Raw genomic sequence first — 57,671 nt, forward strand, 5'->3', positions numbered from 1 at the left:
CTATTGATGTTTTGTTTCCCGGTTTATTGACCCGGGGTTATCACCCTGGGCTACAAACACTGAGACTCCTAACGGAGTCTATTGGCGTTTTGTTTCCCGGTTTATTGTTGACCCGGAGTCAAAAACCCCGGCTACAAACAATGAGACTCCTACGGAGTCTATCGATGTTTTGTTTCCCGGTTTATTGTTGACCCGGGACCGAAAACTCTGGACTACAAACAATGAGAATCCTAACGAGTCTATCGATGTTTTGTTTCCCTGGTACGAATCATCACATTATGTTCCCGGATTTGTTTATGGAATTTCTCTTCCCCCGCATCTATATCATTGAAAGCGCTTTCAGTCATTTATTTCTATACCCTTTAAACCTATTCACAATGGCTGAAATTAATACCGGCGGCTCCGATCGCGGCCACAAAAGAGGAACCCGTTCAAGGAAATTAAGTACTCGTGTAGATATGACACCTATGGTAGACCTGGGATTTCTGCTCATTACTTTTTTCATGCTCACTACAGCGTTAGCCAAACCTCAGACAATGGATCTGAATATGCCCGCAGATGCTGAACCACCACAATCAGTGGGGGACAGCAAGTCACTCACTATATTGCTCGGCGCCAACAACAGTGTCAGTTACTATGAAGGCATCGGTAATGATCCCCTGCATCCTCCAGTGGTACAACATTCTTCTTTTGCCAATAACCAGGGCATCCGGGACGTCATTATAAATAAACGTGAGCGGGTTATACAGCAACATAAGAAAAACGACCTGATGGTCCTGATCAAAGCAGATAAATCTGCCAATTATAAAAACGTGGTGGACATTATGGATGAGATGCTGATCAATCACGTGGAAAGATATGCCATGGTTGATATTACGCCGGAAGATGAAGCTTACTTAAAATGAGTTAACTTAGTAAGGTAAAATACATTACTATGGCACTAACTCAATCCATTCCAGTTGTGGACCTCGCCGCATTCACTTCAGGCGACGCTGCCAGTAAACGCGCTTTCGTAGAGCAGCTTGGTAACGCGTACGAAGAAGTAGGGTTTGTAGCGGTAAAAAATCACGGTATTTCCGACGATCTCATTGCAAAACTGTACAAGTACGTACAGCTGTTCTTCACCTTACCGTCAGATATCAAGCGCTCTTATGAGATACCTGAATTAGCGGGCCAGCGCGGGTATACATCTTTCGGTAAAGAACATGCGAAAGGGTATGATGCACCGGATCTGAAGGAATTCTTCCAGTTTGGACAAACCGTGGAAGATGATGATCCCATCGCTAACGAATACCCGCCAAATGTGGCTGTGAAAGAGATCCCGGCATTTTCACCGACCTTCTTTGATGCCTACCGTGCATTCGAAAAGTCGGGAAAAGCATTGCTGCAGGCCATCGCCATCTACCTGGGACTGGATGAGCATTATTTTGACGAATATATACACAATGGTAATTCTATCCTGAGGGCTATCCACTACCCTCCTATTACGCAGGAACCTGCATCTGCCATCCGCGCAGAGCAACATGAGGACATCAACCTCATTACCCTGTTGGTAGGCGCTTCTGCTGATGGCTTGCAGATACTGGACAAACAGGATAATTGGGTGCCTGTCACTTCGCTACCAGAGCAGATTGTTGTGAATGTGGGCGATATGCTGCAAAGGCTTACCAACAATCGTCTGAAATCCACTACACACCGGGTAGTGAACCCACCCCGCGAGATGTGGCATACCAGCCGTTATTCCATTCCGTTCTTCTTGCACCCTAAATCAGAGATGCCGCTGAACGCATTGGAGAGCTGTGTAACAGATAGCAATCCGCTGGCATATGAACCAATCACTGCGGGTGAATATCTGGATGAAAGATTGAGAGAGATTGGCCTGAAGAAATAATAACCTCGCATAAATAGCAACAGGGCTGAAAAGACAGATCGTCCTTTTCAGCCCTGTTTATATTTGAGATACACTATTGTTTGCTAATTCACACTTTCCTGTGCCCCCGGCTGCTTTTTAGCCAATGTCTTTTCTTCTTCCAATACTGCAGGATTTCCACCAAACAGCTCTGCAAAATAATCTTTCATTTCCGGTGTCATACGATAATCATTCCACGGAAAGTTCAGGAAGTAACTATGCTGCCGGCCTCCCTGTCCATGGAAATTGACATAATTGGCATTGACAGCCTTCCGGCGTTTGGGTTTTTCTCCCAGCTGACGCGCAAAGGTAAGCAAGTGAGCCCCCTTCAGCTGCCAGTCGGACCTGTTGTAATTGACATAGATCTTATTTGCAAAATGGATACGCTCTACCCAGTCCTTATGACCTTTTGCCGGCACACAGGCCGCATTCAGTACAACATTGTCGATGAACGGTTCATTGTTTAGTGAGTCATAAGGTTGATGCTTCATCATTTCCATAAAAATGATGTTCCCCATGCTATGACAGAATGTAGAGACTTTTATATGCTCGACCCAGTCTTCCCTTTCCCGGCGCGCCTGCTGGATTTGTCGCAATAAGCGAAAATAATGCGGTGCTGAGAGACGGGCATTAGTACGGGCAAACCTAAAGTTTCTGGAGGGTCTGTAAGTGGTATTGATGCTTGCGTAGTCAAACATCACGACATTCACGTTATACTGTGAACGCATGAGTAGTGCCCGTTCAACATTGCTTGTAAAGATCTTACCCATCCCTTCCGCATATACGACTATATCCCGTTTTTCCGGCAAGAGGCGCATGGCGTCTGTCAGGGTCGGTACCTGGAATACATTCCATTTCCCGGCCTGCTTTTGCAACACAAAGTATTTCAGTCCTGCTGTATCTACAAATTCATCCACAAAGCGCAAACTATCCTTGTGCAGATGCCTGTTGCTTACAAATACGAGACAGGTGTCTGTCAGGGCCGGCCTGGTAAAGTTGGCCTGCAGACAGAAGTTAGCCCAGTAAGCATCGCTGTTGTAATAGGACAATTGTGCATGTGCGCTTAACGAAACTGTTATGCATAGGAGGATCAGGAATCTTCTCATAAAACTATATCTATAATTAAACTATTCAATACCAGCTCCTTAAAGGCTATCCTACCAGGGTGGGCATATTGATTGACCTGAAAGTATTGTTTATTTACAACAAGGATTATGCCTGTACGTTCTTCTCTTAACAGAAGAAAATCAATAGTTTGTCGTTTTCCTGTTTGATATTGTCAGGAATTTATTGAAATTCGGGCAGTCGATTAATTGCCATTAACGTGTTTCTACGTCATATTCCTTTCCTAAGGGCTGTATTTATGCACAGCATCACTGCGTACGGGGGACCCCAGGGCCACCTGGCTATGATGTTGAAAACATTTGTGCACCAGAGAAGGGATGTGACTGAACAGGAGTTGATGGAATACAATGCATTCTGCCAATTGTTACCAGGGGCGTCTTCTTCCCAGACCCTGACGCTCATTGGTTACAAGCGGGGTGGTGTGCCGCTGGCAGTAGCTACCCTGCTCATATGGATAGCTCCCGCCTGCCTGTTAATGGGATCGCTTAGCTTCCTGCTGCAATACTTCGATCAGAAAGCATTGAACACTGATATCTTTAAGTACGTACAGCCAATGGCTGTTGGTTTTCTGATATATGGTAGTATGCGGGCATTTAAGATCAGCATCCGCAACCTGGCTACTGCTATTATCATGGCGGTATCCTTGCTGACGGCTTACTTTTTCAAGTCTCCATGGACCTTTCCCGCATTGATCATCCTTGGCGGGATTGTATCCAACTTCAGCGATAAACGTATTCCTGACATCCAGGATAAGCCTAAAAAGATACAGTGGACGAACATCTGGCTGTTTGCCTTGTTGTTCATCCTGGCGGGTTTCTTTTCTGAGCTGGCACGTACGCACAACTGGATCACACGCCGTCCCTTCAACCTGTTTGAGAACTTCTACCGTTTCGGTAGCCTGGTGTTTGGCGGTGGGGATATCCTGATAGCGATGATGCTGGAACAGTATGTATCGCGTGCCAACACCCGTTTTATGAATGCGGAAGAGCTACTGACCGGAGCCGGTATTATGCGGGCTTTACCTGGTCCTACTTTTTCTGTCACAGCGTATGTAGGCGGCATGGTCATGCGCAACCTGGGACCGGGTTATCAGTTACTGGGATGTATGCTGGCACCTGTTGCTGTTTTTCTACCCAGCCTGCTGCTGGTCTTGTTCTTCTTCCCCATCTGGCATAATCTGAAGAAATACGTGGTCATCTACCGGGCATTAGAGGGTATCAATGCCACAGTGGTGGGGATCATGTGGGCAGCCACGATCATATTGTTCCTGGCTATCCCACTTACCTGGTATAACGTTATTATTACTATCGCTACCCTCATTATTCTTCTCACATCCCGTATACCATCCCCGTTTATCGTACTTGCCTGCCTGCTATTAGGCTGGCTGATGTAACACCTTATTTAGGTTTCATTGTTGTCTGATTTCTCTTGAACACCATCGCTGCCAGGGCTGCTGCCAGCAAGCCAAGAATACCATTGGTGAAAAACACATTACCGAACAGATAGATCCAGAAGTTATCCTGGTTCTGTGCACCTGAGATGAAGTGCAGGGCTATCGTCAACAATGTCACAATAAATACCGCCCATAACGTAGTTCTCAGTCCCATGGCAAACATCGCCCAGGTGGAAGTTTTCTCATGGTGCTGGCTATTGTAATGAATAACGGAAAACAGTACCCCCAGGAACATCAGCAGGTTTCCAAAATATCCGGTCCATAAAGCGCCTGCCATATCAGTAAAGTAAAAGATCACTGTGAATACAATAGACACAACTGCTATAATGATCCCGTAAACAGGAGCAAGATTGACATGATGATGACGATTTGCTGTTTGCATAATTCTTCAGTTTAAAGTGAAAAAATCATTGTGCTGTTGACTCAATCTGCTGGATCACTTTACGCAGATCATTCTTAGTTTTATCAATATCTTTCCACAGATCACCTACATCCTTAATCCTGTCTGCCATGTTCCCGATATGGAAATCAGCAATGGAAAGATCATCGGTCAGCTCGTCCCAGTTTAAAGGAGCGGAAACGGTAGCTCCCGGTTTCGGACGTACGGAATAGGGAGAAGCGATGGTTTGTCCGCGGCTGTTCTGCATATAATCTATATACACTTTTTTATTGCGCTTTGACTTATTGCGGATCACACTGGTGATATCCGGCAACTCCTGTTGTACCTGTTTCGCTACATATTCCGCAAACAGGCGGCAGGTTTCATAATTATATTTTGCACCTGTTGGCACATAAATGTGCAGACCCGAAGCGCCGGAGGTTTTACAGAATGCTGTCAGCCCCAGTTGATCCAACAATGCTTTAATAGCTAATGCCGTTTCTACCACGTATTTAAAGGCGATATTTTCAGGGTCAAGGTCCAATACCAGGTAGTCCGGATTGTCCAGGTTCTTCACCCTCGACAGCCAGGGATTGATCTCTATACATCCCAGGTTGACCATATATGCCAATGTAGCCGCGTTGTTACATACAAGGTAATCCACATCACGGGAAGCTGATGCCGCATGCAGTTGCACTGTTTTCAGCCAGTCGGGGGCTGTGGCCTTATCAACGTCCTTCTGATAAAAACCAGGGTCCTTAATGCCATTAGGGAAACGGTGCAGACTTAACGGGCGATCTTTCAGGAAAGGCAGTACGTAGTCAGCCATCTCCATATAATAGTCCAGCAGCGTACCCTTTGTAATCTTTTCATCAGGCCAGTATATTTTCTGCTGGTTGGTCAGCGTAACCTTTTTCCCATTCAGCGTTACTACCCTTTCCTTTTCGTGTGTACGTGCAGGCGCAGTAGTAGCTTGCGCTGCCGCTTTCTTTGTGGCCATCCTGGTAGATTTTGCGGTTTCCTTATGCACATCCGTTGCCGGTTTGTCTTTCCTCAATCCCAGGAATATTGGCATACGCAGATGCCTATCGCTCGTCCAGGCATGAAACTTCACCTGGCAAACCAGCTCGGGTTTCACCCAGGTAACGGGCGTATTCGTCTTCACTTTTTCTTTGAAAGGAGACGTCTTTTGTCTGAAAGGCTGCATCTTGTCATACAGCTCATTGATCAATGCTCCATTCAATCCACCGCCACAATTACCAACATATTTCAGTTCATTCTTATCGTCATAAATTCCAAGTACCAACGATCCTATTTTCTTCCTGCTCCCCTGTGGTTCCGTATATCCGCAGATAATCGCCTCCTGTTCATCCACGATCTTGATCTTCAACCAGGACATAGACCTGCGGCCTTCAGCATACAGGCTTTCTGCTTCCTTGGCAATGATGCCCTCCCAGGCTTTCTGTTGCGCTGTTTTATACAGCTTTTCACTATCATTCAGCACATGTTCTGAGTAGATCACTGTCTTGCTGCCCAGCTGTGTAACAACATCTTTTAACAGCTCTTTCCGTTGAATAAGCGGCAATGCCTGCAGGTCCTGTCCATCCAGTTGCAACATGTCAAAAACGATATAGACCAGATTGCCGGAGGCGTTGTTCTTATAGTTTTGCAGCGACTGAAAATCGGATGAGCCGTCTTTTTTCAGGACTACCACTTCTCCGTCCAACACAGCATCATGTTGCAAATCCTCCAGTGCCTGCACTATTTTCGGATAGTCTTTGTTAAACGACAAATGGTTCCTCGAATACAATTCCACCTTTCCTTTCCGCACATCAGCAATGGCCCTGTAGCCATCCCATTTGGTTTCAAACAGCCAGCCTTCCCGGCTGAATGGTTTATCTACCAGCGTTGCCATCATCGGCGTAAACTGTTCGCGTTTAGTGGGCGCTGCTTTTGCCTTTGCCGGTGCTACTTTTTTTTTAGCCCCTTTCATCTTCTCTTTCTCCTTCACACCTCTATCCTTGATACGTTGCGGCGTGAAGTTCTCGCTATCGTAGGCAGTTTTTACAGCGTAGTCGTCTTTATGCTTCAGCAACAGCCAGGCATTGTCGTCTGAGTTTTTCATTTTCACCAGGGCAAATTCGCCTTTCACCTTCTTCCCCTTCATGACTATTTTCAGATTGCCTTCCCGGATCTCTTTGTTCGCCTCTTTGTCGAAATCTTTTCCGTCATCATGCAGTAATTCATAGCTGCCCTTATCCCATACGTAGACGAACCCCGCGCCATAATTCCCTTCGGGAATGACGCCTTCAAAGTCTTTGTAATCATAAGGGTGATCTTCTACCTGCATGGCGAGCCTTTTGTCGGACGGATTCATGGAAGGTCCCTTCGGCACGGCCCAGCTTTTCAGTACACCATCTACTTCCAGGCGGAAGTCGTAATGTAAACGGGAGGCATGATGCCGTTGGATTACGAAGATGTGCTGTTTACCTGCACTCTTTTTCTTCGCGCCTTTAGGCTCGGAGGTAACATTAAAATTTCGTTTTTCATCGTATGTTCTCAGGCTCATGATGCACGTTTTTTATTACTGCCACTGCTGCGGCCGGGACTACCAAGACTTGCCTTCAGCTGGTCAAACAGATCGGTGCTCTTGGTGTGTACTATCTTCATCTTCTTCACTGTACGGCGCTTACCACTTGCTTTCGCTTTTATGATATTGAGCAGTTGTTCATGATAAGTATCCTTGAACTGGCTGATGTCAAATTCTGTAGTATAACTTTCCACCAGCTGCACTGCCATATCCAGCTCTTTCTTGCTGATCTTGCTATCGGAAGGAAGAGACAATTCTTCCGGCGAGCGTATTTCCTGTTCAAACCTCAGTTGTTGCAACATGAGGTAATTATCCCGCGGGCGGATGATGACGAGATGTTCACTCGTTCTGAGTACAAAACGCCCCAGTCCGGCCTTACCCGTTTTCTGTAATGTTTTCAATAACAGTTCATATGCTTTCACACCCGCTTTATCTGGCTCTATGTAGTAAGGAGTTTCAAAATAGATATCATCTATTTCCGCCTGTTCTACAAAAGATTCGATGGAGATGATCTTACTTTTTTCAGGTGCGGCTTCCTGGAAATCCTCATCTTCCAGGATGACATATTCATCGTTATACAAGTATCCTTTTACGATCTGCTCCCAGGGCACTTCCTTTCCGGTATCTTCATTCACACGTTTAAATTTGATATGGGCGTGATCTTTTTTATCCAGCATGTCCAGGTCCAGTCTACTGTCCTGCACGGCGCTGTACAATTTGATGGGTATATTAACTAACCCAAAACCGATTGTTCCTGACCAAACAGCTCTCATAAAAAAATAATTTAAGGGTGATATTGAATGAAAACCAAACTATATGCCATGGCACGCGATTTGGATTTTTACTCTCTGTATCAAAAACCTTTGTTTATGGAAAAGCCAGGCGAAATGACCACCCTCAGCCGGGTGATGCAAAAATTGCATGATAAGGGCCTCGATCATGAATTAAAGATGAGTGATCATGGCAGAATGCAGAATATCGAAAAACAGAAAATATACAATCCTGAGGAACTGAAAATTATTAAAACCTACCGGTTTGAAGGGGAGTCTGATCCGGCCGATATGTCAGTATTATACCTGATAGAAGACCAGGATGGCGAGATAGGCTATGTACTGGATGCTTATGGTGCTTATAGTACGCATGAAGAATCCGGATTTGACGAATTTCTCCAGAAAATACCAGTAGAAGACAGGGAAGATCAGTTGATCTTCGCATAACATAATCTACTTTAAAAAGCGGGGGTTAGGAAGAAGCGCCGGATGATATTTAGCTAATTCCTGATCCCTGCTTTCGTTTTAACCCGTTTCTTTTCCTGTGTGAGTGATTTCATAAACTTCAGCAGTACCTTTTCATCGTTGTGAAGGCCTCCGGCAGATTCCTTATTTCTTCCTGCCCTCAATTCCTCCAGGTACGGTTCCAGGTTACATTGCTCGTAGGCGTCCAGTATCTTCGGATGGATATAGTACTTCTTACAGACGGCCCTTGTATTGCCCAGTTTTCCGGCTACGCTGTCGATGATGTGCACCAGGTTCTGTTTACATTCTGTAGCTGAGCTGAAAGGGGTAAGATCGGCGAGCAGGTTAAGGGCATTCACGGTTCCTGACCATGTTCTGAAATCTTTACAGGTATAGTCTTCTCCCGTCCAGAGCTTCAGGTATTCATTGATATCTCCGGAGTCCAGGCTCTTATGATCTTCTCCCTCGTAATACTGAAACAATTCCTGTCCGGGGATATCTTTCACCTTCTGCAATAATTTAGCTAATTGGGCGTGTTTTAGCGTTATTTTATGCAGGACGCCCTTCTTACCCTTGAACTTAAAAAAGGCGGTATTTCCGTCTATTTTCACGTGCTGCGCATGCAGGGTGGTAAGTCCATAGGAGCCATATAGTTTTTCATAGGAGGCATTACCTACCCGGATCAAAGTTTCCTGCATGACGCTGAGTGCTATGGCCGTAACTTTCTCTTTATCAAGGCTTTTCTTACGCAGGGCAGCTGAAATATGCTTGCGCAATTGCGGTAGTTTCTCCCCAAAATGTAGCAAGCGGTCGTATTTGGTTTCATTGCGTACCCTGGCCCAGGTGGAGTGGTAGCGGTATTGCCTTCTTCCCAGGGCATCGATACCGGTAGCCTGTAAATGCCCGTTGGCATAAGGGCAGATCCATACATCTTCCCAGGCGGGAGGTAGTACCAGGCCCCGGATCCTTGCCAGGGTCTCTTCATCTGTTATAATATCTCCATGCTGATCGCGGTACTGAAAGCCGTCTTTCACTCTTTCCCGGCTATATCCTGTAGTACCGGATTTCACATATCGTAATTTCACTGCTTTGGCAGTAGCCATCGCTTCAGCAATCAGGTCCATCGTCAATTGTTTTTCTTTCCCTCATAATTTTCTGTGATCCGGCAGCTGTCAGGTCGCCACCGGTAGTATCGGATGTAAAAAGGCCTCATACATTTTGTAATGCAGAGGCCTTCGGGTTCCCATCTGTAATGCTTTATTCAGCAGCAGCTTCTTCATTTACAGAAGATTCTGCCAGTTGGGTAAGTAATACGTCTGTTTCCTTTTCCTCGCCCAGGGTCTGGTCCAGCAGTCTTGCTACTTCTTCGTGGCCCATTCTGCCTGCCAGTGTACGGAGGCTACCGTAAGTGGCGATCTCATAATGTTCGATCTTCTGTGCACAGATGATCAGGCCAGCATCTCTTACGGAGCTGTCTTCTTCTGTATCGTCTATCACTTCCTGACCTTCCTCAATCAAGCCTTCCATGGCCGGACATTTTTTCGCCTTTGCTGTTTGCCCAAGAGATTCGAATACCCTTTCGAGTCGGTTTACATGTTCTCTTGTCTGTTCCTGGTGGTTGCTGATAGCATCTGCCAATTCTTCTGAAGTAGCGGCCTTTTGCATTTTGCCTAAGGCTTTCACCAGTGCTTTTTCTGCCCAGTAGATGTCTTTTAACTGATCCATGAATAGTTGATGGAATTTGGAGTTGGGCATATCTTCATTCTGGCTTTTGCTGCTCCTGGAAGAGCTGGAACGGGAAGAGCTGCTTGCTCTTGGAGCAGTACGTGAGGTGGACATGGATTTACTACCTGCAGCGCTTCTACCTGTTGTCTTGGACTGGCTGCCTGTCCGTGATTTGGATTGGGTTCTTGTTGCCATGTTATTTGGAGTTTAATAGTGATCAATTTATTCTTCCGGAATTACCCTGGAATCGTCTTCGTCGTAGCTATTGTATGTTTCCATGATCGTTCTGTCGGGGAAAAGATCGGGCGACCTTTCCTGTACATCCTCCCTGTCCTGTTCCGCTATGAGGTCTGCCCTGTCTTCTATTATCTCATCCTCTTTCTTTTTCTTAGCTTTCGGATTAGGAGGGGAACGTTTGATATCATGGTCAGGCACCTCGTTCGGCACAGGAGGTGGAGGTCCTGGTGGCGATGGAGGAGGTGTTATTTCTGGTCCTGATGGTCTTGGCGGTTCCTCTTTAGGAGGGGGTTGCTTTTCAGGCACCCCTCCCGGAGAAGGATTCCCCGCTGACTTATGATAATATTGCATAGTCTGATTTTTTCGTGAACGATTGCTTTTACGTGTGCTGCAGTTGCCGGATGTGTTTCAACCATGTGTTGTTCAATATGAAAGACAAAGTTCATTCCATCACCGGCCAGCATAGTTGGAAGACACATATCAGACATAGCTCTATTATGTCGGAATGCCTAACAGCAAAGCGTTTCAGCACTACTACACTTACTGTGATGATTATATGAAGCGATTTAGCAGCCACGGCAGGAATGCGTGTAGAATATGCATTTCACTGTGTGGAAATTGTTGGATAGTTGTAAATTCGAAAACTTACTACAATCAGCGGGAAAAATGCATATACCTGTACAAAAGAAGATCAGACTAGGATTCTTCATTGCTTTTACTGTTATCATCGTTGCCTCAATATGTTCATTCCTGGTAACAAAGACGCTATTGGATAATGCCCGGTGGCTGAATCATACCATTGAGATCTCCAAAAGCCTGGAGGTAATCACCAAGCAGCTGAAGGATGCCGAATCGGCTATCCGGGGGTACAGCATTACCGGGGATACCGCCTTTCTGCGTCCTACCATGCAGCAACGTAGTATTAAGATAGAAGAAGAGTATATGATGCTCCGCAGGATCACCGCAGAAAGCCGGCAGCAGCAACTGCACCTGGACACCCTGAAAAAACTGCTGGACAAGAAATACCAGCAGCTGATAGCTGGGGAAGCGAAAGTAACCTCCCGCCAGAAAGATACCTCTGCCGTGCAGGAGGGGGAAAAGTCCATGGACAGGATAGACCGGAAGGTCCAGGATATGTTGAATATTGAGAACGCCAAGCTGCGGCAGAAATCGAGGTTACAGAGCTTCTTTTCGGCCATCTGGATACCGGTGATCTTTATTTCCTCGCTTATGGCGATTCTCATTGGCATCTATTCCTACGTTACCCTTACACGGGAGTTCCGGTTGCAACTGCATATTGAATCCCGTTTGAAATCTTATCAGCATGACCTGCAGCAAAACATCAAGCTGCTGAATAAATCCAATGAGGAACTGGAGCAGTTTGCCTATGTGGCCTCTCACGACTTACAGGAACCTTTGCGTAAGATCTCCACTTTCAGCGACAGACTGCAAACCAAATACGGCGATCACCTCCCTTCAGATGCTACTGACCTGATACACCGTATGGTGGGCGCCGTAGGAAGGATGCGGATACTGATCAATGATCTGCTGCTTTTCTCCAGGGCGGGCCGTATCACACCAGAGAATATTGTAAAAGTGGATATGACCCAGCTCATACAGGAGGTGATCAGTGACCTGGAAGTAAGCTTACAGGAAAAGCGGGCGGTGGTCAATATAGCACCCATTCCGGTGATAGAAGGTACCCCTACCTCTTTTCATCAGCTATTTCAGAACATTATTGCTAACGCCATTAAGTTCGCTCATCCGGAGAGACAGCTGGTGATCAATATCAGGTCTGAACAGGAAAATAACGAATGCAAAATATTTGTAGAGGATAATGGTATAGGTTTTGACCCTACATATGCCGAGCGCATCTTTTTATTATTTCAAAGACTACACGGCATGAGCGAATATTCCGGTACCGGTATAGGACTGGCCATTTGTAAGAAAATAGTGGATAGCCATCACGGGCATATTACCGCGTTAGGAACACCTGGCCAGGGCGCTACTTTCATTATTACATTACCTATCACGCAAACCCTCTACAATGAAGAAAATTAAAAGTGCCGGAAAAATTAGCATTCTTATTGCAGATGATGATGCTGACGACAGAGAACTGATCCGGGCGGCTTTCGAAGAGAACAGCACGCAGCACCACATTAATTTTGTCGAAAATGGCGAAGAACTGTTGCATTATCTGAATCGTAACGGTCACTATGCGGACGAAACGCTACACCCATTTCCACAGCTTATCCTGCTGGACCTCAACATGCCCAAAAAGGATGGAAGGGAGGCGCTACGCGAACTGAAATCAAACGATCTGTTTAAGAGCATACCCGTTATAATATTGACTACGTCGATGGAGGAAAAAGATATTGTTAGAAGTTATGAGCTGGGGGTAAACAGCTTTATCATAAAACCAGTTACCTATTCGGGCCTCGTGGAATTTACCCGTGTGTTGGGAAAATATTGGTTCGAAATAGCGGAACTGCCAAATGTTTAGAGAATGACAGATCAACCCGTACACATATTGATGATAGATGATGACGAGGACGACTTCTTCCTCGTTAATCAGTTGTTGCAGGACATTTCCCCGGGACAGTACCAACTGGACTGGGCGCCTACTTATTCAAAAGCGGTAGAGCAAATAGACAGAAAGGTACATGACATTTACCTGGCCGACTATCGTCTGGGACCTTATACGGGTATAGACATCCTCCACCATTTCCAGCAGCTGGATTACAAAGCGCCGGTGATCATGCTTACCGGTAAGGGCGACTATACGATAGATAAGGAAGCGATGCAGGCAGGTGCTTCTGACTACCTGGTAAAAGGCGAGATCAGTGCCGACCTGCTGGAACGCTCTATCCGTTATGCACTGGACGAGGCACGCCATCTCCGTATTATCGAGGAAAACGAAAAGAAGTATTTCGGCGTATTCGAAAAAGCGCATGACCTCATCATTCTTGCCGACTGCGACAAGAATGTGATTGACGCCAATCCCTCTGCTATCAGGACTTTACAATACACTAAGGACGAAATGTTGCAGCTGAACCTCAAGCAACTCTTTTTCCAGGAGGATCAGTGCAAACATTTCTTCGATCACATCTGCGGGGAAGAATCCAGTCTGCGCACGGAATATAACTTTCTGACCAAACATGGGAAGAAGCTCGACGTGATGGTCAGCGCGGTAACACTGGATGAGCAGGAACAGATCTTCCTTTGTGTGGTACAGGATATTACTGAAAGGAAACGGGAGGAGCTGGAGAAACAGCAACAGCAGAAATTTGTTGTGACGGGCCGTATTGCCCGGGTGATTGCACACGAAGTGCGTAATCCGCTTACCAATATCCTGCTGGCTGTTAGCCAGTTTAAGGGAGAGCCTGTTAGTGTAGAAGATAGCCAGGTATATGTCGATATCATTGAACGGAACTGTACGCGTATCAATCAGTTGATTACAGAGCTGCTGCATTCCACCAGGATGATAGAACTTAATATCCGTCCTCACGGTATCAACGAACTGACAGATAAGGCCCTTGCGCTTGCGCAGGACCGCCTGCAACTCAACGAGATCAGTGTAAAGAAAGAATACGTCAAGCAGGATGTCATGATCCCGGCAGATGAAGATAAGGTGATCATTGCCTTGTTAAATATCATCATCAATGCAGTAGAAGCAATGACGCCGGGAAAAGGATTGCTTACATTACAGACGGCCAAACAGCGGGATAAAGCAGTGATCACTATCACTGATAATGGTCCCGGTATTCCGGAAGAGACCAAGACCCGTTTGTTTGATCCGTTCTTTACCAATAAGCCTAAAGGAACAGGTTTAGGGTTAACGAGTACGCAGAATATCATTATGAATCATAAAGGTACGGTACATGTGGAGAGTGAAATTGGGACAGGAAGTGTATTCACCATTGTACTGCCGTTGAACTAAGCATAACAGTCATCAGGAAATGAATGCTGCAGACATATTTAAGCATTCATTTCCTGATTTGTTATATCACATCGCATTAAGCTTTTCATCTGTATTTTCAATTGCTTCTTCCACTGAGTGGGACTCTTTCATCGCCAGTCTTTTCTTCGTCTCCTCTGACAGCTTCATGTAATAGTTATGCAGCGTATCCAGCTCTTCTTCTGTCAGATCTTCCACTACAATGAGGCGGTTACTGGCCAGTTTATTGGCAGCTATCAGTTCATTCAGTTTCAGTTGTACGGATTTTGAATCTTTATTCTGTGATTTCTGGATAATGAATACCATCAGGAAAGTGATGATGGTTGTACCAGTATTGATCACCAGTTGCCAGGTATCCGAGAAACCGAATACAGGACCGGTAATCGCCCATATGATAATAGCTGCCAGAGCAATAAAGAATGCCCATTGCGATCCTGTAGCCTGTGCCACTTTCGAAGAAAAACGCTCAAAGAAGCCGGCGTTCTTTTTGTCCCCATTATCTGTTTGCTGCTGATTGTTTTGCGGATCCATAAATGCTAGGTTTTATCACACATAAAAATGCAAATAGCATACCGGGCAGAAATAGAAAAGGCCCGCTGGATAACGGGCCTGTATGCTGAGTATAAAACAAACATTATAATTGATATCGCTTAATAGTTTATGTTGAGTAACCTTAATTTGTTGTATAAGGTTTTACGGTCGATGTTCAACAGCTGCGCAGCCTTCGTCTTATTGTATTTCACCTCTTTGAGTACATTGATGATCTTGTTGTACTCTGCCTGCAGCGCAACTGTTTTCAGGTCGTTTTCATTTGTGATGGAGATCAGTTCACCAGACATATTCACCTGGTGATCTTCCTCGTATGGTTGCTGTGCAAATGACTCTTTCATCTCCAGTGGCAATGTAGACAAGGTAATGTCTTCATGCTCGGGAGTAAGCAGGCATGCACGGCGTATCACGTTTTTCAGTTCACGGATATTACCTGGCCAGTTGTATCTGCTGAAACATTCCCATACTTCATTGGTGATCTTGCCACAGTTCTTCTGCAGTTCTCTTTCCACCTGGCGCATGAATGCATCTACAAACAGGGGCAGGTCTTCTACCCTTTCGCGCAGCGGTGGAATATAGATAGTGAACTCATTGAACCGGTGGAAGAGGTCTTCACGGAAGCGACCCTTTGCTACTGACTCAGACAGCTTTTCGTTGGATGCCACGATGATGCGTACATCTATCGGAATCTCTTTCAAGCTACCTACTCTGCGGATCACTTTTTCCTGGATCACGCGCAATAAAGCTACCTGTATATCGTAAGAGAGGTTGGCTACTTCGTCGAGGAACAGGGTACCACCATGGGCCTGTTCGAAGGCGCCTATCTTGGTATTGATAGCGCCTGTGAATGAACCTTTCTCATGACCGAACAGTTCACTTGCTGCCAGTTCTTTGGAAAGGCTACCACAATCCAGCGCCACGAAGGGCTGGTTATGTCGTTTACTATGGTGATGGATGAGATGTGCTACAGATTCCTTACCGGTACCTGTTTCACCAAAGATGATAACACTGTAGTCGGTAGGTGCTACCAGTTTAATCTGGCGGAAGAGTTCTTTCGCGCCATTACTTTCACCGTATACGTATTTATGGCTTTTATCCAGCATTTCACCATCCGGTTCTCCATCGGATGATTCTACTACAGCTGCACTACCAGCTGAGGAGCCATTTACAGTACGCATGGGCATAGATTCTTCGCGTTCGCGTTCTGCGTCCATATGTGCAAATGCTTTATGTACCAGGTTCAATATTTCGTCCGGATAAAGCGGTTTGGAGAGGTAGTCGTAGGCACCGTTCTTGACCATATCTACAGCAACTCTGACATCCGTATATCCGGTAATGATGATCACAATAGTACGTGGATTGATCTGAAGAATATCCTGCAGCAACTGCGCACCGTCTGTGTCTTTCAACCTGTAGTCGCATAACACCAGGTCGAAAGTTTTTTCTTTCATCATCTTCAAAGCAGTTGCACCGCTCATGGTAGTATCCACCTTGAAGCCATGTTTACCTAGAAACTTGCTTAATAACGTACAAATATTGATCTCATCATCAATTATCAGAATATTTCTCATAATATTTATATGTGGTGTTTGACAACTGCTAGTTTAAATTTACAAATTAATCACCGATCTTATTTCTGTCTTAACATATCGCTCATCAATTCATCCAGGTTCGTTACATTAAATGGTTTAGCCATAAAATAACTGGCCCCGGCATTTAATGCTTTCTGCTTTTCCATACCGTTGTCATACGCACTGATCGTTATCACCGGCAGGGCAGGGCATTTCTTTTTGATGGCGGGCAATGCTTCCAGGCCTGAGCCATCAGGCAAGTGTATATCCAGGAAAAGCAAATCCGGTTGTTGATGTTGTAAGTATTGCATTCCTTCTGTCAGTGCGTGGACATATTTTACTTTATACCCATGTTTCACCAGGCTTAACTGCAATAGTCGACATATATCAGGTTCATCGTCAATGATCAAAATAAACGACCCTTTTTTCCCCTCGGTCAATACTTTATCTGACGGACGGTCCACGTCCGTTTTTATATGCTGTGCCATGCGTTCACTTGTACCATTAAGTTGATTATCAAATGCTTGAAGATGTATTCGTACAAAAACCGGTTCTATAGTAATATTAAATCCACCCTGATCCGTCCAAAATACCCATAATCTATGCATTCAAATATCAATCCATGACCAACCCCATGATTTCCATAGGGATTATATTTCGTCTACACACGAAATTGTGGAATTATTTCCACACTATTTGTAGAGACTCCCCTATCTGCGATAAGATTTACAACACTTATCCGGGTATAGGCCGGTGGTATGGTAATTGAATCTTTTCTTATTGAATAGAGATTTTTCATTCATAGCTGTTGTTTTAGTTATTGTCCCGGGTAGCGATTCCCGGGACAATTTTTTTTCATTAACATCTCATTCACACTTTTCTTATTTCAAGCATCTACATTTGATCATCCAATTATGTTTAATCCATGCATCTGCGATGCAGATGTCAAATATTTTAACAGGTTGTTTTCTTGTTTTAAGTGAAGAGCCAGGTTGTTTAGCCTGGCTCCTTTTATTCTTAATAATTACTTAACCTGCTTTTTTTTGCTCCTGTTATTATAACAATTAATATTACCAAGCTAGCTACGCCCAGAACGTTGACCTTATGCCAGCTTATCCACAACCCTCAAAGTAAATGCGACCTATATGAACGTGACTATCGAATATGGTATAGTCGGAATTCCTGAGCACCATATTAAAATAACGCATCAGTTGCCCCCACAATATGCTGCGTACCGCTGTGATTTTGCGGATGCGGTACTCGTGAGCAGTCCTTCTATAGATATCATTTATCATACGACTACGGCTGATGGCTGTAGCCTGAGCAATAACATCTTCATTGTTAAAGAACCTGTGCAGCTGCTACCGAAAGTCAAAGAAGGAGTAAGTATGGCGTGCTGTATGATAGAAGGCAGTATCAATCTTACCTATGCAGATCTGACGACCATTCCCCTGCTCCAGGGGCAGTATAACTGTTTTCATATTATAGGCCAGCAGCAACCTACCTTGTTTAGTCCCGGAATTTATGAAGTGCAGTATTACGGGTTTAGCCGGGATATGATTGCGACGTATACCAGTCATTCTAAATTAGCCAAGAAATGGCTGTATAAGATGGATATGGGTATGCCTGCGCTGCTTACTGCCAGTCCGGGGATTATCTGGGAAGGGCTGTATCATCTTAATCATGAGCTGAAGTTCTCGGTGATAAATACAGGATTACGGAAGACATGGCTGTTAGGCAAACTGCAGGAACTGCTAATTCTTATTCTCGAACAACAGGATACTAATACGGTGTCCTCTTCGCAGGATGTTACTTTTAATACGATTAAAACGTTTATCCGTAATAATGTGGATAAGGAGCTGACGATCGGCCAACTTGCTTCTACGTATTTTGTTAGTGCATCAAAACTGCGGCAGAGTTTTATTAAGTACTGCGGTATGTCGTTTAGTGATTTTCAGTTGAAGGTGAGGATGGAGAGAGCCAGGGTGATGTGTTTGGAAAATGATGTGAGCATAGCGCATATTGCGTATGTGCTGGGGTATAAGAACCCGTCGGCATTGACGAAGGTGTATAAGAATTATTATGGGGAGACGCCGAGTGAAACGAGGAAGAATGGGGGGTATAACATGCTGTCGTAACTTCATTCAATAAATTTACTAGATTTCTCTATCTTAATAGATGTAACAAAACACCACTTCACCATCCCCAACAAAAAATCGACTGCGAAAATCCTTACAGAGGATAAGTAAATATGCCTCCCCGGATAATTATTGAAACATTTATTAACCTAACTTTAATATTGCGATAGTAAAGATCTCAACCTATAGACGAATTTGCAACCCAACTGAAGAGTACTTAACCCTGTTATTACTACCATTGTATATTTCTAAAGAATAGGTAACAGCTTATGACAATCATGCTAAGCCCACTGGGCAAGGAATAACTATTTCTACCCCGTTAGCCCACAACATTACTCAGACGCTGCTACTTTTTGTTTAACCATACATTCTTTATATGGTAACCCAGATACCAGATCGTCTTTTAAAGAGGGACGATGTAGATCAGCATGTCTTTAATCACGTTTCAGGCAACTATCCTATTTCATATGGAAAGCTGCGTGAGGCACTTTGCAACAATAAAAAGGAGGGAATAAAATTTATTAATTACCTGTTACAGGTGATTGAGTCTGCTCCATATATGAATGTTTCATTAGCGAAACATATTCTCTGTTTATGGACTGGTATATCTGCAGAGAAGTTCTCTCGCCAAACGGATGTTAGTGTTTTTATTACTGATAGTGGTATAGCGGGATTGCTTCAATCTTATATTCGTTCAGATGAAAATAGCTATTCCGATATAAAAATTATAAGAGATGCGCTACTATCCTATAAACACGACCTAAGCAAAAGAATAAAAAGGGAAAACTCCAAACCCGGGTTACTTACAAAAGATTATCTAGCTGGCTTTATTCAGGATAGCATTGATGACGTTTCAAATCCATCGATACAGCTTTTGAGCGCCGCCTGGAAGGCAGGGATAAGTGTTTCTAATATGCAACTTAAAACTGCGGATGCACTTTCTGTTATTGAAGATCTATTAGAGACATGTCCACCAGGTTTGTATAATGGTAGTCATGGTATAGCACGAAATCTGGCAACAGCTATAGAATGTGGTCTTGTTCCTGCAGACCCAATCTATATAGACTGGATAAATCAATTACTCAGTAAAGAAGAAAATGACTATTCTCTCAAGCAAGGTATTGCCTGGTATGGCATTGCTAGCATGGCTTGCAGGAATTTCATTTCTCCGGCAACTTTTGATGGAAGGCTGAAAAGGTATACTGCTACACTTGCAGATGCAATGCCTGATAGCTCGGGATTTGCAACGGGATTAGCCGGCATTACTTATTTTTTGTTATCATATGCGCAATTATCCGGCAACAAAAAGTCGCTGCAAGCAGGGCTTGAAAACCTGATATGTTTGACGGAGAGAGCTTATCATAAGGCAGGCACCACACATTGGCGATCTCCCCGTAATGAGCTTGTTACCCCTTGGGATGAAGACGGTGCTATACATATCTCACTAGTTTTCATTAAAGCTTATGAACTAACAGGGTCGATTGTATACAAACGATATGTGGAAGCGTCACTCTATTCACAAGAGATATATACTATTCATAATGATCTGAATGAGTATGCTGCCTTCGGTAACATTCTGCTTAATGCCTATCAGTCACTAAAAGAGCATTTGTGGTTAGGTAGAAGCTATTGGGGAGCCCAGGTAATTCTGCAATTGAAGGGACGAACGGATCTGGAAAAAGAAAACATGTTACAATTTCTTTTGAACTACTATAACCGACTTTCATAAAACCTATTCCATTATAATAATCCAATTAAGTATATGACAATCGACATTTTATATCGCCTGGAACATATAGATAATCTCATCCGTATTAAAGGGACAGGAACTCCTGATCAATTAGCACACCGGTTGGGAATGTCGAGGAGAAGCCTGTTTGATTATCTGAATCTGATGAAAGAGTATGGCGCTCCAATTAAATACTGCTCCCACAGACAGAGCTACTACTATGAAACAGAAGGCCGTTTTATGGCAATGTGCACTTTTAAGGAAGAAGGAGAAGAAATTAACATCTAAACCCTCAAACTATTTACATGCGAGAAGATAAAAGTATCACCACGATCATCAATTCCGAAGCGGAAGAAAACATTAGTGAGGAAACGCCCAAGGGAAAAGTTGTAAAGAAAAGTGGGCAGCGCATTGGCTTCAATTATATCATTTATAAGAGTCTTAAGGAGAGTCAAAAGAATGATGTAATGAAGTGTTTCTATATAAAAGGGCTATTCAATTTCGGTACTTGTGTTATCAAAGAAGGCACCCTTGGAGACAGTAAGGACAAACATGGACGGGATATAAAGGATCGTTTGGTGTGGCAAAAGGAACTGCATGAAAAGCTGCAGGGTAAAGTACGAGTCCCTCGTTATTTGGGAAGTTTCGAAGAAAATGGAAACTATTATTTAGTCATTGAACGAATAAAGGGAGAATCTCTTGTACATATGTTCAAGAAACACAACAAAGAGTTAAGAGAAAGTGTGATTACCCGGAACAAACTGGGTCGAAAATTTCTTGGATATATTCTGAAGATTATTGATCTCATGGATGAATTACATAAGAACAATGTAGTTCACAGAGATGCGTCCTCCAATAATTTCATGATTACACCTGGAGGTAAGATTGCTCTGATAGACCTTGAGCTCAGTTACTCCATTGATCAACAGTTACCCTCACCTCCCTTTCAGCTGGGCACCCATGGCTTTATGTCTCCCCAACAGATAGCAACATTAACTCCCACTGTACAAGACGATATCTTCGCATTAGGTGCTAACATTTTCCAGATGTGGACGTATATATCTCCAAGTAAAATTGTAGATACTACCTATGAAAAACTAGTCAAGAAAATCAATTTCTTCATACCTGATCAAAAGGTGGCAGATATAGTTACTCAATGCATGCATCCGGATCCAGATGAACGCCCGGCACTACAAGCAATAAGAAAAATCATACACGAATACAAAGCAGATCACAACACAAAAATTCATAGAACTCAAAGCCATCCTCACTTATATGACAGGCAGGAAGTATTAGAGATCATACAAAAATCCATCAATACTTATAGCACTCCTTTGCTGGCAGACCCTGAGAAAGGATGGTTTGCTGACAATATGAGAGATGCTTCTGGTGACAAAGATAAAATCAACAAAGCTTGGTTTGGCAGCTTCCACCAAGGAGTTGCCGGCGTAATTTATATGCTGAGTAAAGCAAAATACGTAGGAATGAACGTAGATGTCACGTCACCATTCGTGCAGAAAGGGCTTGATCTTATCGAACAAAAATATATTAACAGAAAGTACAGTACCTCCCCGAGCTTGCATTTCGGATCATCCGGTATCGCCGCTACTATTACTACAGCCATACACACAGGATTACTGGAATTTCAACCTAAGTATACCGATTGGATATACGCTCTATTAGAAAAAGAGAATGAAGACCTTAATATTTTCAATGGTATATGCGGGCAAGGGATTGCAAATATGATATGTACTCCTCTTATATCAGACAAGCAACTCTCAGAAAAAATACATGACTACGTACAGCAATTACTTTCTCTGCAGCAAGAAGATGGTTCATGGATTATCTTCCCCAAAAGCAAGAAAAAGAAAGTACCTAAAGGGTTTGGGACAGGCATTTCTGGTATTATATACTTTCTACTCGAATACGCAAAACGTTTTAATGATGAGCAAGCCATCTTAGGCGCTGAACGAGGCCTGGAGTGGTTAATTGGAAAAGCTAGCCGGCATAAAGAACGAATTTGCTGGCCATCAAATTCTGGTAAAGAGCCTAACACATGGTGGACGATTGGAAATGCAGGAATAGCATTGGCATTTATTAAAGGATACGCATTAACCAATAATTTGAAGTATAAGAAGTTTGCTGCTGGCGGACTATACTATCACAAAGAAAAGGGCGTTAATAATAGTCTTAGTCAGACAAATGGATTAAGCGGATTAGGAGAAATTTATCTGGATGCTTATCAGGTTTTGAAAGACCCTATATGGCTACAGCGAGCTGACTGGGTGGCACAAAACGTACTACATTTGCTTAAAATCCATCCTACCCATGGTATATATTGGCTAACAGAGCATGAAAAACAACCAGCCCCCAGTTTTATGACCGGCAATAGTGGGGTGCTTCACTTTCTGTTAAGGTATTGCTATCCTGATAAGATTGGTATTCCTTTATCTGTATACAATCATATTGAAACAGAGATTCAAACTCCAAAATTTATAACACATATACCAATATCATGAAGATACTCCAAGTTATCGACTCAGCATCTATATTATTCTCTCAAAAGATAAAAGTTATACTCGTCCATGCAGAAACCAAGGAATTAATTAGTACACACATTCTTGACAAGAGGCAATTACCCCCTGAATTCAACAAACCTACTATATTAGAGATTGAAAATATTCGCTGGCGGGTGGTAAAAGCTAATGTCGATAGTCCAGGAAACTATTTCCGCTCACCTAAAATATCATTACACGTAATATTATCTGATCATCCACTTCCTGTAAATAAATTTTTAGTACCAACTCACGCCTTATTTAACCAATTCACAACTACAAACACAATTTCTTTATTCAAAGACTTTAGTTTGGCACTCGCTGACGAAGAGTGGCTCCAATTTGAATTCCACCCAGTCGAAAGCATCGACTTCATACAAGAAACAACTTCGATAATCTCAACCATTATAAACTCACCAGATGAAAACGGCAACCTCCTAGGTTATACTAGTTCTTATATAAGAGATTCTACCTGGGCTCGTCCGCTACAAATTCAGCTTGATGAATTTTGCTCATTTATGAATATTAAAGAGAAAGGGAATATCATTATGCCGAACAATAATTTTATTGAAAATGGATTCTCACTGCGGTCCGATAATTACATTTATTATGGCATCACAAATAATGGCGCAATTAAAAAACTAGCAATAACAGGATTTGATTGTATTGACGATGAACTTTCCGCTATATTATCAAGATTTAATCTTGTATTCGTGGATTGGTGTAATGCAAGCATATTAAGCTAACAATTTAATTTTCATCGCCTCGTAGGCCAATTATGGCATCTCTTCTGGCTTTCCATTACTTTTAATTCTAAAAAAATGGCGTCCTTTAATTAACAGGCCATCAGAATGTTCTTCCATATGTCCAGTATGAACATTTATAAGCTTACCGGCATAGAAGAGTTCTATCTTTTCCGCAGCCTGATAGCCACTCACTATCCGTTTTACCTTAAAACGCTTTAATATCTTATTAACTTGATCCTCATCACTCCTTACTCCTTCGCCCTCAATATTACCATTGCCCGGAAAAATATCTCCTATAGTAGGAGATTTAAATAGACTCTTAGGGTTGCCAAGGGTTTTAGCCAAACTATTAATCTCTTCGATAGTTCTAGCACCGTAAAGTACCCTCATAGAAAGGCCTCCGTGTACAAACAATGTATGTCCAATTTTCTCGATTAGATTTTTTGTTTTCAACCAACGCCATAATTCATTGCTACCATCATACAGGACAGTCGAAGCATTGCGCCCAACTTTTTCTGCCTTTGCATATTGGGGATGCCTGAATCGCCATTGACCATTTAAATTCTTTATTTCTTTATCACCCAAAATGAAATGTAGATGCCCATTCATCTTCTCCGCCTTTTCCTCAAGTGAATAAATAAGCCAAAGGCATTCTAGCACGTCTTCGTTATCCTCTAAACAATTTCCTAGTATAATGACATGCCCTTCTTTAAAAACCCAATTAAGTTGTTTATCTATGATTTTACCACGATATAGAATCTTACAAAATTTCTGAAAATCCCCTCCGACATCAGATATTACAAACATGCCACCTCCTCCTTTAAACACACTCCTTTCATTTATCAGCTCTCGCTTTAATCGTAGAGAAAAAAACCGATCTTGCTTATTAGGGTCTGCATGCGGTATCTGCAGGGAAATTTCTATTTTTTCTGGCATACATTCTAATTTCTTGATCCTGAAAAAAACTCTCTTAAATCATCTCTTACTGTCACGGGTATTGCTCTTACCCTTTTATATGCATTACGATTATATGTATAATAAATCGTTGGTTTATCTTGGCATAAATTCAATCGATACGACAAATTAGAGCTATCCAAAAATAATTTGTTCTCAATTGTTGGCAACTTGCTATTCTGCTCTTTGAAATATCCCTCAATAAATTGTCTCCCACCGTTGGCATTAATAATAATAAAATGTCGATCCTTAATGTTGTCCTTGTGCTTAATAATACTGTCAATAGTCTTCTTCCGACAACTTGGACAACTTGCCTGGACAGGCAATATCAGAAATGCGAGAGAATCATTAAGTTTATCATCAACAACTACATTATCTACGACTTTTAGTAGATTTTTAAATATTGAGTCGCCGCTTTCCTTTGCGACTATCATCTCGACGCTCCTTTTACTAACATCGGGCTTATCACAAGAGAAGGCGATGACTGACAATGCAATCACAAAAATAAGCGACGATTTTTTAGAATAATTTTTCATTTATTTTCCCTCTGGTATTGGGTTAACGTCATTTTAGCGCTTTTATCATCGGTGTAAAGCAATCTTACAAAGCGCAACTCATGTCCATCCCTAGATTTTGCCATCGTATAAATAGCACCGTCGTCCAAAAAAAGCAAGAAATTAAATGAAAAATCATCATTGATACCAGATTCACCAATTATCTTGAAGGTTTCATCAAATACTATTATACTTCTCTTCTTTCTACCAGATTTTGATTGGAAATCAGCCTCACTCATTTTCTGCTTTGCCAATCTCAAGTATCTTTTTCTATAAGGATCAAACAATATTTCGCCATAAGAATCACGTAAAGAATATACCTTGTAACCGTCCTCCTTTTGAAGCTGTTCTTTTGAAACTGTCTCAATTTCTCCTTTTTGAAATTTACTTCTCCCAAAATATGCCACGTGATAATTGGCTAAATCAGTTTCATAAATATTAGGATCGGCGGCAAAGCTAAAAACGAAATTCCCTCTATTATTCATGCAATAGCCATAATCTACAAAAGCATAACCTAATAAGCCATTTTGATAAATATCAGGAAGAGAATAGTAAGGAGTCTTTGTTTGGTTATTCATATCGAACTCGTACAAAGTCCTCCATCTCCTTTGAGCATCAAGAGATTTGTCATTAATCGCTGGTTTAACGGCTATATAAACCATATTACCTCTGAAAAGCATTGGAGATGTGGTAGTAGTATATGGTCTTCTACCTAAATCCTCCGAATATTTTATTCCCCTTTTTACTTTCCCGGTACTATCTACTAAAAATAATGTAGTCATCGTTGTGATATATATACTATCAAAATTCTTAACAAATACACTTACCTTATCAAGTTTGCTACTTCTAATCCATGTATATAAGGGCACTCTTTTGATCAATCTACCGGAATAAAAATTATACATACTAATGGATTTGGAACCACGATCATAAAAAGACATATAAGTGCTATCCCTGTTTTTAAATAAATTCAATGACTCAATTCGCTTATAGGTATGCTCAGCCAAAATAAAGCACAACGTATCCTCAGTCGGGTTTAACCGAATATCTCCATAAACAGGTGCTATGTATCTATAATCTGCCCTCACAACACTTTCTTTCTTGTGACAACTAATGAACACTGAACATATAATAATAAACTTTGCCAGATTTCTCATTTTATCATTTTTATTATTTCTCTTTGGGCATTGGCTTTCCGCATCAAACTCCAAGCCTTGATAAAGCACCTACAAATTAGTTTTAGCGGATGCATTTTTTTTGCACTGAGTTTCTATAACCTCCAGTAAAACTAGCTGTATCTCAATTCAAGTTATTTTGACTACTTAGCAATCTTTTGTATACACTCCATTAACTCAAAAATTAAACGGTGCAAGAAAAATGCATTCCTAGCTAATATATTCGTATTGAAGTCTAACAACTGTTTCACTAAATACTTTTAAAAATGAATTCATATAAAAAAATATCGTTGTTAACGCCCTTCTTACAGTTACGCCCATTGTTACCGAAGTTGTTATTCCAGAAAATTCACCATAAAGAGTTAATAATGGAACATTAAGAGCATTTAATACCGGTGATAGTGATAATGCCGACGTATTATTCATGTTTAATTGTGTCAGGTGGTGGTCCACATCCTTGCGCAAAAAATCTAACAATTATAACCGGCGCTTGTGTAGTAATGGATGAAAGTAGAATCCTGATGTATTGTCTACATTATCAAACAGTAGACAATACATCAGACGCTGGAGGTCCTGGTAATAGGAATCAAAGCAGTGTATTGGATATAGTATAAGCAGCCCCTTCTAAAAATATACTTGCCTGAAAACAAAAAATCCTGGAAATCACTCTATCCTTATACAAACTTTTCTTTTTTAGCCCTTTCAATATTTATATTTCGTACCCGATGGACTAATAATAAGACATAATTCCATGTCTTAATAAGAAATTGATTAGTACAATAAAAAATAAACCTCATTAGCTATTTTTTACGTTAAATATATGTACAATGAAAAAAAACTATTTCACAAATCTATCAATATTAGGTTTAGTCCTCCTAGTTGCTTCGGCTGCGACCACGTCTATCATTCCTGATAAATCAAACAACAAAAGAGCTAACAATGGGACATTGCGACCTAGCGACAACGAAGAGGAGCTTACCTGTATATTTGTAACAGGGGGAGGTGTAAACTCATGTACAGTAAGCATAACCAATACAACACCAATTGGTGGATTCGAAAGTCTAGTTAAAATAGGTACTTTTTATTATCAAACAATAGGCAACACGTCAATAACCGCAGACGTTGTTGGAGATCAAAACAGTATGTTAGAAATTGTAATATAATTATGCTATCAGAGAACATTCGCTAAAAAACAGACCATTTTGCAATTATATGCTATTGGACAAAACAAAAATCTTCAACCAGCTAAAGCTCAATTTAAAAAAGATGCGTATTAATTGTTTATCAAAAAAAAACCGTGTTCGGTTCAATTGTAACAGGAAAACAGAGTCACGTTACATCGAGTCCATCAATATTTGAAAATGGTTAACTAATATCTATAAATACTCCACCCACAAATACTACAGGATTGAGTAGCCTCTAAGGTCCAGCAGTGAAGCACGTTCAACCAAGTAAATCCAAAACAGATTTTAATGGCTAAGATATAATAATTATGTTAAAAGAGTCATCATTCACCCATCCAGAGATAGAAATTCTAAGCAATTGACATAAGTAAAAATAAAGATTCTTTATTGTAGAATCATGCCAATGCAAGAAAAATGCATTTCTAGAAGTTAATTTTATAATAAGAATTTAATGGCCATTGAATTAAAATTTTAATTTAATAACTATCAAAAAAAATTTCTATGAAAAGGGTATCTGTTAAAAACCTATCATTATTAGGTTTAGTTTTAATGGCTGCATCTGCCGTAACGGCAGCCGTTATGCCTGATAAATCAAATAACAAGAGAGTTAACAATGGAACATTGAGAGCTTTTAGTAATGGTGATTCTGTTAATGAAGATGTTATATCATGCGTAATCGTATCTGGCGGTGGCGTAAACTCTTGCACAGTAAGCGGAACAGCTACTACAGCTGCTGGGGCTCAAATTGATGAAAGTAGAGTGCAAATCGGCAGCCTCTTCTATCAAACAGTAGGTAACACTTCCCAAACTGGAGGCCCTGCGAATGGGAACCAAAGTAGTGTGCTGGCTGTTGCATAAAAATAGCATCCCCATTAAAATAGTAATTGAATAAAAAAAGGTGCTTGCAAAATGCAAGCACCTTTTTTTATTCAATTACTATTTTAAAAAAACGTACTTCTCCTCCTTTTTGAGAGTACTATTAACTTCAAGCGAAGTTTTCTTTCCTTGGGTATTAACTCGGTAAAATTCTCCATATTCAACCAATAACGCCTCTGATTTGCCATCTGCATGACGCGTATCTGTATTTATAACTTTGTTAGCATGATGCATGCTAACTGTATCACTCACAATAGTATGTCCTGTAATGATATGGGAAACTGAATAAATTTTTAACGTACTATCAATATATCCAGTATTCTTTTGCCCCGTATAGTATCCCCTATACCAAAAAGGAGATTGAGAAGAACTCATTACAACATTTGCATATTCATCTGTGAGTGCATCGCCATTTCTGTCATAATACTCTCTGGCGATCCTGTTTATCTGTTCTAGGGATAATTTCAATTTGTTGATTCCTGGAGATACTCCTCCATGGGCAAATAATAAGTTTCCAATTTTTTCGATTATATTTTTCGTCCTCAGCCATTTACCTAATACTGCATCATTGGAATATAGCTCACTGGTTGAGCTATTCAGTATAGCCGCATTTCTTTTATACTTTTCATGGACATACCTGTTATCTCCTTGAAGATTCATTATTTCATGATTGCCTAGTATAAAATGTACAAATCCTCCTTTCTCTTTTGCTTTTTGCTCCAATGAGTAAATCAGCCATAAACATTCTGTCACCTGGCTACCTCTATCAAACACATCACCTAAAAGAACCAAATGTCCCTTTCCGAAAGTCCAGTCATAATTTTCATCTATTACACCATTTGAACGCAGCAGATCCCTAAGCGCTTTTAAATTTCCCTCTATATCAGAGATAGCGAGTATCTTCTCGGCATCGCCAAATTGACACGGCGTCCCATGAGCTTGTTCTTTTAACTTAACTGTAAATGAGTTTCCTCCTGTATCTGAAGGGACATTAAACGATACAGCTTGTTTTTTATTTATTGTCTCGTTCATCAATGATATCCCATTTATTCGACTTATTCTTATTGTGCTATCCCCTTCCCAAACATAAGGTCCATCCTTTATAAGCAGCAACTGCTCCTTTATCAGATTTACTAACAACCTCCCATTATCTATTCTAGGATCTATTTTTGATCGTCCGCGCACCAAATGGCCATATCCATCCATAAGAAGGATGGATGGATATGCCGCAATTCCAAAATTCTTTATCATGCTATGCTCATTCCCTTCCCCGTTTGTGTATAAATTAATACCATTCCCGGTAGTATATTTTTTCTGACCCACACTTTGAAGCCATCGATCCTTACTTTCATCTACACACACATTCAAAAACACAACGTCAGAATCTGTTTTAAAGGCCTCTTCCACTTTTGACAGAGCGGGAACCATTTGTATGCAACCTTTACAACCGGTAAACCAGAAATCCATAATTACCACTTTGCCTTTCAAATCTTCCTTGCTAAATATATTTCCATACATGTCTACCAGCTTAAAACCGACGTCTCTCTTTCCCATTTGTCTTTCCCGTTCCTCTACCTCATATTTACGAACTTCTTTTTTATGGTTTTCAAAGCCCGGCTGCTTGTAATAGTCTGCTAGGATTTCCTCTATCTCAGGATAAAAGCCCAATTCATGCAGCAACCCATGTTCATGATTGAAAAAAAATGCCAGAACTTTCTCTCTAATAAGGCCTTTGTATCTTCGTTTTGCCAAATTGTATCTAACGACATATCCATCTACCTCTTCTTTACCTAAAATTGAAGTATCTGACCTTCTATCTTTAAAAAATCGGTTTCTCTCCCTCAAAGCATAAAACTTTAGAATTGCATATAGATAATATGGATCTCCCACAAAGGAAGACTCGTATTGAAGCCATTGCGCCCCAGCGCCATTCATTGTTGAGTCAAAAATTACGCAAAGATCGCGATTAGTCAATCCGTACTGATTAACTATTAAGGAATCAGATGAATCTGATTTCACGGAACCACGACTTAAATAGGAGAAGCGCACCATCCTCTTTTCTTCTATCTCATATAAAGCTCTTTCTTTTATTGCATTGTAAGCAAAATCCGACATTCGACTTCTATAGTTATCAATCAACTCCGTCGTTTTCCTTAATTTATCGTTCAAGTAAGTATTCCATGCAAAATAATCATTTAGATTTTTCAGGGGTTTAAACCTTCCAGACAATGCTTTAAAGGAATCCGTAAGTTCCATGCTGTCTTTAAGTAAGGCTAACTTATAAAGTAATTCCCATTTAGCAGCCCCCCTCCCTGAGAAAATAGGTTCATCTCCTTTGTAATTCACTACAATGCTATCGCCAGACTCTATATGATAACCAATCTTAGACCCATTTGCGAAAAAATCTCCTTTAATATATTTTGGCCTATCTAAAGACAACACACATTTTATTCTTTTATTGATGACACGTTTGACAATGGTATCATACTTATCACTGGTATATGACACCACTTCCATAGGGACAGTTGCCAAATCAATCGTTTCTTTTATATAATCGGGAGGAACCATCCCCTGCAGCACGGCCCTACCTTTAGAATAATTCGTTTTCTTTTGAGCAAATCCATGATATACACTCAAAAAAAAAACTAGCGTCGTTACAATTTTTATTCTCATCACTTTTCTATTTTTCAAAATTTCTGAATTAATCTTACTTTTTTATAACGGAATTGGATATTCATTTCTCCTTGAGCTAAGATAACCTATCATATATCCTTACTTTTAACGACCACACTCCTATCCTATAAACCTATGCGCTCCGAATTTATTCATATATAGCAATTTACATTGCTGAATATTATATAAATCATACTTTCAGGCCGCCAAAAAAATGATAATCAAGCAATCAGGCAGGCATCCACGTAGCAATACTCGTAATCAATAGTTATGATAGGTTAATAGGGTATATGCCTAATAACCTATATTCTGTGGCAGATTCTCAAGCATTACGTCTTGCAATGGAATAGGGGATATAGCTTTGTCACTTGGATAAGGCAATTTATTCCAATCATTATTTAAAACGTCCTTTCTGACAACTGGTTGCTGCCATCGCTGCAAATCATACATGCGCATTCCCTCAAAAGAAAGCTCTTTTCTACGCTCCTCCCAAATCGCATTAATTAATTCATTTCCACCAATAGTTAATGAAGATATCTCAGGGTCAGCTCTTTTTCTCACCGCATTTAAATAGTCTCGAGCTTTATTTTCATCGCCCAATAGGGCGCACGATTCTGCAGCCATCAAATAAACTTCTGATGACCGTATAATTGGATGATAATAATCAGCTTCCGGAACAGTACGCATCCCAGCGACATTTACTGGAAATTTAGTTACCTTAAACGTACCATCAGAATATGTCACCCATTTCGACCGTACATCATTAGAATCCTTCATAAGGATTGATGCAATATCTTCTGTCGCCAGGTAATATGAAAATGTTCCCCTCAAGTATCTACCTAAGAAATTACTATTATAGAGATCTCCTGGTGTAGCTTGAAATAGAACCTCTGTTTCAACAAAATTCTTGTGATAAAATAAACCATCTGGATATCCGTTAGCAATGGTTAAAAGCGGCACCTGTTCGCATAATTTTTCCGACAATTCTCTCGTTTGAGCATATTTGCCACTAAATAAATAAACTCTTGCCAGTAAGGCCCTAGCGGCATAGTTGTTAATATATCTTATATCTATTGATGACATCTCGGGCAATAACTGAACTGCCATATTTAAATCCGCAATTATACTATTATAAACCTCCGCCACAGATTGTCTTGTATAATGTTGCGTAACATCTGAAGTTGTAATATACGGGACGCCCATATGGCTTGCATTTGGCGTAAACTTATAGGTTTGAGCAAATATATTAACCAACTTAAAATACAACAATGCTCTTAAAGCGTAGGCCTGCCCTTTAATATTATCAGCGACATCTGGATTTTCTTTCCGATATTTCTCAATATCCTCAATTATAAAATTGCATGCCCTTATTATAAAATAACTAGACCGCCAAGAGCCATTCATATTCACCGAACCGGTGCTTTCACTTAGGTCGGGTCTGTCTCCCTTTTGCTGAGCCCAAGTATAATGAAGAAACAGACTTTGAGGAGGTAACGCCAAAGGCTTTAAATTATCTGCAATTAGTTCTGGATATGCGTTACCGATTCCTTGCACAGAGTACTGATTGAATAATTCATATGTTCCATTCAAAAACTCTTTCATACTACCGAGATCTCTGACATACGCCTGCCTCGTCAATACACTTTTATCAACTACATCCAGAAAATCTGAACTACATGCAGCGATGTTTGTGCATAAAATAACCAGTATAACTAAATATTTATGGTGCTTCATTGAATTGAATTATATAATTTAATACAAAAGCTTAATTAAAAAGTTGCATTTAGCCCAATGCTATAAGAACGTTGCTGTGGATACAAGAAATTTCCATTACCAAATACATTTACATTCTCGGGGTCATCACCCGAATATCTTGTCCATAAAGCAAGATTATGCGCTTGAATAAACACTTTTGCTCCATCCAAATGCAAATGTTGCAGCATTCCCTTATTTAAATTATATGTTAGAGAAATATTAGCTAAACGGATAAAATCTCCATTGAACAAAAAACGCGTTGAAGGAGCCGTGCCGTAATCGTACTCTGCTCCAGCCACTCCGTTTAACAATCTTCTAGGATTAAGCGTTATATCACCAGGTTTTTGCCAGCGATTCAGCGCAGATTTACTTTGGTTGATATATGGATTTTGGCCATCATTCTGTAAAAATGAGCCATTATAGTAAATTTTCGATCCATATTGGTAGTACAACATTGCCGCTAGTTCAATGCCTTTCCATGAAAATGTGTTAGTAATTGAACCAAATCCATCCGGTTGGGGCTTACCTACATATTTTTGCTTTGCTGCATAATAATCCTCCGTATTTTTTCCTAAAGAGTCTATCCACATTGGTCTCCCATTTGCTGGATTTACCCCTGCCCAAATTGGCAAATAAAATGAATTGTATTCATGGTCAACTTGATTCACAACCAATCCTCCCCCTGCAGACATCACAGTAGAGAAAAAAGATTTTACGAGCTTATTGCTATTTCTGCTCCAATTGGCGCTAACACCCCACTTAAAGTTCTTCAACTCGATAATGGAAGCCATTAGTGATAATTCAATCCCCGAGTTTTTCATATCTCCGATGTTAGCGGTAATAGTGCTAAAACCTGTAGCAAGTCCTAAAGGGATGTTACTAGCAATCAGATTCTTAGTCTTTCTATTATAAACATCTACAGTCACACCAACACGCTGTTTAAACATCTGAAGATCTAATCCGGCATTCCAGGTAAAAGTCTCTTCCCATTTAATCCCCGGATTACTAGGTCTACCACTCGTACGCGGAAAAACCGCACTCTCATTCAGAAATTGCTGCATAGAAAGGTAATCGTATCGCAAATTATCAGCTATTGCGGCTGAATTCCCTGCTGGTCCAAAACTCCCCCTTATTTTAAAGTTATCTAACCATCCTTTTGTTCGCTTGAAGAAAATTTCTTCCGATGCAATCCAGCTTCCTCCTATTGACCAATAGCTACCAAACCGCTCATTTCTGCCAAATCGTGAAGACCCATCTGTTCTAATTGAGCTTGTTAAAAAATACTTGTTTCTGAATCCAGTATTTAGTTGACCGAAATATGATAATAATGTTTGTCTTCCATCACTGCTTGCCGCGCCAAACAATATGCCTCCTTGCGCCTGATCAAGCAATGGGTTCGTTGAAAACCCTCTTACCTCGACATATGAACTCTTAACAGTCAATATTTGTGCCTCTTGCCCAATCAAGAACTGAACATTAAGACCATTAGTGAATTGTTTGTTATACTGCAAAGTATTTGTGTTTATAATATTGGCTGTCCTATAATTCTCTTCTCTCAGCTTTCCCCCTGCATCAGTACTACCATCAACTGCCAGCGATGGATGTATCTTCTCTTTTAATTCGTTCAACATAAAATCTACCCCCACGCTTGAGTTCAATTTGAAATTATTCAGAAAACTGGCTTCGCCATATAATCTACTTAACCCACGATAGGCTGTATTTCTGTTAATATTCAGTATTGCTTCAGCTGCAGGATTAGCTGTCAAGAAACCTCCCGAGAGAGTTTGCCCCCAAGAATAATTGTAAACAAACTTACCCGAAGAATCATAGATCGGGTTTAAAGGAGAAGAAGACTGCAGCACATCAAAAGATGCTCCATTGTTATAATTCTGAACATTATATGACAAGGCTGCATTTAGCCCTATTTTTAGCCAAGCTCTAGGGCGATTTTCATAGTTAACACGAAGAGACTTACGATCGTAACCTGTATTTTTAACTACTCCATTTTGTTTCGTATACTCGAGATTTACATAAAAATTGGATTTGTCATTTCCCCCCGACAATGATATTTCATTGGCCATCGAAATTTCATTATTAGAAAATAATTCTTTTCCCCAATCAGGAGCAGGATAAAAACTAAGATTACCATCTTTATCTCTATAAGTTGGGAATTTTGGTGTGGCGGGGCTAGGCGTGATTTGTAAATCCGCAAGAATATCTGTGTCTGTTATGCCAGGATTAGAATTCCGGTAAGCTTCAAACAATAATTCAAGATATTCCTGTTGGTTAAGTAAAGGGACTCTTTGTTTAAGGCGTGAGGAAACATCTGTTTGATGGCGGAAATTAAAAATTGTTTTACCGAGCTTTCCTTTTTTAGTGGTTATTAAAATAACCCCATTACTAGCCTTAGCTCCATAGAGCGCAATGGCCGAAGCATCCTTCAAAATGGAAATAGATTCAATATCAGAAGGATTTAATTGTGCAATAGGATCGCTCACAGGCGATGAATTGCTCGATAAGGCACTACTTTGTCTAGCAGGATCCTGGAAAACGGGAATACCATCCATAACTATTAATGGATTTCTAACTGTTGCCCCAGCATCAATTTTTCCTCCAGTTGCTATTCCTCTTAACAAAAAATTACTCGGTGCACTACCCGGCTGTCCATTTCCAGCAGTCACTAGTAGCCCAGGCACTAGCCCCTGTAAACTTTTATCAAAACTTCTATTTGGCAACGTTTGAATCTGTTCGCCTGTTACAACTGTTATTGCGCCAGTTAAAGCTCTTCTTGTTGAAGTTCCATATGCCGTCACTATAGTTTCATTGAGGCTATTATCTCCTGGCTTCAGTTGTACTTTCACATTCGTCCTCCCTGCCAGAGGCATCTCGGTCGTTACAAATCCAGTATAACTCACTTGTATAACATCATGCTCACCTACACGTGCCAACGTAAATGATCCATTATCTTTCGTCGCTGTCCCAAACATCGTACCCTTCAACCTCACACTCGCTCCAGGCAGCGGCATTCCTTTTTCATCCATCACCACTCCACTCACACTTACCACCATCACCGTGTCCTTCCTTCTCTCCGCAACAATCGACCTTATAAATATCTTATCCTTATTCCCCTTCACATACTCATACGTCAACCCAAGCGGCGGCAACATTTCCGCCAGGGCCTCTTCAATTGGTGTAGAAACAAACTTAACCCCAACATATTGACTAGTATTCAAATCTCCGAAACTCAGAGTTACTCCGGTCTGCTTCTCAATAACATTAAACACATCTCTTAGGGAAATTTGACTGTTCGTAATCGTCACATTACGGCCAGGTTGCACGCTCTTCTGTGCATGTAAACAAATACAAGGAAGCAACAGCCAAAGCAAGACCATTAAGCTATGCCTCGCATAGCAGTGAGTAAATTTTTGTTGCATAAGGACAAGACTAAAAATGGTTAGTTAAATACAGTTACAGTCACCTGACATTTTATATTAGTAATAGATTTAGGCAAAGACATAGTTACCCTTTATAACCTAAAGAGCAGCCTCACTGAAAAAAGGGTGAAGACGTTTATCAAAAAAATTTCATCAAAAAAACTAACCCATCCGCTACCCCCCAGAAAAATGTGGGTTTTCGGGCCTATGTTAACTGATTATTAAGAAAAAAAACCAAAGAAACAGTGTAAATTAAAGTGTCTAATCTGAGGACTGGCAACAATAATTTAATAGGGAATGCTATGATATTAACTTAAAGGGGGCTAAGTTTACACGTGCTTTTAGAATTTCACACCTGAATTTATCAGCCAGCATGCACACCGATGCGAACGAAGAACTGCTGTTAAAAGAGCTGAAATCCGGGGATCCCAAGGCTTACAAGACGATGTATATGCGTTTTGAAAAACAATTGCTTTTTGAAGCCAGCAGGTTACTAGGCAATGTGGAAGAAGCCAAGGATGTAGTCCAGGATTTCTTTATCGATTTTTTCGAGAAACAGCGATATAAGAACATACATACCAACCTGAAGGGTTATCTGTTTATATCTATAAGATATAACTGTATGCTGATTCTGAAACGGCAGAAGAGCCTGCATAAGACCTTACAGGAATATCGTAATGCCCAGGACGAGCCAACCGTACACCTGGAAGAAAAACAGGAACCGAGCATTTACGATTTAATAGACAAGAAAGTGAACGATATATTAGAATATATGCCAGCACAAAGGAGCAAAGCATTCCAACTTTATGTATTACAGGGACTAAAAAGAAAACAAGTAGCCCATGCAATGGGACTCAGCGACAATACAGTGAAAACACATCTCGCCTCTGCTATTAAAACAATACGCGAAAAATTGTCATAATCTTTTATTAATTATCTCACCCATTTCAGGAGCAAGATACTCTTATACTTGAATTAATAATCACTCGATGGAACTAGACTGGGATCATATTCATCAACTGATGAATGAAAAAGTGATGGGGGTTATTAGCGAAACAGATGAGCAACACCTTCAAAATGCATTAAAAGAGTATCCGGACTTACAAGCCGAATTAGATGAGATCCAACTGGAATACACTAATTGGTTACAGCAGCCCGCCGTACAGCAAATAGACAGTGAAGCCGCTTTCGCTTTAATTGAGGATGAACTGAAACGAAGAAGACAAATTCGTAAGCGGAGATGGATTACCTATTTCTCCGTCTCGGCAGCAGCTACTGTAGCGCTGCTGATATTCTTCATATATCCCCTTTTCATAAACCATTCCGATAAATCAAGCTCAAGCCCAAAACTGGCGTTCAACAAAACGCTTCAATTACAATTGTCTAATGGAGAAGTAATAGATCTCTCCACCAGACAAGACAGTATTACAGTTAATGGTGGCACTCAGCTGAACAATACCAACAACTCCCTGACATACACCACAAAAGAAAAGGCCCCGTCCCAAAGCCAGGTAAATAGTCTATGGGTGCCTCCTGGTATGGACTATCACATTACATTATCCGACGGTACTCTCGTTTTTCTGAACAGCGCCACCACTCTGAAGTTCCCTTTCCACTTTGCGGGTAATACCAGAGAGATCACTATCGACGGGGAAGCCTACCTGCAGGTTGCCAAAGATCAAAACCGGCCTTTTATCCTTCATACCCCAAGGGGCACTGTACAGGTATTGGGTACAACCTTTAATGTGAACACTTATGATTCCGGCAGAGTAAAAGTTTCGCTTGTAGATGGCGCTGTTTCTTTTGAGTCTGCTGCTAAAAAGACGATCCTTAAACCAGGTCAGGCTATTACATACATAGAAACAGCAGGTTCGGATGTTACAGCATTAAATGAAAACGATCTGCTCTGGATCAAGGGAAGATATAAATTCGATCATGCTCTTTTGTCTGATATCACTACAGTATTGCCACGCTGGTATGGCATACAGGTAACAATTGATAATAAGGAAATGGCCCGAAAAAGGTTCACTGGTACTATCATTAAATCAGAGCCAATAGGAGAATTCCTTGAATTGATCAAACTAACTACAGGAGCCCAATCTTACTACAAAGACGGTGTCTTACACATTCATTAAAAACATATTCTACATCTCCTAAATAAAATTGCTATCGCGATACTTACATTGCTGTCTGCTTAAAGCAGCAGTTTATGCCATTGAAAATCCCTTTTAGAAGACACCCCGATTATATCCTTGGATATATTTGCATTGTTGTAACCCTTATACAATTTGCCATTCTTAAATATTGGTATCCATGGCCAAGCTTCTGCATGGACTCCTACAATTACCTGGACAGCGCCGCTCAATCACTGAATGTGAACGTATGGCCTATTGGATATGCTAAACTGATCAGCTTTGTCGGTTTGTTCACTCATTCCGATACAGCACTGATTTTCGTACAGTATTTTTTCTATGTCGGAAGCGCATTATATTTTTTTTATACCATCCTGCCACTTGTATCGTTTGCCAAATGGATAAAATACGTGCTATTTATTATTTTATTCCTGAATCCGGCCATGCCGTTGATCAGCAATAATATTCTCAGTGACTCTTTCTTTATAGGATTAAGCCTGTTATGGATAGCTCAGCTCATCCGGTTGTATAATGGTGCACAGAGCCTATTACTACTTTTTACCCATTCACTCGTATTATTGATGACCTTCTCGGTAAGGTATCAGGCAATGTTCTATCCTCTTATAAGCATTATAATTATTGTGCTATGTACAATGCCAGTATGGAAAAAATGGGCTGGCATCGCAATGATTGTAGTATTGATCAGCGGGTTCGTAATATTTACCGTAAACGAAACCGGCAAAGACTACACGGTTAAACAATTCTCTTCCTTTGCAGGTTGGCAAATGGCCAGCAATGCGCTACTGGCATATTCATATGTAACAGATCGGAAAAAAGTACCGATTCCTGACAAGTTTAAACCACTCCATACTGAGGTGAACCATTACATGGATTCACTCCATCAACAAAGTTCCTATCTCAAAAGAAGATACTTTACCACCTCAGCATTTTTCCTATGGGATATCGGATCTCCTTTACAGACATACTCATTCAAAATAAGAAATAGCCGTACACAGGCAAAAAGAATGGCGGCAGTTGGGCCATTATATAATCAATATGGACTGTTCCTGATACAACAATATCCCTGGCAATTTGCCTCACGCTATGTTTTAAAAAACATGAGGCAGTACTTCTTTCCTCCAGCGGAGAACTTTGTGGAGTATAACTCAGGAAAACACACCGTAAGAACAGTAGCGCAGAAATGGTTCCAATACGATTCCAGGACTATTGATAAACGATACGATATAACAGGCATCAAACTTTTTACATTTTACTTTCCCCTGTTTATCGTTCTCACGGCTATTTTGTTCACCTTAGGATGTATCGGATATTTTGCTTTTGGCTGGAAACGGCTTGCATCACCACAATTCACACGTGCACTCAAAATAGCTATTCTCTTTTGGATATTTCATTTTGCCTTCAGCGTACTGGCATCTCCTATCGTACTCAGGTATCAACTATTTAACCTGATTCTTGGACTCTCTTTTGCATTGCCATTAACTGCGCTGTTTCTTGCTAAAAATGAACGCCCTACCTCATAAATCAAGCTTATGGAACCCGAAGTTCAATCAAAGAGTAACCCCGACCGCATCTATGCTTATGCTGCTATCGTTATAGCATTTGTGCAGTTTATTATCTTTAAGTATCTCTACCCATTCCCTAATTTCCTACCAGACTCCTACAATTATATCAGGAGTGCTCTCAGAAATATGAATGCCAATCTATGGCCTGTAGGATACTCCAAACTTATTAGCTTCGTTGGTTTCTTCAATCATTCTGATACGCTACTGATTTTTGTACAATACTTTATGTACATCGTAGCGGCACTGTATTTCTTCTTCACCTTTCTTAGCATCATCCAATGCAGCAAATGGGTGAAAATCGGGATATTCATCTTCCTATTCCTCAATCCGGCTTTCATATTCATAAGTAACTATATCTCCAGTGATATATTCTTTACGAGCCTTAGCCTAATCTGGATATCACAATTATTCAGGATAATTAAAACACCTTCCACTACGCTACTGACAGCCCATATATTCATCCTGCTGTTTGCTTTTGCTGTCAGGTATAATGCCTTGTTTTATCCTGTTATCAGCATTATTGTGATCCTAAAAACTTCAATACCAAAAGGAAGTAAAGTGTTCACAATCATCACCATCTTCCTCACCCTCGTAACCTTTGCCATGTACACATCCAATGAAAATAAGCGGATATTCGGTACCCGGCAGTTCTCTGCCTTTGGAGGATGGCAACTGGCCAGTAATGCACTGACGGCTTATGAACATGTAGAAAACAGGAAACAAGCTCCTGAGAAGTTTGCTGCACTCCAGGCAGAGGTTAACAAATATCTTGATTCCGTAAAAGCTACGGCAAATGAAGATGCAGAGCCTAAGACCCATTATGCTTTCTATCTATGGGAGGAAAAAGCCCCCTTACAAAGATATTCGCGTATTGTTACCCCAACGGGTTCAAAGAGGATGGCCACTGTTGCCCCTTTGTATAAGGATTATGGCACTTATCTCATCAGCCAGCATCCGGGAGCATTCTTTAATCACTATCTTCTCCCCAATGCAAAACAGTACTTTTTGCCCTGGCCAGAGTTCCTGAGTATCTATAATCAGGGATTAACCACCGTGAAATCAGAGGCGGTACAGTGGTTTGGATATAAAAACAACAATGTGAGTACCCGTGTCGCGAAGAGAACAAACCATCTCTTCGACTACTACCCCATCCTCATCGTCTGCATCACCCTCCTCTTCCTCGGCGGCAGCATCCTCTACTTCACAAAAAAATGGTACCTCTTTACCACCACCCAATTCCGCTCCGCACTCCTCATCACCCTTCTCTTCTGGATAACCAACCTCTTCTTCAGCGTCTTCGCCTCCCCAATAGTCCTGCGGTATCAGTTGTTCAACATGGCTCTCGCCTTCACTTTCGCCCTCCCCCTGGTGGATTTCTTCTTAAGAGCGGAAACCCCGCCTGCAGACATAAGCACCCCACCGGAAGACGCCGAACCAGACCCCGAAAAAACCGCCCTCCAACCCCTATAATAAGAAATACGTACTTTTGCCCCAATGCAAAAGTACGCTAACATACTCTCCGCCTTCAAAATCGACGCGCTCAATGAAATGCAGCTCGCGAGCATTGAAGCCAATCAACAGGCTGACAACGTAATCCTCCTCTCCAATACCGGCTCAGGAAAAACCCTCGGTTTCCTCCTCCCTGTACTGGAGCTATTAGATAAAAATACTCCTGGTACCCAGGCACTGGTCATCGCGCCTTCCCGCGAACTGGCCATGCAGATTGAAAAAGTCTGGAAAACCATGAGCACCGGTTATAAAGTAACCTGCTGTTATGGCGGACACCTAAGAGAAACAGAAGAGAACAATCTGCTGGAAGCACCGGCGCTGATAGTAGGTACGCCGGGAAGACTGGGAGATCATATTCGTAGAGAGAATATCAAAACAGAAGGTATCAAGACCTTAGTTCTGGACGAATTCGACAAATCGCTCGAACTCGGTTTCCAGGAAGAGATCGAATTCATCATTGAATCTCTCCCAAATCTGAAGAAACGGATATTAACCTCTGCCACAGAAACCGTAGAGATCCCCGATTTCGTTGGCTTAGAATCCCCGGTAAAACTGAACTTCCTCACCGAAGAAAAATCAGAAGCACTGGCTATTCAATATGTGGAAAGCGAGGATAAAGATAAGATAGACACTCTGTTCAGGCTGATCTGCCACCTCGGCAACAGATCAACGATCGTATTCTGCAACCATAGAGAAGCAGTAGAACGTACAAATGGCCTGCTGAAAGAAAAAGGCCTGACAACAGTATTCTACCACGGGGCTATGGAACAACAGGAAAGGGACGCGGCATTATGTAAGTTCAGGAACGGGACCTCGAATATACTGGTCACAACCGATCTCGCCGCCCGTGGCCTCGACATTCCGAACATCAGATACATCATCCATTACCACCTGCCACATACCGCAGAAACATACACCCACCGTAACGGCCGTACAGCAAGAATGGACGCCAGCGGTACCGCTATCCTCATCATAGGCCCGGATGAAAAAATGCCTGCCTATGTAGAAGAAGAGGTGACGAAAATCACCCTCGCAGACAACTACGAACTACCGGAAAAACCCAAATGGACCACCTTCTTCATCGGCGCCGGTAAAAAGGACAAGGTTAACAAGGTAGACATCGTCGGCTTCCTCACCAACAAAGGACAGCTAAAGAAAGAAGACGTAGGCCTGATCGAAGTTAAAGACTTCTTCTCCTTCGTAGGCATCAGAAAGAGCAAAGCCGCCCACACTCTCGCCCTCATCCAGAAAGAAAAGATCAAGAATAAAAAAGTCAAAATCGACGTAGCGAAATAAGCCTTATATCATGGCAACCTTGTCGGATCATGCCGGCAAGGCTGCTTCCTTTTAACTAATTAATGCTTTCACCTGAGCCTTAAACCAAGCCGTTTTGGCCAGATCAGATTTTGATGCATTCTGACGCTGAGGCAAGCTGGTACAGTAAGTTTTCATCGGAAGCACCTTATAATAACGATCAAATTCATCGCTATTCAAGCAACCCGCTATAATAGCTGCCTGCTCCATATTCTCTCCTTTATTTTTAAACCTATTTTGCAAAGATTTCCCATTAAAAGTGGGTTCTCCAAAATATGGATATTCAGTTCTTTTTAAACTTAAAGAAGGAATAATACCATCCTTACAGGCATTTTTGGCCTTAGTTAGATCACTTATATAATTTTCTTTAGAAAAGTCTTCCTTTATACCAGCATAATATTCTTGCAGATTATCAGGATGGTATAAATAGTTTTCAATGCTGTAATAATCTAGTATAAACAGACCGGGATAGTTCTCTTTGATTAGGCGGATATCCTCATCAGTTAGGAAGTCTCTGTCAACAATACCTTTAAAATCAGTAGTTCTTACTTTATGAAAAACTCCGTTTCGATTATTTTCAGAAACAAATACCGTATTTTCTATGCCCGCAGTTGCATAGTACGCCCTGTCCATATTCTCAACAAAAAAAATCTGCATATGTTGAAAAAGAGACCCTAACATATCTTTGCTCACCGCAATTTCGTAAACATCAGGGTTGTCTTTAGACAATGGCACCAACACCTGAGGCTTATCAAAATCAAGATTGTCCAGATCTATGATTACAGCCTCTGAAGATTTATTAGCATATTCAATAAACCCTAATGAATGACTGGCTGTCCAAAACTGACACTTTGGAGGTATCCAGTTTTCCACGATTTCTTTAATTAGATTATACTGTAAAGTAGTATTCAAATGGAGATCAATCTCATCCATAAAGTAGACGGTATCTTGATAATACTCCCCCCTGGCGATAAGGTTGATGAGTATAATGAACACCTCCTTTTCTCCGGCACTTAAATAATTATAGTGAAAAGCCGAATTCCCCTTTTTGAAAGTGATTTCGGCTACTTTTCCCTCAAAAGGCGGAATAATAGCGGTAAGCGTCAACCGTGTTCCGTTCTCTTTATTAAAAATCCGAAAAAGTGCCTCATTTATAGGGTTAATAATCTTCTCTTTAATCTCCGACCGTTCTTCATTTGTATTAAAAAAATCTCTCAATAACCTAGCGAAAATATGTTCCAGATCATTTTCGAATCGTTCATCCCTGTCAATAAAACTACGCGGCCGGTCGTCATCATTTGCTATGTTAAATCTGGCTTCGCCAATTCCTCTTTTTGTAAGCCTAGGAACTTGTCGGAAACTTGTTCGCCCGTAAAAGCTATTTTGGGCCAGCTTTCCGGATCTTATCAAACTATTATTGGATACCCCCTCGACACCGTATTCATGAGTTTCAATAAGAACTTCTAAACCGATATCATCAGCTTTACTCTTACTGTACTCTGCATGAGAAATGCCCGAGTGTTTGCCATTATGTCCAGCCAAATATTCAAACGCATCAAATACACTACTCTTACCACTCCCATTACTACCTGTAAGCAATACCAGGTTGGTATCCTTAGGTATATCCTGGATTGTTAGATCGGTAAACCTTTTAAAATTTTTGAGTTGTAACTTCTTAATGAACATAAATCAAAAATAACGTATTTAAACAGGTCTTCCATGCTTTTAAATGCAAGCAGCGCAGCAATTACCTTGTTAATCGGGTAATGCTGCGCTACAGACAATGCAAAAAGAAATCACTTCGCTATCCAGGGGCGCGTATTCAGGTCATCCGCACCCTGGCGGGTAACGGCTGTATTACGGTTAGTCCCGTTCAAGGATTGCTCTTTCTGAGGGTAAATAAATCTTACCGGCACCTTGCCGTTATTCAGGTTAGACGGTCCGGGCACGATCTCCGGCATACCGGTACGTTTCCAGTCAAACCAGGCTTCCAATCCATTGAAGTAATAAGCGATCCATTTCTGTAATGCGATCTTAGCCAGCTTCTCTGCCTGAGTACCAGTATAGGCAACAGCAGTCTGCGTCAGGTAATTTGCCGGCATCGTTACATCAATACCATATTGAGATGGCACGATGTTCTTCCAATAGTTAAAGTTGGCAGTGATCCCATTGGCATAATAAGTAGCCGCATCGCCAGTGGAGATCATGTTACGCTCCCTTGCTTCCGCCAGGGTGAATTGCAATTCCGCATAAGTCATGAGTAAGGCTCTTGGAGCTGCGGGGTCTGGTGGGGCCTGACCGATGTCATTACATACCAGGCAGGCAAAAGTATAACCTACCCTGGATACGCCCTGTACACCGCCATTATATTTCAACGCATCAGCGTCGTTTAAGCCATTCGGAATACCGGATATTACCGGCGTACCATCAGCTACAGACTTCTGTGTCGGACGACCAAACACTTTCAATCGCGGATCACCCAGTGTTGTCAGACGGTCAACCAGCGTCTTACTCACCCTGAACTCATCAAATGAACCTACACGGGCAGTATACATCGGCCATTGGTTAGGGGCGGCAGACAGGTATTTTAGTTCCGCATTGTCTTCATTACCGGTGAATACAGGATAAGTAGTAGCATCCGCAAGAATAGCAGCCATCTCCGCACTCACATCCTTCTGTTTTGACAAACGCAGCAGATAACGCAGACGCAGGGAATTCGCCAGCTTACGCCATCTCAGGATAGCAATAGCACCACCACCATACAGGATATCTCCATCGAGATTAGGCGTCGCTTTAGCTAAAACAGTATTCGCAGTCCGCAGGTCTTTCAGGATACCTGCATAGATGTCTTCCTGCTTGTCATACTCCGGCTGATAAACACCTTCCAGCTTCGCTCTTCCTGCCTGTGAATAAGGTACATCACCATAAGCATCTGTTGCCTGGGCAAACATCCAGGACTTCAATACCAGAGAAACTCCCAGGTAAGGATTAGTAGAGTCAGTACCTACAGCAGTAAAGATGTTCTGCAGATTACGGTAGTTGTTATATACCACATCCCAGGTGCTGTTCTGCTCTCCCCAGAGGTAACGGTCTTCGTTCACAAACTGGATTTTCGCATGATGCTGTGCAACGATGTTGCCGATACCCCAGGCGGCATTCACCTGCTGGTTCATCATATTCCTGATCACACCGCTCAGCAGCAGATCAGGCGTTACATTGGTGGGGCTGTTTTCGTTAGTGTTCGTTTCACTAAAGTCCTGCGTGCAGGCGGATAAAAGGCCGGCTAGTAAAAATATCTTAAAGAATTTCATAATTGCTTGTTTAGGATGATCATAATTTGAAGCTCAGGTTCACACCGTAACTACGGCTGCTCGGTAAACTCATGTACTCAATACCTGGTAATGCAGTACCTCCGGAATAAGACATCACCTCAGGATCTACGTGTGGTACATTATCCCACAGGAAGAGGTTACGACCTACCAGCGATACGTTCATACCCTTAATGATCCCCTTCTTGAAAGAACCCGGGAAGGAATAACCGATCTGCAGTTCACGCAGCTTCACAAAAGATGCATCATACATCACACCCTCCGCTATATTACGACCTCCGGTCCAGGCACTATGCCACTCACGTACTGCTACCTTGGTGGTATTCTGGATGAAAGCACCGTCAGCAGTCTGCACTACACCATAACCAATTACACCATTACCTGGTTTGGTAATATCATAACCATCTGCACGGCCTTCCAGTGTTTCCTTGATGATACCGCCTTCACGACCCACGGTCTGCGTATGGGAATAAAGCTTACCACCATGACGGATATCGAACAGGGCACTCAGTCTTACACCTTTATAAGTGAAGCTGTTACCAACACCCATCAGCCAGTCAGGATTATAGTTACCCAGTCTGATTCTCTCTGTAGTCGCTACCGGACGACCATTCGCTGCAAATACCATCTGACCCGTGAACTTACCGCTCGGATCATAGTATGCCGCCTTAGGATCTGAGCTCTGTACTCTGGCGAAACCGATACCGTACAGATCACCCATACGCTCTCCTACCCTCGCTTCTACAGATACGCTCCTGTCAGCCATCACATAGTTCTTCAGACCATCAGTCAATTCCAGTACCTTACTACGGTTGGTGGAAAAATTCACATAAGCATCCCAGGCGAAGTTTTTAGTTTTCACCGGAGTGACATTCAGCATCACTTCCCAACCATGGTTACGGATAGAACCAGCATTGATCACACGTGTTTCGTAACCGCTGGTGTTGGATAAAGGAATATTCAGGATCTGGTTCTTGGTATTACTCTGATAGTAAGTCACATCCAGTCCAATCCTGTTCTGCCAGAAGCGGATGTCTGTACCAAATTCAAACGCAGAGCTGATCTCTGGTTTCAGGTTCAGGTTAGATAAACGGTTGGTCTCTTCATATACCTGATATGCACCATAAGGATCGCTACGGTTGAAGGTCTGTGTAAACGCAAAAGGATCAGTATCATTACCTACCTGCGCGAAGCTGGCTCTTAGTTTAGCGAAGCTGATCACAGCAGGCAGTTTGATCATATCACTGATAATACCGCTCAACGCTACCGAAGAATAGAAATAAGAGTTCTGCTCACTTCCGAAAGCTTTCAGATCTTCTGGTAAGGTCAGAGCACTGCTCCAGTCATTACGACCGGTTACATCCAGGAAGAGTTTGTTCTTATAAGAAACACCTGCAGAACCGTACAAACTGTTGATACGTTTACCAACATTATTCTGGTTATTCACCAGCGCGATCCTGGAGTTGGTCAGGCGATAGATACCCGGCAGGTTTAATTGTCCTGCGATATCTTCATTGAAACGGGAGGTCTGACGCATCTGGTTACCACCCAGGGTAGCATTCACAGAGAAGTCGCTGTTGATCTCTTTGTTCGCAGTGAACAGGAAGTCGGTGTTACGCTCCTGGTTGATGATGTTCACCTCGCGGTACTCGCCAAATGGGAAACGCTGAGTACTGAATGCCCTGCGGTATTCCCTGCGCTCGCTGCTCCAGTCGGTAGCAGTACGCACCTGCAGATTCAGCCAGTTGGTGAGATCATATCTTAAGATGACATTACCAATTATACGGTCGTAAAACTGACCATTGGTATTCTGGTAAACAGTAAAATACGGGTTATCGTGATAGTTATAGTTCCAGTTGTATTGCTGTTTGCCATCCAGACCATGCATCCAGAGACGTTTCAGATCGCTTACACGTACAGAAGCAGGTAACCAGCAGTTGAACAGATACATAATGCTTTCTGTACCATAGCTGATAGAAGGACGGTTGTCACTTTCTCCCTTGATATAACTTACAAAAGCCCTTGCAGTGAATTTAGGCGTCAGGTGATAGCCAGCAGAAAAACTGGTAGTATGCCTGTCGAGGCCTGTATTAGGAACGATACCCTTCTGGTGCAGGTTGGTATAACTCAGACGGAAATCGCCGTTGTCATTACCACCTACCACGGCTACGTTATTGGTAATAGTATTCCCGGTTTGCAGGAAGTTCTTCAGATTATCATTGTCAGGCAGCCATGCAGAAGGCGTGATCACACTACCTGCCGGTGCATTCATATCACCACCGGTATAAGGAATAGCCTGGCCATTCAGGGTACGGGGAGAATTGAACTGCGGAAACAGCTGTCCTTTGAAAGCAGGTCCCCAGCCTTCGTCAGTACCATCAGATAAACCGGCGCCACCACCGTTTACAAAGGCGAAATCACCACCACTGGCGTTACCCTGACCATATGTTTTCTGGTATTCAGGCAGCTTCAGGGCTGATTCAAAAGTGGCATTGCTGTTCACTTCCACACCCATACCTTTCTGTTTCTTGCCTGATTTGGTTTTGATCATCACCACGCCATTCGCAGCGCGGGAACCATACAATGCCGCAGCAGCAGGGCCTTTCAGTACACTCATGCTTTCCACATCATCCGGATTGATAAAGCTGGCGCCGTTACCGAAATCCACTTCCAGGTTGTTACTACCAGATCCGCCGTTGATGGCATTGCTGATAGGTACACCATCCACTACATACAGTGGCTGGTTCTTGTTCAGGTCTACTGAACGCTCACCACGAACAGATACCCTGGCGGAACCACCTACTCCTGAAGGACTTCCAATCACAGTCACACCAGCTACTTTACCAGCCAGCTGATTCACGATGTTGGATTCCCTGGCCACGGTCAGGTCTTCGCCTTTTACTTCCTGGATAGCGTATCCAAGCTTTTTACGCTCTTTTTTGATACCCAGCGCAGTTACCACCACCTCTCCCAGTCCCCTGGTATCGGTGGCCAGTACGATGCTGGCAGCAGCGGAAGCTTTCACTTCCTGCGTAGTGAAGCCAATGCTACTAATAATAAGAATGTCGTCATTGCCGGCGGAGAGATTGAAATTACCGGCATTGTCTGTAATGGTCTTTCTGGCAGCACCTTTTACTTGTACGGTAGCTCCAGGTAATGGTTGCCTGTCATCTCCGGATATTACTTTCCCGGTGATGACCTGCTGGGCCATCACTCCAAAGGAAAATAAAAGGAGGAAAATGCCTGCAAGAAATGTCTTCAGGCGCAGACTGGTTGCGGTCATAGCAGAATATTAGGTTTAAGTAAGTTGTTATTCTGCTACGAAGATTACAATCCAATCTTATCAAGGCTTTAACAAAGCGTTAACAATCAGTTAAATAAATCCCTTTTCCAGAGACAGGAAAACTTCACGGGGATTTAAGTGCTGCCATAACATTGTATAAACCGCCTGAGCCACAGGCATGTAAGCGCCTACTTCCATGTTCATTTCAAATAAACATTTGCTGGCATAGTAACCTTCGGCGACCATATTCAGTTCTAATTGAGCGGCTTTCACGGAATAACCCTTACCGATCATATTGCCGAAGGTGCGGTTACGGCTGTGGAGGGAATAACAGGTTACCAGCAGATCGCCCAGGTAGGCGCTGGCGTTGTAATTATGTGTACCTGCTTCTGTATGGTCTTTTCCATAGGCATCCAGGAACTGCTGCATTTCCCTGAAGCAGTTGGTAATATATACACTGAGGAAGTTATCGCCATATTCCAGGCCATGGGCAATACCTGCCCCCATCGCATAAATATTCTTCAGCACCGCTGCCAGTTGCACCCCTATTACGTCGCGGTTCACAATCGTTTGCAGGTAACTGTTAGTGAACATATCTGCTATGGCCTGTGCAGACTTTTCCTGCAAGCCTGAGAACGTCAGGTAAGACAGTTTTTCATTCGCCACTTCTTCCGCATGACAAGGTCCCGTAATCGCAAAATACTGTTCCAGGGGAAGATCGAACATCTCAGATAGATAATCATTGATCAGCAGGTTACTGCCCGGCACAAGTCCTTTCACGGCTGAAACGACCTTCTTGCCCTTCAGCGCCTCCGGCGATAATTGCAGCATTACTTCTTCCAGGAAAGCAGAAGGCACTGCCAACACCAGTACATCACAGGCAGCTACCACCTGTTCCAGGTTGCTGCTCAGATCTACTAAAGTGGTATCAAAATATACTGAGGTGAGATAATGCCTGTTATGATGACGCAGCTGCATGTAACGGATCGTATCTTCATTCCTGATCCACCAGGAGATCCTGTTCCCATTATCCGTTAAAATCTTGGCTAACGCTGTCGCCCAACTGCCGCTGCCTATAATACCTGCTTTCACGTATCTATTTCTTTTTCCGCAAAGTAAGGAATTTACGGGCGAATATTACCATATCGTTAAGCCGTTCCCGCCAATGGTTAAAATGCCCCGGCTGTGAAACTTATTCCCGTAGTCCCTCATTATCCCGGCACTATTCATTAAAAGACAACAATTGCGAACCTATGAAGACGCTCCTCCACAAACTGAGCCTGCCAGCGCTCCTATTCGTGCTGGCATCCACGATCCTCGTTTCCTGTAGCAAAGAAGATGTACAGAAAATGAAACCCGAAACGCTCGGCGCCACACAGGCTGCTGCCGTAAACTTCAATGAAGAACTGGCTTACCGCTGGGCGCCTGTTCACTACCAGGACGTTGACCAAACTGGCGATTACGCCGTTGGTGGTAAAGCCGACTATATCACCGCTATCAATTTCGACGGTGACTGGGTTGGTACCAACAACTGGAACAACATTGCAGGTAACTACGCCGCTGCAGCCAATGTATATTATTCAGTAGCTGAAACCAGCACACACTGGTTTATCAACTACGCGTTCTTCCACCCACGCGACTGGACAGATAACCCTTTCGGTTACTACCTGGACCAGCATGAGAACGACTTCGAAGGTATCGAGGTGGTGATCAGAAAAGACGGTTCTACCTATGGTGCCCTGCAGGCTATGGTAACCACTTTCCACAGAGATTTCTATAGCTACACCGTTTCCGGTAGCTCATGGCAGAACAACCACGAGACCAACGACGGTACCCTCACTATGGAAACTTACAACAACGAATCTCACCCTACTACCGGTCATGAAGCGAAAGGCCACGGTCTGAAGGCTTACCCATATGTGAACATCGTTGGCGATGGTATCCGCTATGTGCCAGGCCGCACTGCCGGTGTTCCAACCGGTCCGGACGACCGTAACGTATCCTACAAACTGGTCGACATTTTTGAAGCCGGTGGTTTATGGGAACAGCGTAACAACACCCAGCTGTTTAACAGCCCTTCAGGCGGTCTGGTGAGCAGCTACGGCGATGGTGGCGCTAATGCTCCATGGGCATGGAATGACGGTGATGATGGAGATGTTCAAAGCGGTGAGATCGCAACTGATCCTGCCAAGATGTTCAACATCTACTACAAGAACCTGGGTACGTTCGATCTGACCTATATCCGTAACCAGTACAAGGGATTAAACTGATTCTAAACCGCTCGGGTAATTGAGGCTACTCATATATAAGCTGTAGGTAACCTACATATACCCCATATATAACCCATATCTCTATAAATATGGGTTATATATGGGTCATATATGGCTTATATATGGGTTATATATGGGTTATCTCACCGAATACGCTATGGTAGGGCCCTCACAAAGAGTGTTTGAAAAGCTATAGATGTACACTCTTTGTTATCAGATAATTGTATAAATGCAGAATATCCTATATCTATTGTTGGCGGCCAATTTCTGCGATACATTTGTTACCCAGCCCCTGTTTCTCATCCGGCTTATCGCCTGTCACGATTTCCAGTTTTCCACCACTCGTGATCTCTGCATGAGTGATCCAGTTACGGTCCGGTTTCTTGCGGTTCAACCATACTTCATGGATGTAGACATTCCGGTCGCTGAAATTCCTTACATGAACGGAGAAGGGTTTGCCGCCCAGCCATTGCCATTCCATTGACTCAAACAGCGGCACATTAAGGTAGTATACCGGCGATCCTATACAGGCTGGGAAAATACCGGATACCAGCACAAACCAGGAAGACAAAGTACCGGCATCGTCGTCATACAAAAGCAAAAGCCCTAAATATATATAGCACACAGCCCGCATATAACAGTTAACTGTTACAGGCGGGCTGTTAAATATATATTATCAGTATTTGCTCCTGATGAGGTGTATTTACTCGGCTGATTTTGTTGTAGCCTCGGCTTTAGCAGGTTTTGCTGGTTTGGTAGCTTTCTTGGCTACTTTCTTCTTGGCAATCGCTTTCTTTTTAGGTTTGTCTAACCCTTTGCTCAACAGTTTTGCAGCCTTCCTGATCCTGTTCCTGAACTTAGTATCTCCCAGTTCAGCTTTCAGGTCAGTTAATAAGAGGTCGAGTTTCTTTTCAATGGTGGTGCGTGCTTCTTTACGTGATGCTTTAGCGGGCTTTGCAGCCTTCGCGGTATCTGTACTTGACATAGTCTTTAAGTCGTTATTTTATTTGATAACATAAATTTAATGTTAAATTAACACAGGCCAATGTTAAGTTTTTGCAGGTAGTGACGCAATCTCACAATATCCCGGTTGTCTATAATCGACAACGCGCCCTCCAATGTTAAGTCTTCATGATAATTTGACATCCCTCTTCCTCCATGCGGCTCCTTCTGCTATTTTTAGCAGCCGCCAGGAAATATGACAACAGATCAACCCGAGACACTACCAGATATCCTTCACCTGGGAGAGTCGCCCGCCTTTGAAAGCCTTTTTAACACTTACTGGGAATCCCTATACCAGTATACAGCCCGTGTATTGTGCAGTGAGGCCGATGCACAGGACCTGATCCAGGATCTCTTTACAGATCTCTGGGAGAGAAGGCATACCCTGCGTATTACTTCCCACATCCGCTATTACCTGTTCAGCGCTGCCAGAAAGGCAATACTCCGTAAGTTCAGGGACGACGGGGTGAAGGAAAAACACCTGGAAAGGTTTGCGCAGTACAAAGAACAGGGTACTGAACTCACTATGAGCACTATCATTCACAAAGACATGATCGCCCAGTTACAGGATGATCTGCAGGCACTTCCTGAAAAGGAACGGCAGGTATTTGCCTGGTCGCATTTTGATGAATTAAGCATCCGGGAGATTGCATCGAAGACGGGAACAGCTGAACAAACCGTACGCAACCAGTTAAACAGCGCGTATCGGAAAGCGCGCCGGGTGATGAATAAACTATTGATTGTTCTATAGATCCTGTTATACCTATACCATTTAACCATTTACGAACACAAAAAAAAGCGGCCCCGTTTCTACGAGGCCGCCCTTTCTTTATGCTGGAATATCTTTACTTACCAGTGTTTTCAAACAGTTCTTTCTTCGGTACCACTCTTACCTTTTTACCCTGGTCAAGGTCTTTGGACACAGCGGAATAAGGAGCGCTGATCACTTTGTCGCCGGGTTTCAGGCCAGACAGTACTTCGATGTGGGCATCATCCTGCACACCGGTGGTTACAGTCACCAGTTTCACCGTCTTATCTGGCTGCAGTACGAAAACAACTTCTTTCAGGTCTTTACCAGTTTCCTTTGCAGCTGCCAGATCTTCTTTCTTAGCACCTACTGCTTTGGAACTGTCAATGATATCGCGGGTGGTCACTGCGTTGATAGGCACTGCCAGTACATTGTTCTTCCTGCGGGTCTGGATATCTACGCTAGCGCTCATACCCGGGCGGAAAGGGAAGTTCTTCGGATGAGCAGGATCGATCAGATCCTTATAGCTGTCCGGCAGAATGCGGATATGTACGATATAGCTGGTTACCTGTTCTGCAGAAGAAGTTGAGGTAGAGGTACTGGTAGCCGCACCTTTGCTGGAGCTGGCTATCTGTGTTACAATACCTTTGAATTTACGGTCGCTGTAGGCGTCTACTTCTACGATAGCCGTATCATTATACTTTACACGGGGAATATCATTTTCTCCTACATCCACCTGCACTTCCATGATATTCAGATCAGCAATACGCATGATCTCTGTACCACTCATCTGACCCGTACCTACCACGCGTTCGCCTTTCTTGACAGGCAGCAGAGATACCACACCACTCATTGGCGCCACGATAGTAGTACGTTTGAGGTTGGTGTTAGCTTCTGTCAATCCTGCCTTTGCGCTCTGCACCGCAAAACGGTTACTATTCACCTGCTCAGCAGCAGCGTTATAATCTGCCAGGGCGGAACGGTAAGTAGCTTCGGCTGTTTCGAATTCACTGCGTGACACTACTTTCTGTGCCAGCAGTTCCTTGTTACGGTCATAAGCAGCTTTGCTCTGTTCCAGTTTGGCTTTGAAAGCATTCAATGAAGCAGCGTAATTGGCCAGCTGGGCTTGTGCCTGGCTGAGGGAAGCAGTAGCCTTATCGCGTACAGAGCCGTATACATCGGCATAGATACGCGCCAGCACCTGTCCTTTTTGCACGGAATCTCCTTCCAGTACAGGGAGGTCTACAATTTCACCGGATACGTCAGAGCTGACCTTTACTTCTGTTTCAGGGTAGATCTTACCGCTGGCAGAAACCACCTCTATAATAGTTTTTTGAGCGGCATCATCTACTGCCACTTTAATGCTGTCGTCCTTGCCGGCTTTACTTACGGCCACAATGACAACCAACAAAATAATGATCCCCAAGATCCAGAAAAGTGTCTTTCTCTTCATATAAAACGGCGTATTTCAAAAGGAAGGGAGCTGCTACAGAGAGACTTTCTGATCTCTGTAAAACTCCAGTAGTTTCATTCTAAATATATATTCGTATTGGGCTGATACCTTATCAATCTGAGCTCGGAACAGGTTGTTTTGGGTAGTAATATAGTCAATTGTATTCATTAAACCCAGATCGAACCGCTTGGTGGCAAAATCGTACGCACGCTGGGAAGACTCCACACCTTTCGATGCTGCGGAAAACTTCTGAATAGCTGCCATCGCGTTGGCATGGGCAGTATAAATATCCCTGCGTAATTGCTGAAGGTCCTGGTCCAATGTCAGCTTTTGCGTTTCAATATTCAGTCTGGCCTGCTTTACTGCTGTTCTCTGTTGCCATCCATTCAGGATAGGAATATTCAGCGAAAGGCCTACCGACTGACGGAAGTTGTTGTTGATCTGATCGCTGAACGGAATGGTAACCAGTTTATAACTAGGCGTCTGACCATTCGCTTTTACCGTATAGGTGGTTCCACCTATTGCTACCTCACCAATATCCTGAGAATAAGGCGTATATCCTGTAATTACCTGGTTTTTCGCACTGTTGGCGTAACTGGTGTTCAGGTTACCGGATGCAGACAGGCTTGGATACAACAGCCCTTTCTGGGAGGCCAAAGTACGCTCCTGTGATTTTATCCTTAACAGGTCTCCTTTTATTCCGGGATTGTTTGTCTGCGCCGCACTGAAAACCATTTCGGGGTCTACTTCATCCAGGCGGGGAATAGGTATTGATGTAACATCACCAGGTATCTGCGGCACATAAGGCACGTCAAATCCCAGGTTCAGATAGGCTTTCATTTCTAAGGTAGACATGATCACATTGTTCTGTGCTGTGATCAGGTTTACACTGTCATTCGCCAGTTTGGTTTCCAGGTCAGCCTGGTCACTTTCCGGTTTGGAACCGGCAATCACCAGTTTCTTAGTATTCTCCAGCTGGGAAGCGGTTAGTTTTACCTGCAGCTCGCTGATATGCACCTGTTCCATATTGAGCAGGATCTGTAAAAAAGCTGCCGCAATATTGAAGGCCACATTATTCTTAGCTCTCTCCAGGTAACGATTCTGTGCCTGTGCTTCATAACTGTTGGCGGCTATCAGGTTACGACGGTAGAACCAGTTGAAGATATTCACATTGGCACTCACCCCGGCGCCGAGGTTGAAATAAGACTGGGTAATGATCGTATTGGTATACGGGTCAATGTTACGGCCGGAACCATAAGTGGCCTGCACTCCTGTGCTGAGGGTAGGGATCTGCGCCAACTTGCTCTGCTGGTACGTCAATGCTGCAAAACGCTTTTGCACGTCTTGTTGCTTGATCGATATGTTGTTTGCCAGCGCATAATCTACAGAACGTTGCAGTGTCCAGGTGTCCTGCGCCTTAACGGTCGCAGAGTTAGCAAACAAGATGCACAGTGCCAGGATACATCCCGGGATTTTGGATATTTTCATGACCTTCCAAAAATATAATAATTGTGATGATAACATAAATAAATTCTTTATGAATGGCGTAAAATATTCTTAAACAAACAATTCCCGACACCGGGATCATTACCAGACCCAGTGCCTGCGCACAACAGCTTGATAAGATTACCTGACGTCGGGAATTACCTGTAAGAAATTATGCGATTTTCCCGTCACGGATCTGTATGATCCTGTGACCGTAAGTTGCATTAAGTTCGGAGTGCGTTACCTGAACTATCGTAATCTTATCTTTTTCGTTTAATTGCTTGAAAAGTTCCATGATCTCTTTCGCCTGGTCTGAATGAAGGTTACCTGTTGGTTCATCCGCCAGGATCACTTTGGGTTCTCCTACCAGTGCGCGGGCAATGCCCACCAGCTGCTGCTGTCCACCTGATAACTGATTAGGGAACAGGTCTTTCTTAGCCACAATATTGAAGCGGTCCAGGATATCGGCTACACGGCTTTTCCGTTCAGCTGCCGGCATGTTCTTATACAATAAGGGCGTCTCAATATTTTCATACACCGTCAGCTCGTCTATCAGATGGTAGGCCTGGAATACAAATCCTATAGCGCCACGGTGCAACTGCGTACGTTTCTTTTCATTCATTTTATGCACCGGCTCCCCGTCAAACAGGTACTCCCCCTGAGAAGGTTCTTCCAGTAATCCTAATATATGTAGCAGGGTAGATTTGCCGGAACCCGAAGGTCCCATAATAGATACAAACTCTCCTTCAAAGATTCTGAGATCAATATCTCTTAATATTTCGTTCTTACCAAATCCTACCGGATAATGCTTGGAGATATGCTTTAACTGTATCATTAGTATATGCTGTTTTAGTAGTTTAGCCGGCCCAGTCCTCCCCGGTTGCCGGTCGTTTATGTTTCAATATAATCTATTCTGTTCTTAATGCCTTTACAGGATTCATGGATGCCGCTTTTACTGATTGTATACTCACAGTTAGCAGCGCTATCACAATGGCAATCATACCTGCCAGCAGATAAATCCACCAGTCCATTGATATCCGGTAAGTATAATTCTCCAGC

At 42.5% G+C, this 57,671-nt stretch carries 47 protein-coding genes (1 of these 47 only partly in view); 21 read left to right on the top strand and 26 right to left on the bottom strand.

All coding sequences use genetic code 11. The annotated features are described in order from the left end of the window. Positions 1 to 377 precede the first annotated feature (377 nt). Entirely contained in the window at positions 378 to 905 is a 528-nt protein-coding gene (locus tag BLR32_RS19830) for an ExbD/TolR family protein (RefSeq protein WP_089834672.1), read from the top strand. 29 nt (positions 906 to 934) lie between these two features. Then, positions 935 to 1,891, top strand: a complete 957-nt coding sequence (locus BLR32_RS19835; protein ID WP_089834579.1) for an isopenicillin N synthase family dioxygenase — start codon at positions 935 to 937, stop codon at positions 1,889 to 1,891. A gap of 83 nt (positions 1,892 to 1,974) precedes the next feature. Here the strand turns inward: BLR32_RS19835 and BLR32_RS19840 are convergent, their stop codons facing one another. Further along, positions 1,975 to 3,015: an alpha/beta hydrolase gene (locus BLR32_RS19840; RefSeq protein WP_089834580.1), complete on the bottom strand. Its 1,041-nt coding sequence runs from the start codon at positions 3,013 to 3,015 to the stop codon at positions 1,975 to 1,977. A gap of 257 nt (positions 3,016 to 3,272) precedes the next feature. Between BLR32_RS19840 and chrA the strand changes: the two genes are divergently transcribed. Further along, the gene (chrA, locus tag BLR32_RS19845; RefSeq protein ID WP_245705471.1) at positions 3,273 to 4,427 is read left to right on the top strand and encodes a chromate efflux transporter; all 1,155 of its coding nucleotides are present in this window, start codon (positions 3,273 to 3,275) and stop codon (positions 4,425 to 4,427) included. Positions 4,428 to 4,431: 4 nt separating this feature from the next. Here chrA and BLR32_RS19850 read toward each other — a convergent pair whose 3' ends face one another. The 3 genes from BLR32_RS19850 to ku are packed head-to-tail and all read right to left on the bottom strand — an operon-like array spanning position 4,432 to position 8,229. Further along, positions 4,432 to 4,869 (bottom strand): hypothetical protein, encoded by a 438-nt coding sequence (locus BLR32_RS19850; RefSeq protein WP_089834582.1) that lies wholly within the window; start codon positions 4,867 to 4,869, stop codon positions 4,432 to 4,434. Positions 4,870 to 4,894: 25 nt separating this feature from the next. Next, a complete protein-coding gene (ligD, locus tag BLR32_RS19855) occupies positions 4,895 to 7,435 on the bottom strand; it encodes a DNA ligase D (protein WP_176842354.1) in 2,541 nt (846 codons plus the stop codon). Further along, positions 7,432 to 8,229 carry a non-homologous end joining protein Ku gene (ku, locus tag BLR32_RS19860; RefSeq protein ID WP_089834584.1) on the bottom strand — a complete coding sequence of 266 codons (798 nt, stop codon included), beginning with the start codon at positions 8,227 to 8,229 and terminating at the stop codon, positions 7,432 to 7,434. Before ku ends, ligD begins: the two co-directional genes overlap by 4 nt. A 96-nt stretch (positions 8,230 to 8,325) precedes the next feature. On the opposite strand from ku, the gene BLR32_RS19865 reads away from it, so the two are divergent. After that, on the top strand, positions 8,326 to 8,673 hold the full coding sequence (locus BLR32_RS19865) for a hypothetical protein (RefSeq protein WP_089834673.1): 348 nt from the start codon (positions 8,326 to 8,328) through the stop codon (positions 8,671 to 8,673). Positions 8,674 to 8,726: 53 nt separating this feature from the next. On the opposite strand, the gene BLR32_RS19870 is transcribed toward BLR32_RS19865, so the two are convergent. The 3 genes from BLR32_RS19870 to BLR32_RS34105 form a co-directional block, all read right to left on the bottom strand. Next, entirely contained in the window at positions 8,727 to 9,815 is a 1,089-nt protein-coding gene (locus tag BLR32_RS19870) for a DNA topoisomerase IB (RefSeq protein ID WP_089834585.1), read from the bottom strand. A gap of 133 nt (positions 9,816 to 9,948) precedes the next feature. Next, positions 9,949 to 10,611, bottom strand: coding sequence for a YciE/YciF ferroxidase family protein (locus BLR32_RS19875; RefSeq protein ID WP_089834586.1), 663 nt, complete (start codon positions 10,609 to 10,611; stop codon positions 9,949 to 9,951). A 27-nt stretch (positions 10,612 to 10,638) separates the two neighbouring features. Beyond that, positions 10,639 to 11,004, bottom strand: a complete 366-nt coding sequence (locus tag BLR32_RS34105) for a hypothetical protein (RefSeq protein ID WP_176842355.1) — start codon at positions 11,002 to 11,004, stop codon at positions 10,639 to 10,641. Between the two features lie 315 nt (positions 11,005 to 11,319). On the opposite strand from BLR32_RS34105, the gene BLR32_RS19885 reads away from it, so the two are divergent. The 3 genes from BLR32_RS19885 to BLR32_RS19895 are packed head-to-tail and all read left to right on the top strand — an operon-like array spanning position 11,320 to position 14,593. Beyond that, positions 11,320 to 12,714, top strand: coding sequence for a sensor histidine kinase (locus tag BLR32_RS19885; RefSeq protein WP_176842356.1), 1,395 nt, complete (start codon positions 11,320 to 11,322; stop codon positions 12,712 to 12,714). Further along, positions 12,701 to 13,156 carry a response regulator gene (locus BLR32_RS19890; RefSeq protein ID WP_089834588.1) on the top strand — a complete coding sequence of 152 codons (456 nt, stop codon included), beginning with the start codon at positions 12,701 to 12,703 and terminating at the stop codon, positions 13,154 to 13,156. Before BLR32_RS19885 ends, BLR32_RS19890 begins: the two co-directional genes overlap by 14 nt. 3 nt (positions 13,157 to 13,159) lie before the next feature. Next, positions 13,160 to 14,593 carry a hybrid sensor histidine kinase/response regulator gene (locus BLR32_RS19895; protein WP_089834589.1) on the top strand — a complete coding sequence of 478 codons (1,434 nt, stop codon included), beginning with the start codon at positions 13,160 to 13,162 and terminating at the stop codon, positions 14,591 to 14,593. A gap of 66 nt (positions 14,594 to 14,659) precedes the next feature. On the opposite strand, the gene BLR32_RS19900 is transcribed toward BLR32_RS19895, so the two are convergent. From BLR32_RS19900 to BLR32_RS19910, 3 genes are all read right to left on the bottom strand, one after another. After that, entirely contained in the window at positions 14,660 to 15,142 is a 483-nt protein-coding gene (locus BLR32_RS19900) for a low affinity iron permease family protein (RefSeq protein WP_089834590.1), read from the bottom strand. Between the two features lie 119 nt (positions 15,143 to 15,261). After that, entirely contained in the window at positions 15,262 to 16,731 is a 1,470-nt protein-coding gene (locus tag BLR32_RS19905) for a sigma-54-dependent transcriptional regulator (RefSeq protein ID WP_089834591.1), read from the bottom strand. Positions 16,732 to 16,790: 59 nt separating this feature from the next. Then, the gene (locus BLR32_RS19910; RefSeq protein ID WP_089834592.1) at positions 16,791 to 17,219 is read right to left on the bottom strand and encodes a response regulator transcription factor; all 429 of its coding nucleotides are present in this window, start codon (positions 17,217 to 17,219) and stop codon (positions 16,791 to 16,793) included. 657 nt (positions 17,220 to 17,876) lie between these two features. Here BLR32_RS19910 and BLR32_RS19915 point away from each other — a divergent pair. The 5 genes from BLR32_RS19915 (at position 17,877) to BLR32_RS19935 (ending at position 23,899) form a co-directional block, all read left to right on the top strand. Beyond that, positions 17,877 to 18,869 carry a helix-turn-helix transcriptional regulator gene (locus BLR32_RS19915; RefSeq protein WP_089834593.1) on the top strand — a complete coding sequence of 331 codons (993 nt, stop codon included), beginning with the start codon at positions 17,877 to 17,879 and terminating at the stop codon, positions 18,867 to 18,869. 376 nt (positions 18,870 to 19,245) lie between these two features. Next, entirely contained in the window at positions 19,246 to 20,598 is a 1,353-nt protein-coding gene (locus tag BLR32_RS19920) for a glycoside hydrolase family protein (protein WP_089834594.1), read from the top strand. A gap of 33 nt (positions 20,599 to 20,631) precedes the next feature. Next, positions 20,632 to 20,886 carry a type 2 periplasmic-binding domain-containing protein gene (locus BLR32_RS19925; protein WP_089834595.1) on the top strand — a complete coding sequence of 85 codons (255 nt, stop codon included), beginning with the start codon at positions 20,632 to 20,634 and terminating at the stop codon, positions 20,884 to 20,886. 17 nt (positions 20,887 to 20,903) lie between these two features. Further along, entirely contained in the window at positions 20,904 to 23,117 is a 2,214-nt protein-coding gene (locus tag BLR32_RS19930; protein ID WP_089834596.1) for a protein kinase/lanthionine synthetase C family protein, read from the top strand. Beyond that, positions 23,114 to 23,899, top strand: coding sequence for a hypothetical protein (locus BLR32_RS19935; RefSeq protein ID WP_089834597.1), 786 nt, complete (start codon positions 23,114 to 23,116; stop codon positions 23,897 to 23,899). The genes BLR32_RS19930 and BLR32_RS19935 overlap by 4 nt, the downstream gene beginning before the upstream one ends. A gap of 30 nt (positions 23,900 to 23,929) precedes the next feature. Here the strand turns inward: BLR32_RS19935 and BLR32_RS19940 are convergent, their stop codons facing one another. From BLR32_RS19940 to BLR32_RS19950, 3 genes are read right to left on the bottom strand one after another with little or no spacing between them, the layout of a single operon-like run. Further along, positions 23,930 to 24,835, bottom strand: a complete 906-nt coding sequence (locus BLR32_RS19940; RefSeq protein WP_089834598.1) for a metallophosphoesterase — start codon at positions 24,833 to 24,835, stop codon at positions 23,930 to 23,932. 5 nt (positions 24,836 to 24,840) lie between these two features. Then, the gene (locus BLR32_RS19945; protein WP_089834599.1) at positions 24,841 to 25,389 is read right to left on the bottom strand and encodes a hypothetical protein; all 549 of its coding nucleotides are present in this window, start codon (positions 25,387 to 25,389) and stop codon (positions 24,841 to 24,843) included. After that, complete coding sequence (locus BLR32_RS19950; protein WP_143011526.1) at positions 25,386 to 26,633, bottom strand: DUF4221 family protein; 1,248 nt, start codon at positions 26,631 to 26,633, stop codon at positions 25,386 to 25,388. The genes BLR32_RS19945 and BLR32_RS19950 overlap by 4 nt, the downstream gene beginning before the upstream one ends. Positions 26,634 to 27,409: 776 nt before the next feature. Between BLR32_RS19950 and BLR32_RS19955 the strand changes: the two genes are divergently transcribed. Together BLR32_RS19955 and BLR32_RS19960 are read left to right on the top strand one after the other, a co-directional pair. After that, the gene (locus BLR32_RS19955) at positions 27,410 to 27,745 is read left to right on the top strand and encodes a hypothetical protein (protein WP_089834601.1); all 336 of its coding nucleotides are present in this window, start codon (positions 27,410 to 27,412) and stop codon (positions 27,743 to 27,745) included. Positions 27,746 to 28,267: 522 nt separating this feature from the next. Continuing rightward, positions 28,268 to 28,624 (top strand): hypothetical protein, encoded by a 357-nt coding sequence (locus BLR32_RS19960; protein ID WP_089834602.1) that lies wholly within the window; start codon positions 28,268 to 28,270, stop codon positions 28,622 to 28,624. 78 nt (positions 28,625 to 28,702) lie between these two features. On the opposite strand, the gene BLR32_RS19965 is transcribed toward BLR32_RS19960, so the two are convergent. From BLR32_RS19965 to BLR32_RS19975, 3 genes are all read right to left on the bottom strand, one after another. Then, positions 28,703 to 31,333, bottom strand: coding sequence for a metallophosphoesterase (locus BLR32_RS19965; RefSeq protein WP_143011527.1), 2,631 nt, complete (start codon positions 31,331 to 31,333; stop codon positions 28,703 to 28,705). A gap of 276 nt (positions 31,334 to 31,609) precedes the next feature. Next, complete coding sequence (locus BLR32_RS19970) at positions 31,610 to 33,049, bottom strand: RagB/SusD family nutrient uptake outer membrane protein (RefSeq protein WP_089834604.1); 1,440 nt, start codon at positions 33,047 to 33,049, stop codon at positions 31,610 to 31,612. A 35-nt stretch (positions 33,050 to 33,084) separates the two neighbouring features. Further along, entirely contained in the window at positions 33,085 to 36,504 is a 3,420-nt protein-coding gene (locus BLR32_RS19975; protein ID WP_089834605.1) for a SusC/RagA family TonB-linked outer membrane protein, read from the bottom strand. A 373-nt stretch (positions 36,505 to 36,877) separates the two neighbouring features. On the opposite strand from BLR32_RS19975, the gene BLR32_RS19980 reads away from it, so the two are divergent. From BLR32_RS19980 to BLR32_RS20000, 5 genes are all read left to right on the top strand, one after another. Then, complete coding sequence (locus tag BLR32_RS19980; protein WP_089834606.1) at positions 36,878 to 37,426, top strand: RNA polymerase sigma factor; 549 nt, start codon at positions 36,878 to 36,880, stop codon at positions 37,424 to 37,426. Between the two features lie 67 nt (positions 37,427 to 37,493). Continuing rightward, positions 37,494 to 38,639: a FecR family protein gene (locus BLR32_RS19985; RefSeq protein WP_089834607.1), complete on the top strand. Its 1,146-nt coding sequence runs from the start codon at positions 37,494 to 37,496 to the stop codon at positions 38,637 to 38,639. Between the two features lie 74 nt (positions 38,640 to 38,713). After that, positions 38,714 to 40,177 carry a hypothetical protein gene (locus tag BLR32_RS19990; RefSeq protein WP_143011528.1) on the top strand — a complete coding sequence of 488 codons (1,464 nt, stop codon included), beginning with the start codon at positions 38,714 to 38,716 and terminating at the stop codon, positions 40,175 to 40,177. A gap of 9 nt (positions 40,178 to 40,186) precedes the next feature. Next, positions 40,187 to 41,689, top strand: coding sequence for a hypothetical protein (locus tag BLR32_RS19995; RefSeq protein ID WP_089834609.1), 1,503 nt, complete (start codon positions 40,187 to 40,189; stop codon positions 41,687 to 41,689). Positions 41,690 to 41,713: 24 nt separating this feature from the next. Beyond that, positions 41,714 to 43,024, top strand: a complete 1,311-nt coding sequence (locus tag BLR32_RS20000) for a DEAD/DEAH box helicase (protein ID WP_089834610.1) — start codon at positions 41,714 to 41,716, stop codon at positions 43,022 to 43,024. 51 nt (positions 43,025 to 43,075) lie between these two features. Here the strand turns inward: BLR32_RS20000 and BLR32_RS20005 are convergent, their stop codons facing one another. From BLR32_RS20005 to BLR32_RS20020, 4 genes are all read right to left on the bottom strand, one after another. Continuing rightward, complete coding sequence (locus tag BLR32_RS20005; protein ID WP_089834611.1) at positions 43,076 to 44,728, bottom strand: AAA family ATPase; 1,653 nt, start codon at positions 44,726 to 44,728, stop codon at positions 43,076 to 43,078. A 110-nt stretch (positions 44,729 to 44,838) separates the two neighbouring features. Then, positions 44,839 to 46,353: a SusD/RagB family nutrient-binding outer membrane lipoprotein gene (locus BLR32_RS20010; RefSeq protein WP_089834612.1), complete on the bottom strand. Its 1,515-nt coding sequence runs from the start codon at positions 46,351 to 46,353 to the stop codon at positions 44,839 to 44,841. Between the two features lie 19 nt (positions 46,354 to 46,372). Further along, entirely contained in the window at positions 46,373 to 49,654 is a 3,282-nt protein-coding gene (locus tag BLR32_RS20015) for a SusC/RagA family TonB-linked outer membrane protein (protein ID WP_089834613.1), read from the bottom strand. A gap of 90 nt (positions 49,655 to 49,744) precedes the next feature. Further along, positions 49,745 to 50,746 (bottom strand): NAD(P)H-dependent glycerol-3-phosphate dehydrogenase, encoded by a 1,002-nt coding sequence (locus tag BLR32_RS20020; protein WP_089834614.1) that lies wholly within the window; start codon positions 50,744 to 50,746, stop codon positions 49,745 to 49,747. 161 nt (positions 50,747 to 50,907) lie between these two features. On the opposite strand from BLR32_RS20020, the gene BLR32_RS20025 reads away from it, so the two are divergent. Further along, entirely contained in the window at positions 50,908 to 51,924 is a 1,017-nt protein-coding gene (locus BLR32_RS20025; RefSeq protein ID WP_089834615.1) for a hypothetical protein, read from the top strand. A 247-nt stretch (positions 51,925 to 52,171) separates the two neighbouring features. Here BLR32_RS20025 and BLR32_RS20030 read toward each other — a convergent pair whose 3' ends face one another. Further along, positions 52,172 to 52,525, bottom strand: coding sequence for a glycoside hydrolase domain-containing protein (locus BLR32_RS20030; protein ID WP_245705472.1), 354 nt, complete (start codon positions 52,523 to 52,525; stop codon positions 52,172 to 52,174). A 102-nt stretch (positions 52,526 to 52,627) separates the two neighbouring features. Next, on the bottom strand, positions 52,628 to 52,909 hold the full coding sequence (locus BLR32_RS20035) for a hypothetical protein (RefSeq protein ID WP_089834617.1): 282 nt from the start codon (positions 52,907 to 52,909) through the stop codon (positions 52,628 to 52,630). A gap of 213 nt (positions 52,910 to 53,122) precedes the next feature. Between BLR32_RS20035 and BLR32_RS20040 the strand changes: the two genes are divergently transcribed. Continuing rightward, the gene (locus BLR32_RS20040) at positions 53,123 to 53,677 is read left to right on the top strand and encodes an RNA polymerase sigma factor (protein ID WP_089834618.1); all 555 of its coding nucleotides are present in this window, start codon (positions 53,123 to 53,125) and stop codon (positions 53,675 to 53,677) included. A gap of 94 nt (positions 53,678 to 53,771) precedes the next feature. Here the strand turns inward: BLR32_RS20040 and BLR32_RS20045 are convergent, their stop codons facing one another. From BLR32_RS20045 to BLR32_RS20060, 4 genes are all read right to left on the bottom strand, one after another. Then, the gene (locus BLR32_RS20045) at positions 53,772 to 55,127 is read right to left on the bottom strand and encodes an efflux RND transporter periplasmic adaptor subunit (RefSeq protein ID WP_089834619.1); all 1,356 of its coding nucleotides are present in this window, start codon (positions 55,125 to 55,127) and stop codon (positions 53,772 to 53,774) included. Positions 55,128 to 55,160: 33 nt separating this feature from the next. After that, positions 55,161 to 56,615, bottom strand: coding sequence for a TolC family protein (locus tag BLR32_RS20050; protein WP_176842358.1), 1,455 nt, complete (start codon positions 56,613 to 56,615; stop codon positions 55,161 to 55,163). 169 nt (positions 56,616 to 56,784) lie between these two features. Then, on the bottom strand, positions 56,785 to 57,447 hold the full coding sequence (locus BLR32_RS20055; RefSeq protein WP_089834621.1) for an ABC transporter ATP-binding protein: 663 nt from the start codon (positions 57,445 to 57,447) through the stop codon (positions 56,785 to 56,787). A 73-nt stretch (positions 57,448 to 57,520) separates the two neighbouring features. Then, positions 57,521 to 57,671, bottom strand: partial view of an ABC transporter permease gene (locus BLR32_RS20060; RefSeq protein WP_089834622.1) — the 3' portion only. 2,192 nt of this gene lie beyond the right edge of the window; 151 of the gene's 2,343 nt are visible here — the last part of the coding sequence; its start codon lies beyond the right edge, outside the window; its stop codon occupies positions 57,521 to 57,523.

This window comes from Chitinophaga filiformis, from assembly GCF_900102545.1.
GTDB lineage: Bacteria > Bacteroidota > Bacteroidia > Chitinophagales > Chitinophagaceae > Chitinophaga > Chitinophaga filiformis.

Excerpts from the sequence above, each read along its gene's own strand:
- BLR32_RS19830 (WP_089834672.1), top strand. The coding sequence starts at position 378 with ATGGCTGAAATTAATACCGGCGGCTCCGATCGCGGCCACAAAAGAGGA.
- BLR32_RS19835 (WP_089834579.1), top strand. The coding sequence starts at position 935 with ATGGCACTAACTCAATCCATTCCAGTTGTGGACCTCGCCGCATTCACT.
- BLR32_RS19840 (WP_089834580.1), bottom strand. The coding sequence starts at position 3,015 with ATGAGAAGATTCCTGATCCTCCTATGCATAACAGTTTCGTTAAGCGCA.
- chrA (WP_245705471.1), top strand. The coding sequence starts at position 3,273 with ATGCACAGCATCACTGCGTACGGGGGACCCCAGGGCCACCTGGCTATG.
- BLR32_RS19850 (WP_089834582.1), bottom strand. The coding sequence starts at position 4,869 with ATGCAAACAGCAAATCGTCATCATCATGTCAATCTTGCTCCTGTTTAC.
- ligD (WP_176842354.1), bottom strand. The coding sequence starts at position 7,435 with ATGAGCCTGAGAACATACGATGAAAAACGAAATTTTAATGTTACCTCC.
- ku (WP_089834584.1), bottom strand. The coding sequence starts at position 8,229 with ATGAGAGCTGTTTGGTCAGGAACAATCGGTTTTGGGTTAGTTAATATA.
- BLR32_RS19865 (WP_089834673.1), top strand. The coding sequence starts at position 8,326 with ATGGAAAAGCCAGGCGAAATGACCACCCTCAGCCGGGTGATGCAAAAA.
- BLR32_RS19870 (WP_089834585.1), bottom strand. The coding sequence starts at position 9,815 with ATGGACCTGATTGCTGAAGCGATGGCTACTGCCAAAGCAGTGAAATTA.
- BLR32_RS19875 (WP_089834586.1), bottom strand. The coding sequence starts at position 10,611 with ATGGCAACAAGAACCCAATCCAAATCACGGACAGGCAGCCAGTCCAAG.
- BLR32_RS34105 (WP_176842355.1), bottom strand. The coding sequence starts at position 11,004 with ATGCAATATTATCATAAGTCAGCGGGGAATCCTTCTCCGGGAGGGGTG.
- BLR32_RS19885 (WP_176842356.1), top strand. The coding sequence starts at position 11,320 with ATGCATATACCTGTACAAAAGAAGATCAGACTAGGATTCTTCATTGCT.
- BLR32_RS19890 (WP_089834588.1), top strand. The coding sequence starts at position 12,701 with ATGAAGAAAATTAAAAGTGCCGGAAAAATTAGCATTCTTATTGCAGAT.
- BLR32_RS19895 (WP_089834589.1), top strand. The coding sequence starts at position 13,160 with ATGACAGATCAACCCGTACACATATTGATGATAGATGATGACGAGGAC.
- BLR32_RS19900 (WP_089834590.1), bottom strand. The coding sequence starts at position 15,142 with ATGGATCCGCAAAACAATCAGCAGCAAACAGATAATGGGGACAAAAAG.
- BLR32_RS19905 (WP_089834591.1), bottom strand. The coding sequence starts at position 16,731 with ATGAGAAATATTCTGATAATTGATGATGAGATCAATATTTGTACGTTA.
- BLR32_RS19910 (WP_089834592.1), bottom strand. The coding sequence starts at position 17,219 with ATGGCACAGCATATAAAAACGGACGTGGACCGTCCGTCAGATAAAGTA.
- BLR32_RS19915 (WP_089834593.1), top strand. The coding sequence starts at position 17,877 with ATGAACGTGACTATCGAATATGGTATAGTCGGAATTCCTGAGCACCAT.
- BLR32_RS19920 (WP_089834594.1), top strand. The coding sequence starts at position 19,246 with ATGGTAACCCAGATACCAGATCGTCTTTTAAAGAGGGACGATGTAGAT.
- BLR32_RS19925 (WP_089834595.1), top strand. The coding sequence starts at position 20,632 with ATGACAATCGACATTTTATATCGCCTGGAACATATAGATAATCTCATC.
- BLR32_RS19930 (WP_089834596.1), top strand. The coding sequence starts at position 20,904 with ATGCGAGAAGATAAAAGTATCACCACGATCATCAATTCCGAAGCGGAA.
- BLR32_RS19935 (WP_089834597.1), top strand. The coding sequence starts at position 23,114 with ATGAAGATACTCCAAGTTATCGACTCAGCATCTATATTATTCTCTCAA.
- BLR32_RS19940 (WP_089834598.1), bottom strand. The coding sequence starts at position 24,835 with ATGCCAGAAAAAATAGAAATTTCCCTGCAGATACCGCATGCAGACCCT.
- BLR32_RS19945 (WP_089834599.1), bottom strand. The coding sequence starts at position 25,389 with ATGAAAAATTATTCTAAAAAATCGTCGCTTATTTTTGTGATTGCATTG.
- BLR32_RS19955 (WP_089834601.1), top strand. The coding sequence starts at position 27,410 with ATGAAAAAAAACTATTTCACAAATCTATCAATATTAGGTTTAGTCCTC.
- BLR32_RS19960 (WP_089834602.1), top strand. The coding sequence starts at position 28,268 with ATGAAAAGGGTATCTGTTAAAAACCTATCATTATTAGGTTTAGTTTTA.
- BLR32_RS19970 (WP_089834604.1), bottom strand. The coding sequence starts at position 33,049 with ATGAAGCACCATAAATATTTAGTTATACTGGTTATTTTATGCACAAAC.
- BLR32_RS19975 (WP_089834605.1), bottom strand. The coding sequence starts at position 36,504 with ATGCAACAAAAATTTACTCACTGCTATGCGAGGCATAGCTTAATGGTC.
- BLR32_RS19980 (WP_089834606.1), top strand. The coding sequence starts at position 36,878 with ATGCACACCGATGCGAACGAAGAACTGCTGTTAAAAGAGCTGAAATCC.
- BLR32_RS19985 (WP_089834607.1), top strand. The coding sequence starts at position 37,494 with ATGGAACTAGACTGGGATCATATTCATCAACTGATGAATGAAAAAGTG.
- BLR32_RS19990 (WP_143011528.1), top strand. The coding sequence starts at position 38,714 with ATGCCATTGAAAATCCCTTTTAGAAGACACCCCGATTATATCCTTGGA.
- BLR32_RS19995 (WP_089834609.1), top strand. The coding sequence starts at position 40,187 with ATGGAACCCGAAGTTCAATCAAAGAGTAACCCCGACCGCATCTATGCT.
- BLR32_RS20000 (WP_089834610.1), top strand. The coding sequence starts at position 41,714 with ATGCAAAAGTACGCTAACATACTCTCCGCCTTCAAAATCGACGCGCTC.
- BLR32_RS20005 (WP_089834611.1), bottom strand. The coding sequence starts at position 44,728 with ATGTTCATTAAGAAGTTACAACTCAAAAATTTTAAAAGGTTTACCGAT.
- BLR32_RS20010 (WP_089834612.1), bottom strand. The coding sequence starts at position 46,353 with ATGAAATTCTTTAAGATATTTTTACTAGCCGGCCTTTTATCCGCCTGC.
- BLR32_RS20015 (WP_089834613.1), bottom strand. The coding sequence starts at position 49,654 with ATGACCGCAACCAGTCTGCGCCTGAAGACATTTCTTGCAGGCATTTTC.
- BLR32_RS20025 (WP_089834615.1), top strand. The coding sequence starts at position 50,908 with ATGAAGACGCTCCTCCACAAACTGAGCCTGCCAGCGCTCCTATTCGTG.
- BLR32_RS20035 (WP_089834617.1), bottom strand. The coding sequence starts at position 52,909 with ATGTCAAGTACAGATACCGCGAAGGCTGCAAAGCCCGCTAAAGCATCA.
- BLR32_RS20040 (WP_089834618.1), top strand. The coding sequence starts at position 53,123 with ATGACAACAGATCAACCCGAGACACTACCAGATATCCTTCACCTGGGA.
- BLR32_RS20045 (WP_089834619.1), bottom strand. The coding sequence starts at position 55,127 with ATGAAGAGAAAGACACTTTTCTGGATCTTGGGGATCATTATTTTGTTG.
- BLR32_RS20050 (WP_176842358.1), bottom strand. The coding sequence starts at position 56,615 with ATGAAAATATCCAAAATCCCGGGATGTATCCTGGCACTGTGCATCTTG.
- BLR32_RS20055 (WP_089834621.1), bottom strand. The coding sequence starts at position 57,447 with ATGATACAGTTAAAGCATATCTCCAAGCATTATCCGGTAGGATTTGGT.